Genomic DNA, 56,869 nt, shown 5'->3' with positions numbered 1-56,869 from the left:
CGAGCGCAAGCTCTACCCGAACGTGGACTTCTACACCGGTGTCATCTACAAGGCGATGGGCTTCCCGGAGAAGATGTTCACAGTGCTCTTCGCCCTCGGCAGGCTGCCGGGCTGGATTGCCCAGTGGCGCGAGATGATCAGGGATCCGGCCACGAAGATCGGCCGCCCCCGGCAGCTCTACACGGGAGAAGCCGAGCGCGCATATCCCTCCCGCTGATTTTTGATGCGCGCCGTGACTTTTGAGGCCGTTCGATAGGCCTCAAAAGTCACGGCGCGCATCATTTTTCAGGCCTGGTAACCCTGCGGGTTCTCCCGCTGCCAGCGCCAGTGATCCTCGCACATCTCATCGAGGGTTTTACTCGTGGACCAGCCTAGATCCGCCAGCGCGGAAGAAGCATCGGCCCAGAACGCCGGCAGATCGCCGGGGCGGCGAGCAGTGATCTCGTAGGGCAGAGCGCGGCCCACGGCTTTTTCGAAGGAGTTCAGCACTTCGAGAACTGAGCTGCCCAGCCCGGAGCCCAGATTCCAGCGATGCACGCCATCGTGATCCACCAAGTACTGCATAGCCGCCAGATGCCCTTCGGCCAGATCCATGACATGGATGTAATCGCGCTGCGCGGTGCCATCCGCAGTGGCGTAGTCGCCCCCGAAGACCATGAGCTTCTCTCGCCGGCCGACGGCCACCTGTGCGATAAAAGGAACCAGGTTATTCGGGATGCCGAGCGGGTCTTCCCCGATCCGGCCGGAGGGGTGCGCACCCACCGGGTTGAAGTACCGGAGCAGGGCGATGCGCCAGCGCGCGTCGGCTGCTCCTAGATCGGTGAGGATGTCTTCGATCTGCTCTTTGGTCCGGCCGTAGGGGTTGTTCGCGCCGATCTCCATCTTCTCCACATAAGGGTATGGATTGTGCTCGCCGTAGACCGTGGCTGAAGAGGAGAAGACGATGCTGCGCACCTCATGGCGGTCCATCACACGCAGCAGGTTGATCGTTCCCGAGACGTTGTTGTGGTAGTAATTGAGCGGTTCCGTCACGGACTCGCCGACTGCTTTGAGCCCCGCGAAATGGATCACCGCGTCGAAGGAGCCCTCGGCGAAGATCGCATCCAGTGCTGTTTCGTCCAGCAGGTCCGCTTGCCGGAACTGCACGGGGGCGCCGGTGAGCTCTTCGACCCGGCGCAGGGATTCGGCGGATGAATTCGCCAGATTATCCAGGGCGGTGACTTGATGACCGGCCTCCAGCAAGGTCAGGACGGTATGCGAGCCGATATAGCCGGCTCCGCCGGTCACGAGAACGTTCATGGGTTCCACTCTAGACGGTGCTTCAGGCCCTCGCGGCAGCTGACGCGGCGAGTAACTAGGATTAGGCTGTGGGCATGTCGCATCACACTGGCGGCCCCGGCTGGCGGATCAGGATGGATACTTCGGGCCCACTGCTCATCGCGCTTTACCTACGTGATCTGTGCGCGCTGTCCGGTGCCGGCAGACCGGAGATCTCGGAGCTGCAACCCCGCATACGCCCGGTGGAAACCCGTCAGCTGATCGACCCGGTAGGCGGGGATCAGCTGCTCCGGTTCGAATGGGAGCAGTGGTGGTCTCAGCTGCTCGGCGTCTTCCCGGGTGGACCTCCGGAACTCACGCCTCCGGATTTCCCCGGTTTCGCCGGGAACCCGGCCCTGCAGCGGATCCTGCAGGCGCATTTCGGAACCGCTCTGGTCTGGACGCGGGAGCGGATCGCCGACTATCAGATCATTGCGGCTCGGCGCGAGACCATGGGAGATACCGCGTTGCTGAGTCGCTTGGTTCAGGACCGGGAGCTGGAGCTGGGCCGGCACGCCAGAGAGTTCACGCTGACCATGGTGGAGCTGCCGCTGGCCGAGCCGCGGGCCTGGTTCCTGGAACCGGACCGGATACTGCTGAGTCAGGAGCTCTTAGAGGACTCCGAGATGTTCCGAAGCTTCGTCCAGCCGGTGGTGGAGATGCTGGTTTAGCCCGGTCTAAGTCCGTTGCACAGTGATCAAGACTTCACTCACGGGCTGCTCGCCGGCCCCGGTCGCCTGCCAGCCCGGATCTGTGGAGCCCTGGCGCTGCCAGCGCGAGCCGTTATAAGAGATCTCCGTGATCTGCAGGTCATTGGCATTCGCGACAGCCCACTGCGCGAGCTGCCAGCCCGCGGTCTCGGAAGCTGCCGTGAGCCGGACCGTGCCGGGGGCCGTGCTCTGTGCCGGTGCATCGCCGAAGCCGCTCTGTAGAGCCTGGATGACAAGAGCCGGGTCTCCGGGCTCCTGAGGCTGCGGCAGTACGCAGCTCAGTGCCGCAGGCGAGTAGCCGGTGAGTGCGGAGCTGAAGGCCCGGGCCATGGATTCGTGTTGCCCGTAGGCCAGTGGATAGGCAGAGCGCTGCACGGCCTGCCCGGCTTCCGTGATCGCCATATCCTGATATCCGGGCAGCGCGGCGAGATGGTCGAAGAAAGCGTTGATCGCGAAGACCGGGTCCATGAGCTGCTCCGGCGAGCCCCAGCCCTGCGAGGGGCGCTGCTGGAACATGCCCACCGAATCTCGATCCCCGTAGGAGATATTGCGCAGTTTAGATTCCTGCATCGCCACGGCGATACCGATGGTCACCGCTCGCGGAGGCATGCTGCGCCGTTGCGCTATGGCAGCGATCAGCGCCGCATTACCGGCCTGATCCGGGGCGAGTTCGTAATCGGTTCCGTTTAGCGGAGCGGAACACGCGGTGCTCAGCCCGGTGAAGGCAGAGCTGAGCGTATTCCACGCCGTTAGTCCACCAGCGACCAAGCCCATGACGAGCAGCGCGGAGAGCAGCCAGGTCGCGGTTCTGCGCCTTCTGCGTTTCCGGAACCGCTTCGGCTCCGGCGGGGGCCAGGTGTCACTGTGCATGCAGGGCTGAATTCAGTTCCACAGTGCGTTCATCTCGGGTGAGGGCCTCCACCTTGCCCGTAGTCGAGTTGCGACGGAAAAGCAGCTGGGGCTGGCCGGAGAGCTCACTGGCTTTGACGATCTGCACCGTGTCTTCACCATCTGCGTTCTTCGGCCCGGAAACCTGGACTCTCGTCCCGCTGGTCACGTAGAGACCTGCCTCGACTACTGAATCGTCGCCCAGGGAGATACCGACGCCGGAGTTCGCGCCGAGCAGCACCCGCTCGCCGATGGTGATCCGTTCTTTGCCTCCGCCGGAGAGCGTGCCCATGATGGATGCGCCGCCGCCGATATCGGAGCCGTCGCTGACGACGACGCCCGCCGAGATCCGGCCTTCGACCATCGACGTACCGAGTGTTCCGGCATTGAAATTCACGAAACCCTCGTGCATCACGGTGGTACCCTGGGCCAGATGGGCACCCAGCCGCACCCGATCGGCATCGGCGATCCTCACGCCGGAAGGCAGGACGTAGTTCACCATCCTCGGGAATTTGTCCACGCTGTAGACCGTCACGGGGCCGCGGCTGCGCAACCGGAGCCGCGTCGTTTCGAAGTCTTCGGGCAGGCAGGGGCCGTGGTTGGTCCACACGACGTTCGGCAGGACTGCGAAAATCCCCGTCAGATTGACGGTGTTTGGCTGCACCAGACGGTGCGAGAGGAGATGCAGCCGCAGATAGGCGTCCGCAGTGTCGGCGGGATCGGCCTCGAGGTCGATTTGCACGAAGACCACCTGCTGCTGGACCCCGCGGTCCGGATCCGTGCCGGCCTCCGCCAAGGCGGCCAGCTCCGGTGCAGCTTCCGTCGCCTCTCCGACCTCCCCGAGGGACTGCGTGCCGAGCCCCAGTGCGGGGGCAGGGAACCAGACATCGAGAACAGTGCCGGAATCTGCGACCGTGGCGAGGCCGAAACCGTGCGCGGACTGGCTTGCGGGGGTTGTTGGGCTGGTCATGCTTAATATTTTCGCGCAAGCCCCGCAGTCGCACAAAACTCTTCCGATGCCGGTAAGTCGGTAACCTGGAGGCATGCCGCTTGATCTGAGCTCTGATGCCGCCTCGCTCACCGCTGCTCTCATTGATATCGAAAGTGTCTCCGGAGGTGAGGAACGGATCGCCGATGAGATCGAGAACGCTCTCCGCGCACTGCCCTGGCTCAGTGTGCTCCGTGACGGTGATGCGATCCTGGCTCGCACTGAATTCGGCCTGCCGGATCGGATTCTGCTGGCCGGTCATATCGATACCGTGCCCTTGCCCGCGACGCCGGGCGCTCGAGGTACGGTGCCTGCCCAGTGGAGCGGAACACCGGGCCAGAGCGTGCTCTACGGCAGGGGAGCGGTCGATATGAAAGGCGGTGTCGCGGTGCAGCTGGCGCTCGCCGCCCAGGCTGACTCCGCGAGCAAGGACCTCACCTTCGTCTTCTACGATCATGAGGAAGTTGAAGCCGTCAAAAGCGGTCTGGGCAGGCTGGCCCGCCACCATCGGCAGCTGCTCGAGGCGGATTTTGGCATTCTGCTCGAACCCAGCAACGGCCTCGTGGAAGGCGGCTGTAATGGCACGATGCGCTTCGAGGCGCGGATCAAGGGCGTGGCGGCGCATTCGGCACGCGCCTGGCGAGGCCGTAACGCGATCCACGACACTGCCGAGCTTCTGGTGCGCCTGCGCGACTACCAGCCCGCTACCGTGCGGGTCGATGGCCTGGACTATCGGGAAGGGCTCAACGCGGTGAGGATCCGGGGCGGTGTCGCAGGCAATGTGATACCAGATGAGACGGTCGTGGAGATCAATTACCGCTTCGCTCCGGATAAGAACCTGGAACAGGCCGAGGCCGTGGTGCGAGAGGCGCTGACGGGTTTCGAGCTGCAGCGGACCGATGCGGCACCAGGTGCCCGGCCGGGATTGGATCAGCCGGTCGCGGCGGCTTTCCTCACCGCTGTCGGCGGTGTTCCGCAGCCCAAGTACGGCTGGACCGATGTCGCCCGACTCGCCGAGTTGGGTATTCCAGCGGTGAACTTCGGCCCCGGAGACCCGTTGCTGGCGCATAGCGACGATGAGCATGTCAATGCGGAGCAGATCGGCGACTGCGCCGAGGTGCTGCGGCGCTGGTTACTCTGAGCCCTGCCCGTCCTGCTTGAGCCGGGCATGGCGCTCCAGCGCTTCAGCGCGGGAGGCTTTCAGATCGATCAGGGGCTCAGGATAATCGGCCTTCGCGCCGCTTTTCCAGGGCTCATGAATCTGCTTGTTGCTGAGTTCTGCCAGTTCCGGCAGATAACGGCGCAGGTACCTGCCGTCCCGATCGAATTTCTTCGACTGGGTCACCGGGTTGAAGATCCGGAAATACGGGGAGGCATCCGCCCCGGATCCGGCGACCCACTGCCAGTTCGCCGGATTATTCGCAGCATCGGCGTCCACCAGGGTGTCCCAGAACCAGCGCTCTCCTTCCCGCCAGTCGATCAGCAGGTTCTTGGCCAGGAAGCTCGCCGCGGCCATCCGCACCCGGTTATGCATCCAGCCGGTGCGCCACAGCTCGCGCATCCCTGCATCGACCAAGGGATAGCCGGTGGCACCGCGCTGCCAGGCGCGTAATTCCGGCCCCGGCCGGCCCTCTGGTCCACGGGCTTCGGCCCATTCGAAACGGTCGAATTCACGGCGGTAATTCTCTGTCGCGAGATCCGGATGGTGATACAGCAGATGCCAGCAGAATTCCCGCCAGCACAGCTCGGCGCGGAAACGCTGTTCATCCGCCGAGCTGAGGTCATGACGCCCGCCGAGTGCTTGCCAGATCTGGAACGGGCTCAGCTCACCGAAGCGCAGATGCGGGCTCAGCATGCTGGTGGCGGGCAGCGCCGGGTAATCCCGGCCCTCGGCATATCCTTCATCGGAGAGGAAGTCCCGTAGCGCGTGCTTTGCGCCGACTTCGCCGGGCGTCCAGGTCTCGGCGAGCCCGGTGGACCAGTCCGGGCGCTGAGGCAGTAAGCCCCAGTTATCGAGCTCCTCGGCCTGCAGCCCCTTCGTCTGAGCAGCTTTCAACGGGGTCAGTTCATCGGGTTCTGGAAGCGCCTGACGTGGGTCGGTGCTTTCCTGGCAGGCGCGCCAGAATGGCGTGAAAACCTTGTAGTGTTCATCCGCGCCGGTGCGGATGGTCCACGGTTCGAAGAGCAGATTGGCGGCGAAGCTCTCGGCGTGGACTCCGGTTTCCCGGAGGGAGCGCTTGAGCCCGCTATCCACGGCACGCTCCGGGCCGCCGTAGCGTCGATTCCAGACCACGGTGTCCACGCCGAGCTCGGCCGCGAGTTCCGGGATGACCTGCTCCGCCGGACCGCTGCGCAGCAGCAGCGGCAGTCCGCGTTCCACGAGGCTTTTGCCGAATGCGGTGAGCGAATGGTGCAGCCACCAGCGGGTCGCCCCGCCGAGAGGCCGGAACCCCGCAGACTCTTCGTCGCGAAGGTAGACCACCGCGAGGGCGCCGTGCTGGGCGGCATAGTGCAATGCCGGGTTATCCGCTAAGCGGAGGTCATCGCGAAGCCAGACCAGAGTTGCCATGTTCTGAAACTACCCTGGCAGAGCTGGTGATTTCACGGGGCGCAGGGGGTGTTCTCGAAGTATCAGTTCTGGAGAAACCTGGAGCATCCTGAAGAAAAAAGAATCCGAATATGCAAGATCTGTTTACCTGAATCTCATGCACCTGTAGATTCACGTTTGTCGATTGCAGATCGGATAGGACCGCTAGGCGGAACCATCCCCTGTGCATCGATGCCGGACTGGCCGCAAAGACGCGGCCTACCGAGAAAGGTATGACTGAACGTGAAGAAGCGTGTTTTCCGGAGCGCCTTAGTGGCTTTGATAGCGATCATGGTCGTGGGTTTGATCACCCCGGGCGCAGCCCAGGCGATCCAGCCCGCAAACACTGAAACTCCGGCAGCCCCGCCATCCGGCCAGGGCATTGCGGTGAGTCTGGGAGATTCTTATATTTCGGGGGAGGCCGGCCGATGGGCGGGTAACTCTTCCTCTACCGCGCAGGTCGACGCTCTTGGCCGGAGCGCTTACTGGGATGCAGGCAACAGAGAGAGTACCCCGCGCTGCCACCGAGCCTCCTCTGCGGAAATCTTCTACGCGGGCCCGGGGAGCGCGGTCAACCTCGCCTGCTCCGGATCCCGCGTGAACACCCGTACCGACTCGAGCGGTAACTTCAAGCCCGGTCTGGATTTCTACAATGACGGCAGGGGTAATATCGGCCAGGTTTTGGCGCTTCAGGAGCTCGCCGGCCAGCGGCGCGTGAACACGATCGCCGTGCAGATCGGCGGTAATGACTTCAACTTCGGCAGCATCGTCTCCAACTGCGTGACGAAGTTCCTCACCTCCTCTTCCTGGGCTCCGCGATACTGCAAGGACGATCCCTCGGTGCAGGGCAATTTCACCCGTGCCAATATCAGCTCGGTGACCGAAGGCATCGCGACGGGGCTGCGGAATATCCGCACCGCGATGACCAATGCCGGCTATGCCAGCGGCGACTACCGGATCATCGTGCAGAACTACCCGCAGCCGCTTCCGACGAGCGATCGGATGGCTTACGGTCAGTTCGGGTATTCGCGTCAGTCCACGTACGGATGCGGTTTCTGGAACGCTGATCTGGACTGGGCCGCGAAGAGCGCGCTTCCGCAGATCAATAACGCCGTGCGCAACGGTTATCAGGCCGCTGGACTGACGAACGCCAGCTTCCTCGATATCTCTGGGCTCTTCGCCGGTAAGGAACTCTGCGCTCAGGGCACGAAGAAGCTCAACGACACCTCCTTGGCCTCCTGGAGAAGCCCGGGTGCCTCTGATGTGAGCGAGTGGATCAGCGAGATCCGCACGGTGAGCACCGCTTACAGCGAGTACTACATTCAGGAATCCCTGCATCCGAACTACTGGGGCCAGCTCGCGCTGCGCGGCTGCCTCCGGCAGGCAGCCGGAACGGCTTCCGATAGCCGCTGCCTTCCCGCGGGGAACGGGCTGACTCCGGCGGGTGAACCGAGGGTTCGGCTGGGCTGAATTTCTACGTGATCAGTAAAGAAGTGAGGGGCTCCAGGATTCCTGGAGCCCCTCACTTCTGCATCTACCTCAGGTTTAGAGGTTCTTGAAATCGTTCTCGTTGACCCGAGGGGTGGCTTCAGCCTTTGCCTCGGTGCCCTGAGCGGCCGGGTCCACTGCCGGAGCGTCCTGCTTGGCGCTGATCGCCGGGTTGCTGCCTGAGCCCCCGGCCTTCAGAGCTGCTAGGCGCGCTTCCACCTCGGTCTGCTCGCCAAGATCCTCCAGGGAGTTGAACTGGGCGTCGAGGCTTGAGGCCGCGAGCTCCTGCTGCCCCCGGACCTTGGCTTCTTCGCGGCGGATCTTCTCCTCGAAACGGCCGACTTCGCTCGTGGGGTCCATGATGTCGATGCTGCGGATCGCATCGTGGACCTGGCTCTGCGCTTGGGCGGTCTTTGATCTGGCGACCAGCTCATTACGCTTGCTGGTCAGCTCGCTGAGCTTGCCCTTCAGCTGGTTCAGCCCGGTCTTGAGCTGTTCGACGACTGCTTCCTGGGACTGGATATTCGGCTCCGCAGCCTTGGCCTGGCCCTCCGCGGTGATCTGACGCTGCAGGGCGACTTTGGCCAGGTCATCGAATTTCTGCGCATCTGCGGCATTATTGCTGGCCCGGAATTCATCGGCCTTACGGCTGGCGGCGAGGGCTTTGCGCCCCCAATCCTGCGCGGTGCGGATGTCCTCGTTGTAATCGTCCTGGAGCATCCGCAGATTGCCGATGGTCTGGGCCACGGCGGTCTCGGCCTCGGCGATGTTATTGGTGTAGTCGCGGACCATCTGGTCCAGCATCTTCTGAGGGTCCTCGGCCTGGTCTAGCAGCGCGTTGATATTGGCTTTCGCCAATTGAGCGACGCGACCGAAAATGGACTGCTTTGCCATGTTTATTGCCTTTCAGCTGTGCTTGCCGGTTTCTGCGGCGCTTGCGGCACCGGATTCTTCTTTCCCTGACCTAAAGCCTGCCAAAATATTCTGGCTAATGACAGCGTGTTCTGCCGATGATCTGATCATGACGTTACGCCTGCGATGGCCAGGCCTAAAAATTTCCTACGTCACCGCCCCAGCCGCCGGCGTCACCGCCGAAGCCGCCGGAGTTACCCGAACCCCAGCCGCCGAAGCCGCCGCCGCCCCAGGTATCGGACCGATGGCCGCCGCCGGAGATCATGCCGCCCAGGATGCCACCCAGGATCGCTCCACCCAGCCCGCCGCCGAAGCTGGCGCCCGCACCTGAACGGCCGTAGCCGCCCATACCGTAGCTGCCCATAGTGGAGCCGACGTAGCCGAAGCCCTGAATATCAGACTGCGCGAGTCCTTCTGCCTGCTGGGCTAGTGCAATAGCCTGATTCGCATAGGCTAAGGCGCTGACCGGATCACTGCTCTGAATGGACAGAGCGTAGTCCAGGTTCCGCTCCGCCTCCGCCAGCCTGGTCCGGGCCTGGGCACCGACACCGCCGCGGCGCGCCGCGATATAGTCCTGGCTCGCGGAGATCTGCCCCTGCGCGCTCACAAGCGCTTGCTGCAGGGCGGCCTGGGCCCGCTGGGCCTGCTGCTGCTGATCCCGGATGGTATTGAGTGCGGTATCCAGGTCGTTATGCGCTGATTCCACCTGGTTCAGCACAGCCGCCGGATCGTAGTTGGCGCTCTGGGTCTGCTGCCGTGCTTGCTGCAAGGATGCTTCTGCCGCGGCTACCGGGCCGAGTGCGGGGTGGCCAGGGCTGGAGGAGACCAGCGCCTTGGCCTGCACCAGATCGCCTTCGGCGCTGGAGAGCGCGCCGGGCAGCGCAGCCTCGGCTTTGCGGAGCTCATCGGCCAACCGGCTCACAGCGTCTTCGAGAAGATTCGCCTGGTGCAAGGATTCCTCGGCCGCGCGAACCGCAACCGCAGCTCCGGAAGGGTCCTGTGCTTGCAGTTTGCTCTGCGCGGTCGCCGTTGCTGTGTCGACGAACTCGAGCCGCTGTGTGGCCTGTTCGACGTTGTCCTGAACGGAGAGGAACGCGGATTCTGCATAGCGTCCCCGCAGCTGAGTGAGCGCCTCCTGAGCGACGGCCAGTTTCCGCTGGGCTTCCCGAGCCCCGGCCGCCACCCGTTCCAGTGCCTGCGGGGCCTGTGATTCCAGCTCCCGAAGCGCATCGAAGCTCTGTTTCTGCTCGGCGAGAACCTGATTCGCTGATTCAGTGCGCTGGATGATCTCGCTGTACCAGGAACGCTGCTGCTCCATGGTGTCCGGGATGTCGTCGTCGAGCTGCTGCTGCAGGGCGAAGGACGCATTGAGGTGCTCTTTGGCTTTGGTGAGCGCTTCCCGGAACGGCTTGACCGATTCGTCGCCGTACGCAGCCTGGGCGAAGCCGATTTCCTGCTCACTGGATCGGATTGCGTCATCGGCGGCGATCAGCAGCGCACCGGCCCGGGTCCGTAATTCATCGATGCTGGTACCGGCGAGGGCATCGAGTTGCTCACCGCCGGGGCCGATGCCAGAGGCGCTATCGAGTTCGGCCTGCTGGCGGCGCCTGCGGCGCACGACGACGAAAGCTACGATGGCTCCGGCCACTAAAAGCACGAAGAGGAGTGTTCCCACGATTCCCCCTGTCGGGTTCGGTACGGTTCCGCTGCCGCCCCCGGCGGCATCGCCGAGGGCGGCAGCGGTATCGATAGCTGTCTGACTCCAGTTGTCCTGGCTCAGCTGCGAGTCCGCCGCCGCCCGGATATTCGCCTGCTGGGACTGCGATAACTGGGAGCGCTCCGCGACGATAAGGGCGCGCCTGCGGTCTTCGGTGGCGACGGCGAGGAGCACTTCACTGGCACCGGCCTGCTTGTTCTCCATCGCCGTCCGCCCCCAGCTCACCGGATCCTCGCCGCTGAAGGAGTCGACGAACACCACGTAAAGAGTCTGGCCGGTGTCTCTGCGTAGCGAGTCAATGGCGTTCTGCACCTCGCCGCGGCTGTTGCCCAGAACTCCGGCGTTATCGACGATCTGCTGGCCCACCGGAATATCCACGGGGGCTTCGGCCGGCAGGGCATAGGCGTCGGCGGAGAGCGTCGTGACGGGGAGGAAGAGCAGTATGAGCGCTGCCAGGAAGGCGCCGGAGGCCCGTTTCAGCAGCGTGCCGAGAGCCGGGGTCGATGACCGCATCCGCGTTCCTTCTCTACAGGCAAGCGCGGTGCCGCGCATGCGATGGTGTCCGCAACTCGGCTTAATGTATGCGCGTCACGGCGTTTATTCCATATTATTTGGATGGAACATAGCCGTCTATGTGAGTGCTACGCCTCTGGCGAAAATGAACCGGTGGGGGATGGAGGGAACGTGTTTTCATCTTTCTCACAGGTTTCGTCCAGTGAACATTCGAGATTGACATATATGTGCCGTGCATAGTTGAGGGCGTAGCGACCAGAATCGGAGGAAGACGATGTCAGATCAGTCCTTAGGATCGCCAGATGAGCCGCGTGAGCCATCTCAGCGTCAGGACCCCAGCCAGCATTCCACTGGTGTAGGTGATACCGCTGACTTGGGTCAGCATGCGGCGCAGAGTCAGCAGGCACCTGGTCCGCGGATTCCCCAGCAGCCCGTAGCGCCGCCCACGACTCCTTCGAGCTGGAATGATGCCGTAGCTGGTGTCGGCGCGCCCGCTGGTGGCCAGAATCCCCCCGCTGCTCCCATTACTGCATCGACACAGAGCCTGCCGGCTCAGGGGGCACCTGCTCAGGGCTATCCGGGCCAAGAATACGCCGGTCAGGGCTACGCCGGGCAGACCAGCCAGGGCAGGCACGCGGGTGCCGCTTTCGGAGTGCCTTTCGGCGTGGCGGAGCACCCGGGGGGCAGCTTCAACGGGCAGGAGCAAGGCGCTCATCCGGTGAAGAAGCAGAGCGCTAAGCGATTCAGCACTGGCGCACTCGTCGGCAGCGTGGTCATCGCGGCGCTTCTGGCCGGCGCGGTCGCGGCTGGCGGCGTCACCGCATTGAACAATATGGGCGGAGGAACCGTCGCAGGCCAGCAGGCGGCCAACTCCCCGGTGATCGTCAACAACACCGATTCCGTTACCGCGGTCACCGCAGCCGCGCAGAAGGCCTCCCCCTCAGTGGTGACGATCGCCGTTTCGAGTAATAGCGGCTCCGGCAGCGGCTCCGGGATCATCCTGGACGGCAGCGGCAACATTCTCACCAATAACCACGTCGTGAGTCTGGATGGCAAAGTATCCAATGCCAGTATCCAGGTGAGGCTCAATGACGGACGGGTGTACAACGCCAAAGTGGTCGGCTCTGACCCGCTCAATGATCTCGCGGTGATCAAGATCGAAGCGGATAATCTCACTCCGGCAGAGCTCGGCAACTCCTCCCAGCTCAATGTGGGTGATACCGTGATCGCGATCGGCACGCCGCTGCAGCTCTCGCTCAGCAACACGGTCACCGATGGCATCGTCTCTTCCACGAACCGCACGATCTCCGTGGCGTCTTCGGCCGTACCCAAGAGTCAGGGCGACACGGCCCCGGATCAGAACGGGCCCTTCAATTTCGCTCCGCCGGACGGCTCCGCGCCTTCCACCAGCAGCCAGGGCTCGATCAGTATCAACGTGATCCAGACCGATGCTGCGATTAACCCGGGTAACTCGGGCGGTGCGCTCGTCAACACCCAGGGCCAGGTGGTCGGAGTCAATGTGGCCATCGCCGGTACCGGCTCCAGCTCCGGTGAGGGCGGCACGAGCGGCAATATCGGCGTGGGCTTCTCCATTCCGATCAATGTCGCGGAGCGGATCGCGAAGGAACTCATCGACACGGGCAAGGCCAGCCACGGCCAGCTGGGTGTGGCCGCGCAGCCGCAAACTGCCGGCTCCGGCTCGCAGAGCTCCTCCTCTCGCAGCGGCAGCAGCGGCAGCTCCTCGTTCTCCGTCGGCGCGCTGCTGGCCAGTGTCGAAGACGGTTCGCCCGCCCAGTCGGCGGGCCTCAGAGCCGGGGACGTCATCACCAAGGTGGGCGATCAGCAGATCACTGATCCGAATACTCTTACCGCTGCGATCCGAGAACGGCCCGGCGGCTCCACGGTCAAGATCACCTATCTGCGTGATGGCCAGGAGCAGACCACCGATGTAATCCTCGGCACCGCCTCTTCCTGACCCGTTTCTCCGAGCCTGCGAGAGACACAAGCTAGAGGCCAGTGCAGACAAGCGGAGACAAACGCAGCACGGGAAAGCAAGCCGAAGAAGAGCGGGGCCCTGAATATTCAGGGCCCCGCTCTTCATTTCTTAGTCTTCTTTGATTCGTTCAGCTGCGGTTGGAAACACGCAGCACGGCCTTGCTGACCGCCCCGGTGGCCCGGAGGCTGAGCCAGACCAACCCGATTCCCGAGACCAGGAAAGCCGCCAGGGTAATAAGGGTCATGGGTTTCATGAGCAAGGACATCGTGGTCAGCGGAAAGAGCACGATGGCCGCCGTGAAGGCTGAGCCCAAGCTGACGAACAGCAAAGGCATCATCACGGCACGGCGCCGGGCTGCCTCCATCGTTCGATGCGGCATGCCCAGACGGTCCAGGCTGATCAGTAGTTGGGCCCGGTCCAGGATCTGCGCCGCCTGGTTGACCCCCACAGAGCAAGCCACCATGAGGAAAGAGACCACCACGGTGATCAGGACCCCGGTGCGAACATCGGTGATGAGATTCAGATCGTCCGCCGTAGTGTTCTCGGCGGGAGCGCTGTCGATGAGGGCGAGAGCCACCCCGACGAAAACCGCGACGAAACTGGTCATGGCCACACCCGCAACCTGCCTCCAGGCAGCTTTAGGAGAATCCAGGATCTGCCGGGCACTGAGCAGCCCCACGGGGTCCTGGGCTTTGCGCACCTTGCGTCGAGCCAGCCATCCCAGTAGTGCAGGGCCGATGAGGTTGAGCACCCCGAGGGTCAGGCCGAAAGCGACCACCATCACCAGGACGATTGCGGCTATTTCCATGCCTCCGGACGCTCCACTGACTTGAGAGATCGCGATATAGGCTGCGCCTATTCCGATAGCCCCGAACAGGAACCGCAGCCAGCTGACTTGCCCCGGACGCTGCTTGGTGCGCACGCCGAGCGGTGAGATGACGATCTTGTGCAAGCCCAGGACCGCACTGATAACAGCTAGCAGAACCACTCCGAAGACGACCGCGAGGATCACCAATGGCGGCAGGAGCAGATTGCCCGCGCCGATCTGCTCTCCGCGGAAAGACAGCAGTCCGACAAGAGGCAGAGAGACGAAGTAGCCGAAGGCACCCAGCAGTGTCCCGGCCAAAGCCATGATGCCCGCTTCAAGAACCGCGATCGTGCCGACGAGAGCCGGCGTCGCACCGAGAAGCCGCAGCGTAGACAGCTGCTCGTCATGACGGCGGGCTGAAAGTCTTGCCGCGGCACCGCCCAGGGACAGCAGCGGCACGACGAGCAGGGTCAATGCTATCGCCGCCAGCACTTGATACATCACCCCCAGATTGTCCTGCCAGCGAAAAAAACTCAGGGCACCCGCTACCACGATGAGCAGCAGAGTGGTGGTGAGGGTGAAGGCCACTATCGGCAGGACCAGGGTTCCGCGCGGCCCGCTCCGGGCGGTGAGCCAGGTCAGGCGGGCCGCAGTCAAAGGGCCGAGCTTCATCGGATGCTCCCGTTCTGCCCTGAACCTGAAGCGGGGTGAATCGCGGCCCCCGAGAACGCTGAATCAGAGAAGATCTGGCCGTCGCGCAGTTGAATGACCCTGCCGCAGCGGGAGGCCACGGTGGGATCGTGAGTGACCAGCACCAGTGTCTTGCCACCCGAGGCGGTGCTGTCCAATAGAGCGCTCATGACATCGGCTGAAGTAGCCGAATCCAAGGCTCCGGTGGGCTCATCCGCGAAGATCACCTGAGCGCCGGTCACCTGGGCTCGCGCGATGGCCACTCGCTGAGCCTGGCCTCCGGAAAGCTCGCCTATCCGCCGCTCTTCCAGACCTTGCAGGCCCAGGGCCGCCAACCATTGAGCAGCCTGCGCCTGAGCGGGGCTCTTGGCGACACCGTTCAGCATGAGCGCCAGCGCAACATTCTCCACCGCGGTCAGCTCATCGAGGAGCAGGCCCTGCTGGAAGACGAAGCCGAAAGCCTCGCGGCGCAGCTTGGAACGCTGACGCTCGCCGAGGGATTCGATGGATACTGCTGCCTGTGCTTGCCGAGCGCCATCGGCGCGGTAGCTGACGCTTCCGGAATCGGGTAAGAGGATCCCGGCGAGGACGTGCAGCAGTGTCGTCTTCCCGGAACCGGAGGCCCCCATGATCGCTACCGAGCTGCCTGTCACGATGTCGATGTCCACCCCGTTGAGCGCCGGAGTGCTGTGCTGCTGCGCTCCGCCCTGATAGTGCTTGTGCAGGCCTCGGGCAGAGATCACGATAGCTGACTGGTCTGGTGTGTTCATGTCTCCAGCCTCCAGCGTATGCCCCGGAACGACATCGACCGGTGGCACGAGTTTCCCTTCCGTTTTCTGGGGTGTGTCTCATCCTGCAGGATGAGACACACCCCAGAAAACGGCCGATGCGCGAGGCCCGGCAGTTCGCGGGGAGAACGCGGGGACAAGAGGCGAGCCGTTGGCTCCGACCGGTGCCTTGGGCAGTGGCGGGTGCTCTTGCCGCCCGAATGAACTAAGCTCGCAAGAGAGCTATCGCCGTCTCGGAAGGATCCCACAGCGTGGCAGCTTCAACATTGCCGTTGACTATAGCGGTTCTGGTCAAATACGTCCCCGATGCCCAGTTCGACCGGCATCTGACCGGAGACCAGGGAGTTCTGGACCGGAGTGAGAGCATTCTTTCCGAACTCGATGAGTACGCCTTGGAGGCGGCCTTACAGATCGTCGAAGAACGCGGCGGCCAGAAAGCCGGCAATCGGGTCATCGCTATCACCATGGGCCCGGAAGACGCAGCCACTGCGCTCAAGAAAGCGCTGCAGATCGGAGCTTTCGAAGGCGTTCATCTCAGCGATGCCGCGCTGGCCGGCTCAGATGTTGCGGGCACATCACTGGCCCTGGCCGCGGTGATCAGGCAGCTCGGGGGCGTCGACCTGGTGCTCTGCGGGATGTCCTCGACGGATGGGGAGACCTCCCTGGTCCCGGCTCAGCTCGCAGCCCGGCTCGGACTACCGCAGCTGACCTTCGCGTCTTCGCTGGAAGCCGGCGAGGCGACGATCACCGGCACCCGGCAGTTCGGGAGCATCGTCGAAGATATCGAGGTCACGCTTCCCGCAGTGGTTTCGGTGACAGATCAGGCCAATGACCCTCGCTACCCCAACTTCAAGACCATCATGGCGGCGCGGAAGCGCCCCGTGCAGACGATGACCCTGGCCGAGCTGGGGCTCTCCCCGGACCAAGTGGGCTTCGCCGGAGCCAAAGCGGTGGTGCAGCAAGCCGCTGCGAAACCACCGCGCTCAGCCGGAGTGGTGATCACCGATAACGGCGATGCCGGGGTCAAACTCGTCGACTTCCTCACCGAACAGAAGATCCTCTAGTCTTTCGTCTCCCAGCCGTGAATACAGGTGATTTCATGAACGCCGTCCTCGTCTTTGTCGATCATCCCGGAACCGGCCTGACGCCTCCGCTCCGGGAGATGCTCACCGCTGCCCGGATCGCCGGTGACCCGGTGGCCCTGGTCGCCGGGTCACCGGATCCGCAGCTGCTCGCGGAACTTGGCGAGTACGGCGTCAGCCGCGTGCTCGTCTCTGAACAGGCGGAGCTGGCCGAGTATTCGGTGACGCCTAAAGCGGAACTCGTCGCTGCTGCTGCCCGGGCCGTCGGTGCCGTGGGAGTGCTCCTGGAGAACACCCCGGAGGGTAAGGACATCGCAGGGCGCTCCGCGGTGCTCTTGGACGCCGCAGTGATCAGCGATGCTGTGGCCGTCGATGCCGGCCTCGCCGCGGAGAAGTCGGTTCTCGCCGGCACTTATGCCGTCCGCGCCGCGGCAGTGAATACACCGGTGGTCATCTCGATGAAGCCGAATAGCGTGGAGGCACACCCGCTCGAAGCGCCGCTCAGCGCACAAGCCGAGCCGTTCGAAACCGAATTCTCGGCGGCGGCTCGGGGCGCGCGCATCGTGAAGCGCCGCGAGCAGGCCGTCACCGGGCGCCTGGCCCTGGGCTCCGCGCGCATCGTCGTCGCCGGTGGGCGCGGCGTCGACGGGGACTTCCGCCCGATCGAGGCACTCGCTGATGCCCTCGGCGGGGCCGTGGGAGCTTCCCGGGTGGCCACGGACTCAGGCTGGATCGATCATTCGGCGCAAGTCGGCCAGACCGGCAGCACGATCTCGCCCCAGCTGTACGTCTCCGCGGGGATCTCTGGAGCCATCCAGCAGAAAGCCGGGATGCAGACGGCCAAGGTGATCGTGGCGGTCAATCAGGATCCGGACGCGCCGGTTTTCGAGATCGCCGATTTCGGCATCGTCGGGGACCTCTTCCAGGTTCTGCCGCAAGCCGTCGAGGAGCTCAAGCGCCGCCAGCAGGGCTGAGTGGATCCCTCCTTCCGGAAACCGAGGGCCGGGGGCTCAAGGCCGCTGCCCGGTGGCCAGAAGCGTATCCGAGTTGAGCTCGGTCAATTCGCCGTGCTCCCGCAGCCGGTCCAGGAAAGTGCGCCGAACACGCACCATTGCCTCGGGATCCCTGGGCAGCAGTGTGCGCCAGCCGCTGCCGAGGACCAGTGTCCAGGCCATCTCCGGATCGACAGTCAGACGGTTCCTGAGCGCAGTGACCTGGATGTTCTGCAGTCCGCGCTCGCCGAGCCAGCGAGAGAAGGCCTCCGGTTGGTCGATCAGGGACATATTATAGTTCGGTGCCGGTACGACACCGGCGAGCCTCGGGCGTTCGGCGACCGCCGCGGCAAGAATGGTCTCAGCCAAGGGAGAGAGCGCATCCCGAGCCCAGGTATTCACCACGAATCTGCCACCCGGGCGCAAGAGCGAGATGAGGTGCCCCGCGCCGCGATCCATCGGCTCGAAAAAGAACAGCGAATACGAGCACAGCACCGCGTCGTAGCTGCGGTGACCCCGCCACGCGGTGACATCCGCCTCGGTCAGAGTGGTGTTGAGCAGCTGAGCTTCCGCCAGCCTTTTGCCGGCGAGTGCCAGGAGTCCTGAGGAAAGGTCGACGCCGTCCACCGTGCCCGCCGGGCCTACTGCCCGGGCTGCTGGAAGCGTTGCCGCCCCCGCCCCGCAACAAGCATCCAGAACCACCTGCCCATCCCGCAGCTCGGCTGCCTCGACAAGGGTTCCGGCTGCGGGATCCCATAGCGCCTGCGACCAGGCGTGGAACTGCTGGGAGCCATCGGTGAAGGCCAGGCCAGGATCGCGTGACATGGCCTCAGCCTACTGCTGAGCCGAGGCATCTGCTGAGGATATGCCGTTATTCATACTAGATCCTCGTCTTACGGTTACTCCGGGGTGCGGAAATCATGCTGACGCCATGCCTCGTAAAGGGCGATCGACGCCGAGTTGGCGAGGTTGAGGGAACGGCGCCCCGGCAGCATCGGGATGCGCAGCCGCGCTGTGACCCGGGGATCGGCCTTGACCTCAGCGGGCAACCCCACGGACTCCGGCCCGAAAAGGAGCACATCACCGGGCTGGTAGGCGATCTCTGTGTGCGCCTGCTCGCCTTCCGCGGTGAAAGCGAAGATCCGCTCGGGCGCCAGTGCGGCCAGGGCGCTCTCTAGATCCGGGTGGACGTGCAGAACCGCCAGATCGTGGTAATCCAGACCGGCACGGCGGAGCTTCGAGTCTTCGAAATCGAAGCCGAGCGGCTCGATGAGGTGCAGCTCGGTGCCGGTGACCGCGGCGAGCCGGATGGCATTGCCGGTATTACCGGGAATCTCGGGAGTGTAGAACAGAACACGGAACACCGGCCCAGTGTACCGCTGTGCTGGGTACCGTTGCGCTGGGTACCGCTGTGCTGCACCGGTTTCCGGACCGGATCAGGCCATGGCTGCGAGTAACCGGGATAGCAGAGGGAGGTCCACGGTCTGCGGGCTGCTTCCGGTGGTCAGGAAGGAGCCCAGCTCACGGCCCAGCCGGGCTGCCCCCACCAGAGACAATCCCGCCCCGTCCGGATGGTGACCGGAGGTGTAATCGAGCACCGGTTCATAAGGATTGCCGCCGGGGCTAATCGCGATCACCCAGCCGGAGACGGTGCATTCCGGGAACAGCCGGCTTAACGCGTTGACCGCGGGCAGGATCCGGGGCGGCTCGATGCTCCGGCCGCCGTGGTTTAGCACGCTGCCGTTCCAGCGGTACGCGCCTTCCGGCAGCATCATCGATCCAATAACGGCCATCCGGTACCCCATGAGCACCACGTGGTCGATATCGGTGTTGCCCACGGGGGCGGTCAGACCGTTGATCAGCCTAGCTGAGGGGTAACGGTGCAGGATCTGGCGCTGGATGAGCTCGATGATGCGGGCCTCGCGGACCAGCCTGGCCTGGACTCCGAAGATCTCGCGGCGGCGTTTCCTGGGCGCGCCGTGGATCTGCCGGCTGGCCAGATCGAGGGAGAGCACCTGAGCATCCCCGGAGCCGAAGGGTGGGACGAAAACCGGAAGGCCCGCGGCCTGCCCGGCGGAGGCATCACCGTCGGCCCTGGCCGGCTGATGGTCGCTGCCAGCACTCGACCTCGGCCGCTGCGTGCCGACGAACGGCTCCCGCTCGCCACTGCTGCCGTTTCCTGAGGCATACGAACGGTCATAGGCTGCGCGTCGCGCCGGGTCGATCAGGGTCTGGTAGGCCTCGGCGACCCGGCGGAACTCCTCGGCGTCGCCGCCCTGATCCGGATGGGCGTATCTCGCCGCACGCCGATAGGCGGCTTTGATCTGCTGATCTCCAGCCGTGATCTCAATGCCGAGCACTTCGTAATGCGTGCGCATCTGATATCTGGCCACGGCGTCCTTTCCGGTCTTGGTGCTGGCGGCTGGGGTGATCCCGGCTTCGATCTGCCAGAATATCCGAGCGCTGGCCGCCGCGGGCTCAACGCTCCGGGTTCTTCGCCGTGGGTGGAATGTCGCCTCAGTTGCTTCAGCGACCCGGCTCTGGCACGCTGAGGCCGATGACTTCTTCACCTCAGCTGGTTTTCCGCCGGGCGCGGCCCCAAGACTATCCAGAGGTCGCCCGGATCACCCGGGAATCCTATCTGCAAGCCGGGCACTTCGACTCTGCCGACCATCCTTATGTCCGCAAGATCCAGGAAGTCGCCGAGCGCGCGCAGCAGGCGGAGATCTGGGTGGCGGAGCAGCTGCTGGACAGCGGGCCCGTGCTAGTAGGCGCCGTGACCCTGGCCCAGCACGGCGAGCCGTATGCTGAGATCGCCCAGCCGGGTGAACTGGAAGTCCGGATGCTGGTGGTCGATCCGCAGCGGCAGGGGGCTGGGATCGGCAGGGCGATGATGCGGGCCATCATCGATGACGCCCGAGGCCGTCCTGGGCTGCACGCGGTCAGTCTCACGACGGGGGAGACCTGGCTGGTGGCGCATGCGCTCTACCGCTCACTGGGATTCCAACGGCAAGTGGAACGCGACTGGCTGGTTCCGGGGGAAGACGACGCCGCAGCCGCGGACTCAGAGCACTACGAAGTCCCCGATGAGCGACGGCTGCGGGTCTACCGCCTGGCGCTCTGAACGATGTCTGCACGCGGCTGCAGAGCCTTATAGACTGGGGTCAGTTGTCACTGTGTTATCACTAAGGGAGTTCGATGGCGGAGATCACCCGCGAGGAAGTCGCGCATCTGGCGCGGCTAGCGCATATCGAGATGAACGATGAAGAGCTGACCCGGATGGCGGGGGAACTCGCGGTCATCGTGGATGCGGTGAAATCAGTCAGCGAAGCCGCCGGTGACGATGTCCCGGCGACCTCCCACCCGCTGCCATTGCGCAACGTTCTGCGCCAGGACGTGGTAGGTCACACGCTGAACCAGGAGCAGGCGCTCTCCGGCGCACCGGATGCTGAAGACGGTCGGTTCAAGGTGCCCGCCATCCTCGACGAGGGCTGAAGCCCGTCAATCGCTCGTCTCTGCGTGCGGAACCGTATCAGTTGCCGCATCAACACCAACCGCCCCCATCCGTCTTTGCAATCCTGAAGGACTGAAGCTCCTGTGAATGACATCACCAGACTCTCCGCGGCGCAGATGGCCCGTGGCCTGGCCGACTCCGATTTCTCCAGCGCCGAACTTACCCGGGCTCACCTGGATCGCATCGCCGCGGTCGACGGTCAGCTCAACGCTTTCCTGCACGTCAATGCCGAAGAAGCGCTTACTGCAGCGCAGAGCGTCGACGAGCGCCGTGCCGCGGGGGAAGAGCTTGCCGAACTCGCGGGAGTGCCCATCGCGGTCAAGGACATCATTGTCACGGTAGGCCAGCCCACCACTGCCGGGTCGAAGATCCTGGAAGGCTGGATGAGTCCCTACGATGCCACCGTGGTGACCAGACTGCGGGCCGCCGGGATGCCGATCCTCGGCAAGACTAATCTGGATGAGTTCGCGATGGGCTCCTCCACAGAGCACTCTGCATACGGCCCGACGCGCAACCCCTGGAACACCGACCGGATTCCCGGCGGCTCCGGTGGCGGTTCCGCGGCTGCAGTGGCCGCGTTCGAAGCCCCCTTGGCCCTCGGCACGGATACCGGCGGCTCCATCCGCCAGCCCGGTGCAGTGACCGGAACCGTGGGAGTGAAGCCAACTTACGGCGGAGTCTCCCGCTACGGTGCCATCGCGATGGCTTCCTCATTGGATCAAATCGGCCCGGTGACCCGGACGGTGCTCGACTCCGCTCTGCTGCACGAGCTGATCGGGGGCCATGACCCCCGGGACTCCACCTCGCTCACCGACGAGCCCACGGGTCTGGTGGACGCCGCACGTGATGGCGCCAAGGGCGATCTGAGCGGGGTGCGCATCGGCGTCATCAAAGAGCTCAGCGGTGAAGGCTATCAAGCCGGGGTCCGGGCCCGGTTCGAAGAATCCCTCGAACTGATGCGGCAAGCCGGAGCTGAGATCATCGAAGTCTCCTGCCCGAGCTTCAGCTACGCCTTAGGCGCTTACTACCTGATCATGCCCTCCGAGGCATCGAGCAATTTGGCCAAGTTCGACGGTGTGCGCTTCGGCCTGCGGACGCTACCCGAGGGCGGCCCGGAGACCATCGAGCGGGTCATGGGCGCTACTCGCGCCGCCGGCTTCGGCGAAGAAGTCAAGCGCCGTATCATCCTGGGCACCTACGCGCTCTCCGCCGGCTACTACGACGCTTACTACGGCTCGGCGCAGAAAGTGCGCACACTGATCCAGCGTGATTTCGATGCGGCCTTCGAACAGGTGGACATCCTGGTCTCGCCGACCGCACCGACCACGGCCTTCGCCCTGGGCGAGAAGCTCGATGATCCGCTCGCCATGTACCTCAACGACATCGCCACCATCCCGGCGAACCTGGCCGGGATCCCGGGTATGTCCCTGCCCAACGGATTAGCGGAGGAAGACGATATGCCTTCGGGACTGCAGCTCCTCGCCCCGGCGCGTCAGGACGTCCGGCTCTACCGGATCGGAGCCGCCCTCGAGGCGCTGCACGAGGGGCAATGGGGTGCGCCGCTGCTATCAAGGCTGCCGGAGCAGGCTGAAGGGGAGAACTGAGATGAGCGAGGCAACAATGCAGACACCCCTGGTGCCCTTCGATGAGGCGATGGAGAAGTACGAACCGGTGCTCGGCTTCGAAGTCCACGTGGAGCTGAACACCGCGAGCAAGATGTTCTCCTCCGCGCCGAATATCTTCGGCGGCGAGCCGAACACGATGGTCAATGAAGTAGACCTGGGCCTGCCCGGAGTCCTTCCCGTAGTCAATAAAGCCGCGGTGGAGAGCTCCATCAAAATCGGCCTGGCGCTCGGCTGCCAGATCGCCCCGTTCTGCCGCTTCGCCAGGAAGAACTACTTCTACCCGGACGCCCCGAAGAACTTCCAGACCTCGCAGTACGATGAGCCGATCGCCTTCGAGGGCCACTTGGACATCGAGCTCTCCGACGGCGAGGTCTTCCGGGTGGAGATCGAGCGCGCGCATATGGAAGAAGACGCCGGGAAGCTGACCCACGCCGGGACGAGCGGCCGCATCCAGGGCGCGGACTACTCGCTGGTGGATTACAACCGCGCCGGTGTGCCCCTCGTGGAGATCGTGACGAAGCCCATCGTGGGCGCGGGATCCAGGGCTCCGGAACTGGCCAAGGCCTATGTTGCGGCGATCCGGGAGATCGTCAAGGGCCTCGGTGTCTCGGATGCCCGGATGGAACGCGGCAACGTCCGCTGCGACGCCAACGTCTCGCTCATGCCGAAGGGTTCCACGGAATTCGGCACGCGCTCGGAGACCAAGAACGTCAATTCACTGCGTGCGGTTGAGCACGCCGTGCGCTTCGAGATCAGCAGGCACGCCGGGATCCTCGATGCCGGGCAGAAAGTCGTCCAGGAAACCCGGCACTGGCACGAGGACACCCGCAGCACCACCTCGGGGCGGCCCAAATCCGATGCCGAGGATTACCGCTATTTCCCGGAACCGGACCTCGTGCCCATTGTGACCACGTCGGAGTGGGTGGAGGCTCTGCGCGCGCAGATGCCGGAGGCTCCTTCGGTCCGCCGCAAGCGGCTGCACGCCGACTGGGGGTACTCCGATTTCGAATTCCGGGATGTTGTCAATGCGGGGCTGCTCGATGAGATCGAAGCCACCATCGCTGCCGGAGCCACCGCCGCGGTGGCCCGTAAGTGGTGGATGGGCGAGATCGCCCGCCGCGCCAAGGTCGCCGAAGTGGAGCCTGCAGAGCTCGGTATCAGCCCGCAGACCGTCGTCGAGCTGCAGCAGCTCATCGATGCCGGCACGATCAATGACAAGCTCGCCCGGGAAGTTCTCGATGGCGTGCTGGCGGGGGAGGGCAGCCCGGCCGAGGTGGTCTCCGCACGCGGACTGGAAGTCGTTTCGGATGACAGCGCACTGCAGGCTGCTATCGATGAAGCCCTGGCCGCACAGCCCGATGTCGCGGAGAAGATCCGCGGCGGTAAGGTGCAGGCGGCCGGTGCCATCGTCGGCGCGGTGATGAAGGCGACCCGCGGCCAGGCCGACGCCGGCCGGGTGCGGGAGCTGATCCTGCAGACCGTGGGCGTCGAAGGCTGACCCTCCCCTCCCCATTTTTGAGGCCTTCCGTGACTTTTGATGCCCTACGTAGGGCATCAAAAGTCACGGAGACCCTCATTTTTGGTGGGGCTAGTTCGCGCGGATCCCGGTGACCTGCTGGATCCAGAAAGCGCCATAGGCCACCGAGGTGTAGTAGGACGCTGCGTTCGGGTTGCTTCCGCCGCTGGCACTCGTGGAGGCTACGCCGGTGAGCTTGCCGTTGACGATTAGCGGGCCGCCGGAATCGCCCTTCCAGGCCTGGCCGTTGACGCCGCGGTGCGCGATCGCGACTCCGCCGTAAGCATCAGTGCTGGTGCCCGTGACCCGTACCGTGGCAGTTTTGAGCTGGGATGCCGGCGGTCCGTTAGGGGTTTCCCGGCCCCAGCCGTAGATATTGCCGGTGCTGCCCGTGGAGGGTACGCCGGAGTCCAGGGTGGGGTACCTGGTGTTGTAGGGCTGGGCGAGCTCCACTAGGGCCAGATCTCCCTGGCTCCAGGCCACCGTGCGCTTGGCTGCGATACGGCTGCCGCCATTGAGGCTGGCGCTGCCGACCTGGACGCTGATGTTTCCACCCAGGCAATGCCTCGCGGTCAGTACCCAGGCCGCTGAGATCACCGAAGAAGTGCAGGTGAAACTGCCATTTGACAGGAGCTTAGCGGTGAACGGGACTTGCGAGAAGTCCGCGTTACTGCCGCCGACGATCTCCGGGCTCGGCGCATCGCTCTGGGCGTTCGCGGGAAGGGTAGCCCCGCCGAGCGCCATGGCAGCTATCGCTGCACCGGCAAAGAAAGTGCTGAATTTCATGGGTTCCTCCATGGGAATGTCGCAGTGTACCGGATTCATCGTTGATTCCGGTTGTCACTAACCCTGCGTGATCCGCAACTGCAGACTCAAGGCTTTCCGGGCAGTTCCGAGACAATTGGGAGGTTTTCTTGAAGTTCTGAAAGCACATCCTGCAGGGCCTGTGCTACGAGCTGCACCGAACGGCGCGCCAGGTTCTCCGGCCGGCTGAGCAGGTCGATCCGGCGCCGGGTATGAATCCCCTCGAGCGGTCTCAGAACCAGTCCCGAGGGAAGATTCGCGGTGCCCAGGAGCCTGGGCAGCAGGCCGAGGACGCCGCCGCCATGGGCGACGATCGCGGCTACAGCAGCATAGTCGTTGACTCGGTGGGCCACCCGGACCGGTTGGTCCGCCAGCACCGCGATGGCGGAAAGCACATCATCGGGGGAGAACCCCGCGCGGGAGGTGACCCACGCTTCACCGGCGACATCCTGCGGGCGCAGCGAGGTGCGGGAAGCCAGTGGGTGCTCAGTCGGCAGCACGATATCGAAGGGTTCTTCCGCAAGAGCCGTCACGGAGATATTCGACGATGCCCAGTCTTCGCTATGCGACATCCGGTGCGCCAGCACCAGGTCATAACGCCCGGTGAGGGCGGGGAAGTCCGATTCGGCGACGTCTTCGTCGGCCAGGCGCAACTCTAGTCCGGGGTGCTGCTGGAGTTTTTGCAGTAGCACACCGAATAAGGCTTGGCCGGCACTGTGAAAAGGGCTGACAGTCACCGTTCCGGAAGGTGCATCCAGATGGCCTTCTACCGCCGCCCGGGCCCGGGCCATAGCCTGCATCACCTCAAGCGAAGCTTCTGCCAGTGCTCGGCCGGCCTCGGTGAGTACAAGCGATCGGCCCTGTTTCCGGGTCAGCGGGACGTCGACCTGGCGCTGCAGCTGCGCCAACTGCTGCGAGACCGCGGACGGGGTGACGTACAGGGTCTCCGCCACCGCGGTCACGCTGCCGAGTTCGCCGAGTTCGCGCAGCAGTTTCAGCTGATGAACATCCATGTAGTGAATTCTAAAATGTTTCTTCAGTCAGATGAGGTTGTTCTAATGTGTTCAGGAGCATCTAATGGGGAGCATGAAGGCACAGCAGCGATGAGGGCTCTTTTCAAGTCGGCTCCGCAGTCCGGGTTCGAGTTCGTCGAGTGCCCTGAACCGGAGCCGGGGGAGTACGACGTCAAGATCAGGGTCATGGCGACGGGTATCTGCGGCACGGATCTGCATATCGAGAGCTGGGATGCCTGGGCAGCGGCGAGCATTCAGACCCCGCTCATCCCGGGGCACGAGTTCTACGGCGAAGTCGTCGAGGTAGGCTCCGGAGTTCGCGATGTCGCCGTCGGAGACCGGGTCTCCGGCGAAGGTCATATCGTCTGCGGAACCTGTCGCAATTGCCGGGCGGGCCGCCGCCAGATGTGCATCCGCACCTCCAGCGTGGGGGGGCAGCGGAACGGCGCTTTTGCCGAATACGTGGTGATTCCGGAGACCAATGTTTGGGTGCATCGTGATGACGCCATCACCCCGGAGCTCGGAGCCGTTTTCGACCCGTTCGGCAACGCCGCGCACACCGCGCTGGCTTTCCCCGTGCTCGGCGAAGACGTGCTGATCACAGGAGCCGGGCCCATCGGGCTGATGGCCATTGCCGTGGCCCGGCACGCCGGAGCTCGCAAAATAGTTATCACCGATGTCTCCGCCCCGCGCCTGGAGCTGGCCAGATCCCTCGGGGTGGACATCGCGATAGATGTCTCCCGGATGCGAGTGAACGAAGCGCAGCGGCAACTGGGCATGCGCGAAGGCTTCGACATCGGGCTTGAGATGTCCGGCCACCCCACCGCCCTGCCGGAGATGATCGAGAACATGAACCACGGTGGCCGGATCGCGATGCTGGGCCTGCCCGCCGCGAGTATCGAGATCGACTGGGCGAAGGTTGTGACGCATATGCTGACGCTCAAAGGCATCTATGGGCGCGAGATGTATGAGACCTGGTACGCGATGAGCGCCATGCTCGATGCGAACCCTGAACTGCGCAAAAGCATCGCCTCGATCATCACCGATGTGCTGCCCGCTGCGCAATGGCAGACCGCCTTCGATATCGCCCGCGCCGGGCAGGGTGGCAAAGTGGTCCTGGACTGGACTGATTTCTAAGATTTCCTTTTTAGGATTTCCGACGTTCCTGAGGAGAACAGATGTATACGATCAAAGAGGAGCTGGCGGCGGAGCTTACCGAGCTGCGCGACTCCGGTTTGTTCAAGGCCGAACGAGAGATTTCTTCACCCCAGGGCGCGCAGATCTCAGCGGCCGCCCTGGATGCGCAGGGGCAGGCAACGGGGCCTGCGCAGGAAGTACTGAATTTCTGCGCCAATAACTATCTGGGCCTGGCGGACCATCCGAAGATCATCGGCTCCGCGCAGAACGCTCTTCAGGAGCGCGGATTCGGTATGGCCAGTGTGCGCTTCATCTGTGGCACTCAGGACGGGCATCTGGAGCTGGAGCGCCGGGTCTCCGAGTTCCTGGGCACCGAGGGAACCATCCTGTTCTCCTCCTGCTTCGATGCGAACGGCGGCGTCTTCGAGTCGCTTTTCGGCCCAGAGGACGCGATCATCTCGGATGCGCTCAACCACGCCTCGATCATCGACGGCATCAGGCTCTCCAAGGCCGCTCGATACCGGTATGCGAACCGGGATATGGCGGACCTGGAGGCCAAGCTCAAGCAAGCCAGCCAGGAGCACAACGATGGAGCGGGTGCGCGCCGGATCATCGTGGTGACCGACGGCGTCTTCTCCATGGACGGGTATCTGGCTCCGTTGCGAGAGATCTGCGACCTGGCGGACCGCTACGGCGCGCTCGTCATGGTGGATGACTCCCATGCCGTCGGGTTCATGGGGGAGACCGGCGCGGGCACTCCGGAGCACGCCGAGGTATCGGATCGGGTGGATATCTACACCGGCACGTTCGGCAAAGCGCTCGGCGGGGCTTCCGGCGGCTATGTCTCCGGGCGCGCTGAGATCGTAACCATGCTGCGGCAGCGAGCGCGCCCTTATCTGTTCTCCAATTCGCTGGCGCCGTCGATCGTCGCGGCGACGCTCACTGCGCTGGATCTCGTCGAAGGCAGCGCCTCACTGCGCGAGCGGCTTTTCGCGAACGCCGCTCTTTTCCGAAGCCGGATGGCTGAGGAGGGCTTCGAGCTCCTCGACGGAGAGCACGCCATCATCCCCGTGATGTTCGGGGATGCTGTGTTGGCCGGGCGCATAGCTGAATCGATGCTGGCGCATGGGGTCTACGTCACCGCGTTCAGTTTCCCCGTGGTTCCCCGCGATCAGGCCAGGATCCGGGTTCAGCTCTCCGCCGCCCATTCGGAAGAAGACGTGGAGCGCTGCGTCCAGGCCTTCATCGCGGCCCGGGAAGAGGTCTCGCGCTAACACGCTGAGTGGTCAGTTCTGGTGGGTTAGAGTCCCCCGGACCCACCAGAACTGACCACTCAGCGTGAGAGTTTAGGCGGGCGGGATCCGGAACTCGGTGATCTTCCCCTCCTGGATCGTCACAAAAGCCGATGACTTGCCGTTGAAGACATTGCTGCGCCAGTCGAATTCGATTTCGGTGACATCGCCTTCGGTGCTGGCTGAGGTCACGGACATCTGCGCTTTGGCGCCGATGGCGTCGCTTCCAGCCCAGCTGCGCACTCCGTCGTGACCGTTGAGCACGCGGCCCCAGTCATTGACTTTTCCGTTCTGCGCGAAGGCCGAGACGAATTTCTCGGTATCCGCCGCATTGATGGCGTCTACCGCTTGCTGCAGAGCTTCGGGTAATTCAACGCTCATAGCATCTCCTTTGTGAGGTTTTCTCTGAGGTTCGGTAAGCCGAGCTGTTGGCTCCGCCACCGGGGTGGTGCAGTAGCTGGAGACTGCTCAGCGAGTGGTGTACCCGCCGTTGGCGAAGAGCGTCTGCCCTGTGATCCAGCCGCCGTCGGTTGCGAGGAACGTGACCACGGGCGAGATTTCCTCGATCTTGGTCAGCTGATTCCCCATCGCCTGCGATTGATGGAAGGCAGTGCGCTCCGGAGTCTCCTGTCCGTAGAAGAACGGTGTATCCATCGGCCCGGGGCCGATGTTGTTCACTGAGATACCGCGTTCTGCGAACTCTTTCGCGGCAGCCCGGGTGAAGTGCTCTACGGGAGCCTTACCGCCGGCATAGGTGGAGTAGCCATCGGTGAAGGCAGCGAGCAGGGAGGTTACGATGGTGATGATTCGGCCGCCATCATTGAGGTTCTTCCCTGCTTCACGGATGAAGAAATACGCCGACTTCGAGTTGATGTCGAACATCGAGTCGTATTCTTCTTCTGTGGTTTCCACAATCGGTTTGCGCAGAACTTTCCCCACGGTGTTGACCGCTACATCAACACCCCCGAAAGCCGTTTTGGCTTCCTGGAACAGACGTTCTACTTCACTGACTTTGGTGAGATCTCCGGAAACCAGCAATCCCTTGACGCCTTCGGCTTCGACCGCAGCCAGAGTTTCCTTGGCCTCGGCTTCAGTGCCACCGGAGTGATAGTGGATCACGACATTGGCGCCCAGCTTCGCCAGGTCCCGACTGATGAGCCCCCCGAGATTCTTAGCCCCAGCAGCGACCACTGCTGTTTTCCCGGCTAATTTTTTCTCGCTCACTTTTCCTCCTTAATGAGCCCCATTATGGTTTATGTATCATTGATACACTGGTTACTATAACTAAGGTGAAAGTAGCTGGCAAAGGGCAAACGCGGCAGCGGCTTCTCGAGGCTGCCGCGGAGCTAGTGAGCGCAGCACCTCATGAGGAAGTGCCGCTCCGGGCGATCTGTCAGCGCGCCGGTGTGCAGTTGCCCACGCTCTACTATTACTTCGGCAGCAAACAGGGCCTCATGGACGCTGTGGTGAGCTACGCCTTCGACAGCTACATCAACAACAAATCGGGGCGCACCCGGATCGCCGATCCGATCGGGGCATTGCGAAAAGGCTGGGACAATCACGTCGAATTCGGCCTGGACAACCCGTCGCTCTACATCCTGATGTACGGCCGAGTGCATCCGGGGGCGCAGCCTTCCGCGGCGCAGGAGGTGGAGCGGCTTTTGCTGCAGCGCACCACCCAGGCGCAGGAGGAGGGGCTGCTGCGCCCCGGCATGGACCCCCAGGAGGCGGCAGCGCATATTCTCTCCACCAATATCGGGGTGACGCTTTTCCTCATCACCCGTCCAGAACCCGCAATGGGCTCATCGCTGTCGAGACAGGTCCGGGATTCCGTGCTGTGCTGGCTCTGCCCCGAAGCTTAAAATCCCAGCGCTGAGTGGTCGGATGTGGCGACTTAGCGGGATTCTAAGTCGCCACATCCGACCACTCAGCGCAGAGCCTAGCGCAGGGGTTCTGCCAGGGCGGTTTCAGCAGCGTCGAGCAGGGCACCGCTCATCACGAGCTCCAGGACGGCTTCGATCTCCGGGGCGAGATAACGGTCTGCGCCCGGGCCGGGAACGTGCGCCCGGACCGCCGCCCGCACCGCGGTGGTCGCCGCGGCGGTCTGCGCGGTCTCCAGCCCGCCGTCGCGGAAGTCCATCGCCCTGGCCGCAGTGAGGATCTCCACCGCGAGCACCCGGGCCAGGCCGTCGATGGCTCGGCGCAGTTTGAGTCCGGCGGCCCAGCCCATGGAAACGTGGTCTTCCTGCATCGCGGAGGAGGGGATCGAATCCACCGAGGCGGGGACCGCCAGCCGCTTGAGCTCGGAAACGATCCCGGCTTGCGTGTACTGGGCGATCATATGCCCGGAATCCACGCCGGGATCATCCGCGAGGAAGGCGTTGAGCCCGTGGTTGCGGGCTTTGTCCAGGAACCGGTCGGTGCGGCGTTCGCTCATCGAGGCGAGGTCCGCGACGGCGATGGCCAGGAAGTCCAGGGCGTAGCCGATGGGCGCACCGTGGAAATTGCCATTCGATTTGACCCGGCCGTCAGTGGTCACCACCGGGTTGTCAATGGCGGAAGCGAGCTCGTAGCCCGCGACCGATTCGGCATGGGCGACGGTAGCCCGAGCCGCGCCGTGCACCTGCGGTGCGCAGCGCAAGGAGTAAGCGTCTTGAACCCGGGTGAAGGAGCTCTCCGCCCGATGCTGCGCGATCAGCGGGGAGCCGGCGAGCAATGTGCGCAGATTGGCCGCAGCATCGATCTGGCCCGGATGCGGCCGCAGCTCGTGCAGATCTGCGGCGAAGACGGAATCGGTGCCGAGCAGGCCCTCGACGCTCATCGCCGCAGCGAGGTCCGCGGTGCTCAGTAGCCGCCGTAGATCATGCAGGGCCAGCAGCAGCATGCCGAGCATGCCGTCGGTGCCGTTGATCAGGGCGAGGCCTTCTTTTTCCTTGAGCTCGATGGGTTTCAGCCCGGCCTCGGCGAGAGCCTGTTCGGCCGGCATGCGCACACCGGCGTGGTCCCGGACCTCGCCTTCGCCCATCAGTGCCAGCGCGCAGTGGGAGAGCGGGGCGAGGTCTCCGGAGCAGCCCAGGGAGCCGTATTCGCCGACCACCGGGGTGATCCCCGCGTTGAGCAGATCGGCATAGGCCCGGGCGACGTCAGTGCGCACCCCGGTGCGGCCTTTGGCCAGTGTCGCGAGCCGGCCGAGCATGAGCCCGCGGATGACTTCCCGGTCCACTTCCGCACCGGAGGAGGCGGCGTGTGATCGGATCAGAGAGCGCTGCAGCTGGCTGCGCATTTCCACCGGAATGTGCTTGGTGGCCAGTGCGCCGAAGCCTGTGGAAACCCCGTAGTGCGGGGTCTCATCATCGACGAGAGCCTCGATGACCGCTCGGGATTCTTCGATAGCCGCGAGCGCCTCGTTGCTCAGCTCCACCGGCGCACCATCGCGGGCGACGGAAACCACCTGCTCCGGGGTCAGGGCACTCGTGCCCAGCCGGACAGTGCCCAGCTGAACAGTGCCCAGCGGAACCGTGCCGGGGGCGTCCGGAGCGTTCGGTGATGAGGTCATACCCGTCTCTTCTCTTGCCAATCGGTGAAATGAACGTTTCAATAAGTGAAATACAAGGTGTGAGGGAATGCAAGAGGCAGACGACTCAGGAGGCATCAGGGATAGTGACGACACACTCTGCACCTTCTGCATCTTCTGCATCGCGGTCTGATCACTCTACTCGCACCGTAGAGCGCGCCCTGAGCCTGCTCGCAGCGGTCTGCGAGCGCGGTGAAAGCCCGCTTCCGCTGGCCGACGCTGCTCGTGAAACCGGGCTTTCCGCTTCTACCGCCTTGCGCCTGCTGCGCACCCTGGAGCTTCAGGGCTTCGTGGAGAAGGGGGAAACCGGGTACCGGCCGGGAAGCCGAATCATCCAGCTCGGCGCCCAGGCACTGGGGAACAACTCGCTCGCGACCCTCGCGGAACCGGCGATGCAACGGCTCGTGGAGCAGACCGGGGAATCGGCCTACCTCACCGTCCGGGCGACCGCTGACGAAGGAATTTACCTGGCCGTGGCCGAGGGCACGCACTCGATCCGGCATACCAGCTGGGTCGGGCGAACCATCCCCTTGGCCGGAAGTGCAGCCGGCGCCGTGCTCAACGATGGGGTAGCGGTGGGTGAGTACATTCTGGTCAACGACGCCGTGGAGCCGGATGTCACCGCTATCGCCGCCCCGATCATCGTCGGCGAGCGCACCATCGCGGCGCTCAGCATCGTCGCACCGCGCTACCGGCTTGGCTCGGAGCAGGCACAGCGGATCGGCGAGTTGATCGCCTGGGAAGCGCGGGGCATCGCCAATAACCGAGACCAACAAAAGGGTCAAGACAAGGATCAAGACAAGGATCAAGACAAGGACACCGCATGAGTTTCACCCAGCATGACCCCAGCCGTTATCAGGACGGGCGCAGCGTCCGTGCTCCGCGAGGCACCGAGCTGTCGGCCCGCTCCTGGCAGACCGAAGCGCCCCTGCGGATGCTGATGAACAACCTCGACCCCGAGGTCGCGGAGCGGCCGGAGGACCTCGTGGTGTACGGCGGCACTGGCCGGGCGGCGCGCAGTTGGGAAGCTTACGATGCCATTATTGAGAGCCTGCGCACCCTGGAAGTCGATGAGACTCTGCTCGTGCAATCCGGCAAACCAGTGGGCGTGCTGCGCACCCATGAATGGGCGCCGCGCGTGCTGATCGCCAATTCGAATCTGGTCGGGGACTGGGCCAACTGGGAGGAATTCCGCCGGCTGGAGGCCGAAGAACTCATGATGTACGGTCAGATGACCGCCGGCTCCTGGATCTACATCGGAACCCAGGGAATCCTGCAGGGCACTTTCGAGACCTTCGCCGCAGTCGCCAAGAAACTGCACGCCGAAGGCCGTCTGAGCGGCCCCAGCCTGGCCGGAACGCTCACCCTGACCGCCGGCTGCGGAGGGATGGGCGGGGCGCAGCCGCTCGCGGTGACGCTCAACGGCGGAGCCTGCCTGATCGTCGACGTCGACGAATCCCGGCTGCGCCGCCGGGCAGGGAAGCGCTATCTGGATGAAGTGCACACCGACCTGGAGGCAGCGCTCGCGGCTGTGCTGGCCGCAAAAACCGAGCGTCGCGCGCTGTCGGTGGGGTATGTCGGCAATGCTGCGGACGTTTTCCCGGCGCTGCTGGAACGCCACCGCTCCGGTGAATTCACCGTGGACATCGTCACCGATCAGACCAGCGCGCATGATCCGCTCAGCTATCTGCCGGAGGGAATCAGCACGGAGGAATGGCAGGGCGAGGCTCAGGGGGACCCTACGGGCTTTACCAAGAAAGCTCAGGTCTCGATGGCCCGGCACGTCGATGCCATGGTCGGGTTCCAAGACGCCGGTGCCGAGGTCTTCGACTACGGCAATTCGATTCGCGATGAAGCCCGGCACGGCGGCTGCGAGCGCGCCTTCGCCTTCCCGGGTTTCGTCCCGGCCTATATCCGCCCGCTCTTCTGCGAAGGCCTGGGGCCGTTCCGCTGGGTGGCGCTCTCCGGCGATCCGAAGGACATCGAAGTCACCGACGCCGCGCTCAAGGAGCTCTTCCCCGAGCATGAACAGCTGCACCGATGGCTCGACGCCGCCGCAGAGCACGTGGAGTTCGAGGGGCTGCCCGCCCGGATCTGCTGGCTCGGTTACGGTGAGCGGGCCAAAGCCGGGAAGCTCTTCAACGATCTGGTGCGGGACGGCAAGGTGTCTGCGCCGATTGTCATCGGCCGGGATCACTTGGATTCTGGCTCGGTGGCCTCGCCCTATCGGGAGACCGAGGCGATGGCGGACGGCTCCGATGCGATTGCGGACTGGCCGCTGCTCAACGCCCTGGTGAATACGTCCTCCGGGGCGACCTGGGTCTCGATTCATCACGGTGGTGGCGTGGGCATCGGCCGTTCGATCCATGCCGGTCAGGTCTCCGTGGCCGATGGTACTGAGCTCGCAGCGCAGAAGCTTGAGCGCCTGCTGACCAACGATCCCGGGATGGGCGTGATCCGCCACGTGGATGCCGGGTATCCGAAGGCGGCACAGGTCGCTCAGCAGCGCGGAGTCCGGGTACCGATGGCCGAGCAGGCTGGGAAAGCTACCCCCGGCGAGGGCGGCCCGCGCTGATGAGCTCGGTGACATCGCTGCTCGATTCGATCTCCGGGCTCGGGCGGGATACCACTCGGGGCGGTTATAGCCGGCCGGTGTACTCCTCGGCTGAACTGGAGTTACGGGAATGGTTCCTGGCCGAAGCCCGGCAGCGCGGGCTCGAGGTGGAGACCGACCGCAACGGGCTGATCTGGGCCTGGGCCGGCCCGGTTCAGGACGGTGCGCTGGTGACCGGAAGCCATCTGGACTCGGTGCCCGGTGGCGGTGCCTTCGACGGGCCGCTGGGCGTTGCGGCCGCGCTCGCCGCCCTTGATGAGCTGCACGGCCGGGGAATCCGGCCCGGCCACGACGGACGCCGGTCGTTGGCGGTCGTGGTCTTCCCGGAGGAAGAGGGCTCCCGCTTCGGCGTGGCCTGCCTCGGCTCCCGGCTGCTCACCGGGAAGATCGACGCCGATCGGGCCCGCAAGCTGCGGGACGCCGAAGGAAACACCTTCGCCGATGTCGCGCGGGCCCACGGCCTGGACCCCGAGCACCTCGGCAGCGATCCGCAGGGTGTGCGCCGCATCGGGCAGTTCATCGAGCTGCACGTCGAGCAGGGCCGGGGTCTGGCAGATCTGGAATCCATCGGCTTGGAAAGCTATGGTCCCACCGCGCCTTTTGCCGTGGCCAGTTCGATCCTGGGCCACGGCCGCTGGAAGCTCGTGATCGAGGGGCAGGGCAATCACGCGGGCAGCACGCTCATGGCGGACCGCGCCGATCCGATGGTTGCTGCGGCGCGGGTGGTCATTGCCGTTCAGCAGGCTGCTGCGGCCCGGCCGGGGGCGCGAGCTACCGTCGGCCGGTTGCAACCCGTTCCGGGCGGCACCAATGTGATCGCCTCTCGGGTGGAACTGTGGCTCGATGTCAGGCATCCGGAGGATGAGGTCACGGCCGCGGTGGTCGCGAAAATTCACGGCCAGGCCCAGCTGGCCGCCGCCGGTGAAGGCTGCACAGTGCAGCTCACCGAAGAGTCTTTCAGCCCGACGACGGGCTTCGACTCGGAGCTCAACCAGCGCTTGCAGCAGCTGCTCCCGGGTGCCCCGGCTCTCGCCAGCGGAGCCGGTCACGATGCCGGCATCCTCTCCGGCGCGGTACCCAGCGCTATGGTCTTCGTCCGAAACCCGACCGGAATATCGCACGCTCCGGAAGAAGCGGTCGATGAATCCGATGCCGATGCCGCCGCCGTAGCGCTGGCCGATGTCATCGAGGGGCTGCTATGAGCGGGTCGAACGCTGCGAGTCATATCGCCGGTGAGCCCGTGTGGATTCCCGGTGCGGTCAACGCGCACTCTCATGTTTTCCACCGGGCACTGCGCGGGCGCACGCACCGGGGCGGCGGAGACTTCTGGCAGTGGCGTGAGCAGATGTACCGGCTGGCCGCAGCCCTCGATCCCGAGAGTTATGAACAGCTCGCCACTGCCGTCTTCGCCGAGATGGCAACTGCCGGATACACCACGGTGGGGGAGTTTCACTACCTGCATCATCAGCCGGACGGCAGCCCCTATCCGGAGCACGCGATGGAGTTCGCGCTGGCCCGGGCGGCGCAGCGGGTGGGCATCCGCCTGGTGCTGCTGGATGTCTGTTATTTGGACGGCGGTTTCGATGCGCAGCGGCCCGGGGGAAGGGTGCCCCCGGATGATGTGCAGCGGAGGTTCAGCGACGGCGATGCCGAGACCTGGTTGGCCCGACTCGATGCGCTGCGCACCGCTTTCGCCGCCGAGTTCGGCGCGCAGACCCCGGATTCACTCATCCGGGTCGGCGCGGCGGTCCATTCGGTGCGTGCCGTAGCCCCGGAGCAACTGCGTTTCATCGCGGAGAACCTCACCCCGGAGCTATCGCTGCACGTTCACCTTTCCGAACAGCCGAAGGAGAACCGGGACTGCCTGGCCGCAACTGGACTGACGCCTACCGGTTTGTTAGCGGAAACCGGGCTGCTTTCCGACCGCCTCGCTGCGGTGCATGCCACCCATCTGAGCCCCGAAGACATTTCCTTATTGGGCCAGGCCGGCAGCAGCGCGGTGTTCTGCCCGACCACGGAAGCGGATCTGGCCGATGGCCTGGGGCCTGCGACTGAATTGGTTCAGGCCGGGGCCGCCCTGGCCCTGGGCAGCGATCAGCACGCCGTGATCGACCCGTTCCAGGAGATCCGCTCCCTGGAGTACGGTGAGCGCTTACGGAGTGGTGAACGCGGCAGATTCAGCCCGGAGCAGCTCGGTGAGATCCTCAGCGCCGGCGGAGCCAGGAGCCTGGGGCTGGATAGCAGAAACCTGGCCGCCGATGAGGTTCTGCTGGATACCGCGTCGATGCGGACCGAGGGCAGCTCAGCGGACCAGATCCTCTACAGTGCCACCGCTGCCGATGTGCTCTCGGTGCGAGTCGCAGGCCGGGAGATCGCCGGGTCGGGCCGGCACCTGACTCTCGGCGATCCGGCAGAGCTGTTCCGGAAAGCAGCAGAGGTCATCGCGAAGCAGGGAGGATCCGCGTGAATTCGGCAGAAGAGGCGAGCGATGCGGTTCTCGTCACCAATATCGGCGAATTGAGCACCCAGGATGCGGAACAGCGGATTCTGCAAAACGCCGCTCTGGTCATGGAAGGGGAGCGGATCAGCTGGATCGGCCCGGCGGATCGGGCCCCTGCGGCTGACACCCGGGTCGATGCAGAAGGGAGAGCGGGGCTCCCGGGCTGGGTTGATTCGCACACCCATCTGATCTTCGCCGGTGACCGTGCTGCTGAATTCGAGGCCCGGTTGGCCGGAGAAAGCTATGCCGCGGGCGGGATCGCGGTGACGGTGGCCGCGACCAGGGATGCCAGTGACGAACAGCTCTATCAACTGGCTGCCGCCCGAGTCGCGGAAGCCGTCGCCCAGGGCACCACGTATCTGGAGACCAAAACCGGTTACGGGCTGAACGTCGAACAGGAAGCCCGCAGTGCGCGGATCGCAGCCCGGGTAGCCGATGAAGTCACCTATTTAGGGGCGCATCTGATCCCCGAGGGGGTATCGGCCGCGGAATACACCGAGCTCGTCTGCGGCCCCATGCTGGAAGCGGTGCGGCCCTGGGCCCGCTGGGCCGATATCTTCATCGAACGCGGAGCATTCGATGAAGAGCAAGCCCGCCAGGTGTTGTCCGCCTGCCGCGACGCAGGCCTGGGGCTGCGCGTTCACGGCAATCAGCTCGGCCCCGGCCCCGGGGTGCGGTTAGCCGTGGAGTTCGGTGCCGCAAGCGTCGATCACGTCAATGACCTCTCGGATGCGGATGTCGAAGCGCTGGCTAATAGCTGGGACGGCGCTACCGGCACGGTGGCCACCTGCCTTCCCGCCTGCGATCTTTCCACCCGGCAACCCCTGGCCCCTGGCCGTCGGCTGCTGGACGCCGGGGTGTCGATCGCCCTGGCTTCCAATAGCAATCCGGGGACTTCGTACACCAGCTCGATGCCTTTCTGTATCACTACTGCCGTGCTGCAAATGGGGCTCAGCGTGCAAGAGGCTGTGCGCGCGGCGACCTGGGGCGGTGCGCTGGCTTTGCGCAGGCACGAGGGCCGGGACCACGACGGGGAAAGGGCGGTGGGCTCCCTGGCGGTCGGTCATCGGGCGGATCTGCAATTACTCGATGCTCCGAGCGCTGCGCATCTGGCTTATCGGCCGGGAATGCCGATCACCTGGGCGGTATGGCGAGCCGGGCAACGGATGCGCTGAGGGGCCCGAACGGATCGATCCGTTCGGGCCCCTCAGCCTGCTAGTCAGCTAGCTCCGGCCCGCGTTCAAGGGCTGCAGCGGAACATGGCATCCGCCCAGTTGGCCCAGGCATTTCCATTACCCGCTTGGGTCGTGGATACCTTCAGTTCTACGAATTCCACGCCCTTGAGCGGGACCGAGATCTTCTCGGGTGCGCCACCGCCGCGCATGACCGGGGAGGTGTAGAGCTCCTTGCCGTCTCCGACGACGGAGAATACCGCTTGGCCACGGCTTCCCTGGCTATCGTCGATTCCGATCACCGAGGTGAGCGTGGAGCACTGACTGCCGAGATAGTAGGTGATCTTCGACGGTGCATGGGCGCCCAGCCCCTTGGCGTACTGGATGCCCCCGAGCCGTAGCGGCGGCCCGTCACCGGTTCCTTTCTGCCCATTGGCCTGATCCTTCTCCACCGGGCCCCAGCCGTTCTCCGGAGTGCCGATCCAGGCGTGGTCGGAGGCGTAGGTGTCCTTGGTAGGAGGTGCAGTCAAAGTGGTCAACGTCATTTCTGAGCTGAGCTGGCGGGACTCCCGCGGGATGACAGTGGTGTTGTACTCGCCGATGGCCGTGACCGGGAAGTTCCCCCGCGCATCCGCTGGAGCCGTCACGGTCCAAGTAGTGCGAAGCTGCTGACCGGGGTTGAGTCGGCTGGCCTGAGCACTGTTCTGTGCCTTGGCCGACCAACCACTCGGAAGCTGCAGAGAGACCCGCGCATTAGTGACCGCCGCGCGCTCTGCGGAACGCAGCTCGGTCACCACCGTGGTGCTCGCACCGGGCCCTATGTTGCTCTCGCCGCTCATGGTGAGCGTAGCGCACGCAGCGGCGTTCTGCGCGGGGCCCAGATCTTCGACACGTACGTTATCAATGGTGAATTCACCTGATCCATTGGCGATCTTGCGCAAACCGAACCAGCTCGAACCGCAACTGCTGCCGGTCAGCGTCTGCTCCCATCGGGTGGTCTTCGTTGCCACGGGGATCGCGCGGCTCTCGGTTTCCGTGCTGGAGTTCCCGGCATCGTAACCGGTCACCCAGCTGTACTGACCTGCTTGAGAGGACTGGTAGTCGAAGGACACCCGGTACTGCCGTCCCGGTTTCAGCGGAACCGTGTAGTCGCTCGTGCGGTACACCAGCCCCTGGTTCTCACCATGCGACTGCAGGGAGTACTGGCCGCTCAGGATATCCGAGGTGGTCTTGCCGTTCCAACCGGCCTGGGTATAGGGCTCGTTGCGCTTGGCGATATGCGTCTTTGGATCGTTGACACCGCCCCCGTCTCCCTTGATGAAGGGGCCCCAGCCCTGATCCGTGTTCTCGAAATCCTCGGAGACGATGCCGGGGCCCGGCACTCGTTCGGTACGCACCACACGGAAGTCGTCGGCTTTCACCGTGGCGGTGCCGGGTGCGGCGGAGAAGGTGACCATCGGGCTCTGCCCCTCGGCCACATCCACCAGAACGCGGAGTCGTTGGAAGTAGGTGTCTCGTTTCTCATCGGCGTCCACGAAATTTCTGGCCCCGGACATATCCACCGTGGTGCTGATCGGAGCCCCCTTGCCCGTATTGACGCTGAGCGTCGTCGGGCGCTTCTGCCCCGGCTGGATCTCCACCCAGGCGCTGACCGAGTAGGTGCCCGCCGAAAGCGGCTGGAGCTTCTGCGAGATCTGCGAGGATCCCTGGCCCAGGCGAGCTACGAGCTGCCCTTTGTTCATCCGCTCGATCTGCGCTCCACCCGTGGGGTTCCAGGCGCTGAGGTTCCCTGCGTTGAAGCCGGGATCCTGAAGAGGCGTTGCCTCCCCGTACTTCATTTGCGCGGGAACAGTCGTCGTCGCGGGGTCGGCGATGAGTACATAGGGCTGCCCGGGTTCCGCGACCACGGTGGCCTTGCCGTTCACAACCGGTACCACACCGGCGGACTGCCGGCCGTTATCGGTGAGCTTGTAGACGTTCAGAGACTTCGCTCTGGCGAAGTCACCGGTGAGATCCCAGGTGCTGCTGCCTCCGGCCGGGTTGTAATGGTAGAGCTTCTGCGGACCTTCGCCCTGTTCGGGGGCATCGGCTTGCGGGCCGAAGCTCGGGGTCAGCGTGGACCAGGGCAGCAGGTAGCTGCCGCCACGGATCACCGTCTTGCCGCCCAGCGTCACTACCCGATTATCGTTACTGGTGCCCTTGGCGCTCACTCCGCCGGTGAAGTCGATCTGATTATCCGCCCAGCGCATGATGGTCTGCTGTTGCAGGAATTTGGTGGGCAGATTATTGCTCCAGATGTTCTTACTGAAAGCGTTGTAGTCGTTCTGGCCGGTCCAGCCCTCGAACTCGACGATCCGGGCATTGCCCAGCAGTGGGTCGGGGTTCCAGACGTCCCGGTTGGCGTTGTCGATGAAGCGGAGGATCTGCGAGTTGACGCCTTTATTGGTTTTTGGGCCGTAATTCTCATCGGCTGACCAGTGCGACCAGGTGGTGTTGCGGGCCAGGCTGTCGGACCACTCCGAGGTGACGCTTAAGCCGGAATCCTGCAGTGCTTTCTGCGTCCGATATGACGCCCAGCCCGGGGTGTAGTACACATCGACGTAGGTCATGGTCAGGTTCGGATCGGCTTCAGCGCGAAGCTGCTTGATGCGGTTCTCCAGGCTCCCGGAAGTGATGTCCCAGGTCTGGTTGATGTAATAGGACTGATCCAGCCAATTCCAGCCCTTCGCATTCTTATCGACGAACTGCTCGTTGAAGGAATTCGCCTCAGGGTACGCCTCGGTGGCATTGATATGCACGCCGAAGGTGGCGCCGAAAGACTTCCCCGCGGCGAGCAGGCTGTTCATGTCTTCAAGGCCGCCAGCGCGGGTGTTGTAGTTTCCGCCAAAGTCGGAGTTCGCTGAGTCATGACCCTCTGAGGTGTATCCCTTGAGCAGGGCCATCTGCCCCAGTCCATCGGTGGCCGCTGAGATTCTCTTGACATTGTCCAGAGTGCGCAAGAAGGGGTTAGTGGCCTGGCTCGCGAAGTTGAAGGGGATATGCGTGATCACCCGGTTCTTCACATCAGCGGCCCCGGTGATCACCGGGGCGATACTCCGATAGGCGATAGCCGCATCTTGCCAGTTCACGGTTTTGTCGGCATTGGCGTCGCCGGTGATCGCCACCTTCGCCCAGGGCAGTTCTTCGGTCTGCTCCGAGCCTTGCGCCCGGTACAGCCAGGCACCGGAGGACACACCCATGCGCATCGTGCCGTCCTGCTGCTTCACCGCCTGTCGCCAGAATCGGGATTTCTCCCCACGAGCGTCAGGGCTTTTCGAGTCATAGAGAGAATTGGTCTCCAGTGCGGCCGCGAGATCCGAAGTCGACACGAGGGAGAGGTAGGAGTTCTTGGGGGAGGCATCGGCCGGAGTCTGCGCGGTGATCGTGGTGATCGTATCCCCAGAGACCGCGCGATCCACGGAGAGCAGGGAGGAGGCTACCGTGGCTCCCGGTTCTGCGGAGGAGACGCTCACCAGATCCTGCTCTTTGATCTGCAGTGTATTGACCCGGGTCTGCGCGGTGTCCGCGATATCGGTGACCGCGAAGTCCACGGTTCTGCCGGAGACGGTGAGTTTGGCCTTCAAGGTGACGCCGGGCAGATCCTTCGGCGTCAGGGTGTATTCGACGGTATTCGCGGCGGTTTTGCTGGAAGTTACCGTCACGGTCTGGTCGGTTCCATTGATGGTGAGGCTGTTCTTGACCGCCTGGCTCCCGGAGAGGCTCTTCCCGTTCGCGGTATCGGTGTATCGGAGCACTTGGGGGAAATCGCGGGCGACGTCGACGCGCAGCTCGGCAGAGCTGATCTGCTCCGCGGTGACACCATCTGGGAGCTTCTGCTGCGCGGTCTGAATGGGCGGTGTCTGAGTGGGCGCAGCCATTGCGGTGCCACTCACCATGAAGGTGCTCAGCAGGGCTGCGGCCATGCCCGCACCGAGCAGCTGAGGTCCTTGCCTGCGCCAAGCGTTGAGCCCGGATGGGCTGCTGCGCTTCCGGGGCATCCGGGTGGCTCCGGGTGCCGGTCTTCTTGGGGTAAAACAGAGCCGGACATGTATTCCCTCTTTCAACAGGACGGCTGCGCTGCCGTGTTTGGTCGGGTTCACGACGAACCCTCCTCGTCACTTGAGCTGCGGGCGAGGCTGAAGGGATGCCCTCGACCGCCCCACAGGACGAGTGACCTGGCTCACTATCTTTCCTGAGAGGTGGCTTTGATGCAAGGCCTATCTTGACTAAAGATGATTGAAAATTGCTTCTTTGAAGCGCATAAAGTGACGGAATTTAAAATTTAGATGCGTGCAGAGTGCGAAATCTAATCACTTCTGATCACTGCTTCTGGTAGGTTTGGTGTGCTTGCTTCCTGAGTGCTTACGTCAGCGCATGTCACTCGAAGGAGCTCGGCTGAGCCGAGTGGAACCCGCCAAGATCAGGTAGGAGAGTGCGTTCATGACAGAGGCGATATCGAAGGCTGCTGCTGGGGCTCTGATGGCCGCCGAGCTCGAGAGTCAGCCGGATATCTGGCAGACTGCGATCGCCCAGGCGCGGCAGGAGAACCAGCAAGATCAGCGCCTGCTTCCCGCGCACGGCGACCGGGTGGCTGTGATCGGCTGCGGCACCTCCTGGTTCATGGCGCAGAGCTACGCCGCAGCCAGGGAGCAGGCTGGCCTGGGCGTCACCGACGCTTTCACGGCTACAGAACTTCCGGTGAACCGAGATTACGATGCGGTGCTGGCAATCACTCGTTCTGGGACCACCACTGAGATCCTCGATATCCTGCGACGGCTACAGGGTACGATTCCCACCGCGCTGATCGTCGGCGATACTCATGCCCCTGCATCGGGGCTCGCCGATAACGTGATCGGCCTGCCGTACGCCGATGAGCGCTCGGTGGTGCAGACCAGATTCGCCACGGCGGCACTGGGCTATCTGCTCACGGACATCGGCATGGACCTGGCCCCTGCCGTCCGGGACGCGCACGCCGTTCTGTCCGAACCCCTCGACAGCTCCTTGCTCACAGCTGAGCAGTTCAGCTTCCTCGGCCAGGGCTGGACGATCGGGCTGGCTCATGAAGCCGCGCTGAAGATGCGGGAGGCGGTGCAGGGCTGGACCGAATCCTACCCCGCGATGGAGTATCGCCACGGCCCGATTTCCATCGCCGCCCCCGGCAGGGTCACCTGGATGCTCGGCGAGGCTCCGGAGGGGCTGCGCCAGGACGTCGAGGCCGCGGGTGCGAGCTTCATCGCCGCCCCCACGCACCCTTTGGCCGAGCTCGTCCGGGTGCACCGACTCGCTCTGGCGAGATCCTTGAACCGGGGCCTCGATCCGGATCACCCCCGGAACCTCAGCCGCTCGGTGATCCTCGACAGCTAGACGGATGCGCAGAGTCTCCTCAGCGGTGCTAGCTTTCTATGTGGGCGGCACCGATATCAAAGCCGGCCTGATCAGCTTCGGGCAGGCAGCTGAGCAAGATCAAGATACTATTCCGCGGATCACGGGTTTGAACCGCTTCCCCACGCCCAGGGCGACGGAATCGGCCGATGCCGTCGTGAACTTCCTAGCCAGACTCGCCGAGCAATACCGGAAGGAGTACTCCGGGCAGGTGATCGAAGCCATCGGCGTCACGGTGCCGGGCCTGGTGGATGAAGAGCGCGGCGTCGGGATCTATTCGGCTAACCTCGGCTGGCGGGATTTCCCTTTCCGCCAGAGACTGGAAGCCACCTTCGGTGAACCAGTGGCTTTCGGGCACGATGTCGGTACCGCCGGTGATGCCGAATTCGCGCTGGGGGCGGCGAAGGACGGCCGGGACGTCATGATCCTGATCATTGGCACCGGTATCGCTGCCGCTCTCTATACAGATGGCCACAGACTCCGCGCGGGAGGCTATGCGGGAGAGATCGGCCATGCTCTGATCCCTGCGGACGGCGAGCTGCATCTGCTGGAGAGCCGGGCCTCAGCCGGAGCCATCGCGCGCCGGTATCAGGATCTCGTCCCCACCTTCACAGGCGGTGCCAGGGAAGTGCTCTCCGCAGCCAAAGCGGGCGACTCTCAGGCGCACCGGATCTGGACAGAGGCGGTCGAGGCGCTCGGCTTGGCCATCGCCCAGTCGGTGGCGACCCTGGGTAGGAGCACCGTGGTCATCGGCGGCGGCCTGGCCGAAGCCGGGGATGAGCTCTTCGACCCCTTGCGCCGAGTCGTCGACGGCTTGCTGAGCTTCCAGCCGCGGCCCGTGCTGCGCAAAGCAGTGCTGGGCCCGGAGGCCGGGCTGATCGGCTCGGCGCTGCGGGCTCAGCGGATGCTCCAGGAGCGCCGATGATCCTCACTCTCACCCCGAACCCGGCCATCGACCTCACGTATCAGACGAGTCAGCTGCTGCCAGGGCAGACGCACCGGGTCTGCACTCCTGTGCGGAGGGCCGGCGGCAAAGGGATCAACGTAGCCAGGGTGCTGCACCAAGAAGGGCTGCCGGTCCGCGTGCTCGCCACGGCGGGGGGTCGCACCGGGGAAGAGCTCGCTGAAGACCTAGAGCGCACGGGTCTGAGGCACCGGCTAGTACCGGTCGCCGCTGGAACCAGAAGCACTATAGCGATGGTCTCCTCTGATACGACGACCATCTTCAACGAACCGGGCGCTCCGTTGAGCGGCCGGGAGTGGCAGTATCTCGCCGAGGCCGTGGCGGATGAACTCCAGGGGGCGAAGGTCTTCGTGGCCTCCGGCTCCCTTCCGGACGGCGCTCCGGCCGACCTCTACCCGGGGGTGATTGCTTTAGCGCGGCAGCAGGGCGTACCGAGTATCATCGACGCCTCGGGCGCCGGATTGCTCGCAGCGGCCAGCGCCGGTGCGGACTTGCTCAAACCGAACCGCGCCGAGCTCGCCGAGGCCACGGGTGAAGCCGATCTTTTCGCCGGAGTCCGCGTGCTTGTGCGCTTAGGCGCCCGGCGGGTTCTGCTCAGTGACGGCGGGAACGGAATGCTGGGTTTCGCGGCTGGGCGCAGCAGCTATCTCACCGCCAGGCTGCCCCAGCCCCTGGCAGGCAATCCCACCGGTGCCGGAGACGCCGCGGTGGCCGGTGCGGCTGCACTTCTCCATGATGCCGCGCTGTCAGACGAGGCCGCACTCGATGCTGCGGATGACCTGGAACGACTGCTGCGCCGGGCCGCTGCCTGGGGCTCAGCTGCGGTGCTGATGCCGCTGGCCGGTGAGATCTCCGCAGAATGGCCCGATCTCCAGGAGAAGCTGATCATCGAGGAGAGCCACTGATGCCACTGACCCCTACGCAGCAAATCATGGCCGCCGCGGTAGCAGGCGGCTACGGTCAGGGCGCTTTCAACGTCCTGCATCTGGAGACGGCAGAAGCCCTGGTCGCCGGGGCGGAAAGCGCCGAAAGCCCTCTGATCCTGCAGATTTCCCAGAACTGCGTGGTGTTCCACGGCGGCCTGGAGCCCATTGCACGGGCAACCCTGGCGCTCGCCAGCTCGGCAACGGTCCCCGTGGCGGTTCACCTGGACCATGCCGAGGACGAGGATCTGGTGCGCCAGGCGGTGGATCTGGGCTTCGGCTCCGTGATGTATGACGGAGCCGCGCTGCCTTACCGGCAGAATGTCGATGCCACTCGGCGGATGGCGGATTATGCGCATGCGCACGGCGTCTATCTCGAGGCGGAGCTGGGCGAAGTCGGGGGAAAAGACGGCGCGCATGCTCCGGGCGTCCTCACTGACCCCGGGGAGGCGGCGGAGTTCGTCGTCGCCACCGGGGTGGATGCGCTCGCGGTGGCCGTCGGCTCATCGCACGCGATGACCGAGCGCAGCGCTGAGCTGAATCTGGAGCGGATCGCCGAGCTGCACGCACGGTTGGAAGTACCGCTCGTGCTGCACGGGTCTTCGGGGGTGCCCGAGGACGCCCTGGTCCGGGGAATTGCGGCGGGTATGCGTAAAATCAGTGTTTCGACACATCTAAACGGTTTCTTCACCCGGGCCGTGCGCCACTACCTGGAGCAGCACCCGGAAGCCGTGGATTCGCGGAAGTACTTGGCGCAGGGCAGGCAGGCGCTGATTCCGGAGGTCGCCCGGCTGCTGACCTTGTTCCGGGGAGTTGACGGGCGGAACCACGGGGAGACCTCGAAAGGGCGCGCACAGGGATGAATCGTACGGAACGGCTCAACGCGATCTTGGATCTGCTGGCGCAGACCGGCCGGGTCGACGTCGAGGATCTGATCCAGAACCTGAAGATCTCTCCGGCTACCGCCCGTCGGGATCTGGATTCACTGGCCAGTGAGCGGCTGCTCAACCGCACCCGTGGCGGCGCGGTGGCCAGTTCTGTCGCTTACGATCTGCCAGGGCGCTACAACCGGGACGACCACGCTCAGCAGAAGCACGATATCGCCCTGGCCGCCAGCGCCCTGATCCCGCGCGGCGCGGTCATCGGCCTGTGCGGCGGCACCACCTCGACGGCGCTGGCTCAAGTCTTAGCCACGCGTGAAGACCTCTCCGAGCCGTCGACCAAGCCGACGCTCACCGTGGTCACCAATGCGATCAATATCGCCGCTCAGCTCGCTTTGCGGCCCAATTTCAAGATCATGGTGTGCGGCGGCATCGTCAACCCGCGCTCCTACGAGCTCGTGGGCCCCTATACCGACATCATCTTGCAGAAAGTAGCCCTGGACTTCGCCTTCATCGGCGTCAATGGGATTGATCCCGTCTTCGGGCCGACCGTCTCCGATGAAGGGGAAGCCACGGTCAATTCACTGATGGCGCGCCGGGCCAAGGACTCCTATATGCTCGCCGACTCATCCAAGATCGGTCAGCGTGCGTTCGCGACGATGGAAGGCTATGTCTTCGAACGCCTGATCACGGATCAGGCAATCACCTCGGAGCAGCTCGACGCTTTCATCGAGCACGGCGTCGAGGTCACGGTTGCCTCCGGCAATTGAGGCGGTACTCGGCTAAGAAGCTTCGGAACGCACGGGCCTCAGACGGTGACGAGGCCTTGGTCTGTTTCGAAAGTGACGCTCATGATTCCCGGAGTGCCATGCGGGGCAACCCATTCGATACTTACGTTCTCGAGGGAGTTCTCGACGTGCTCCCCGAGCCATTCGGTGACCCGCTCGGATGACCCGGCGATGGTGAGGCTCGTCAGCTGCACGGTTCCGACCTCGGCCTGAGACGGATGAAGATCCGGATCGCCTTCCCATTTGAGCAGGTACGGAACCTGCGGGTCAGCGATCAAGCCCTTGATGCCGATCTGCTGCCAGAGGAGTTCGCGGTTATCCGGGAACTTGCGGTTTCCAGGCACTGATTCCCGGCCGAGCCGCTTCTCGAAAGGAAGAAGATCGTCCACCGCGACGCACCAGCCCATCCAGCCGCCGCCGCTATCGGAACGCGCGCGCACCGCCTGGCCGAAAGGCGCTTTATCCGCTGCCGGGTGGTCCAGTACCTCAACGACTTCCAAGTACTGCCGGCCGGTCAGCGGGAAGAGCATGTTCCGGGTGCCGAAGCGCGGATGCACTCCGCCGCGAACCGGGCGGATCCCCAGTATCTCGCTGATCCGCTCAGTGGTCGCGGCCAGGCCGTCGGGTTCACAAGCATAAGAGACGTGGTCCATACGCATGCCCATATCTTCCCACTTTGTGACCTGGGTCTCGAATTAGGAGAGCCTAAGCAATTCTTGTGACGGTTGCGCTGCCTTGGATCATTCCCGTGTTGCAGGTGCGTCTCCTTGCGTCATCTATCCCGCCGGCGCTTGCGATGTCTGCTCACTCGCCTGCACACTGGCAGCAGGTCATGAGTTCCAGCTGCCTCTGTTGCACCGGTTCCATCCGTTGCGCACGATGCGCCAGCCCCGGCTAGCTGGACGGCAACCCTCCGTTGCGGCGGGGTGCCCCGGGTGACGACCCGGCCCTGGCCGCCCGGCCAGGTGCAAGCGCAGCCTACCGTTCTCTACGAGACCATCACCGGATGGCGGCCGGGCTCTATTGCCGAGAGGCCGAGGGATTGCAGATGAGACCTCAAGAGATAGCAGTGCCGCCTGCTGCCGCCGAGCCAGCGCAGTGCCAGGCCGTTCAAATTCATGAAACCCAGATCTACGGGCCCTCCTTTCCGCTTCTGCAGGATCGGCTGCTCAGATACCTGGATCTTGACGATCTGCATCTGGAATCTGGAATGGTGCTGCCGGGTGCGGTTCTCGCGTATGAAACCTGGGGCCGGCTCGACTCCCAGGCCAACAACGCCATCTTGATCCAGCATGCGCTGACCGGGAGCACCCATGTGACTTCTGCTGCGGCAGAGCGTTCTTTCCGGGCGGCGGATCCGCAGCGTCCCGGAGAGCGAGGCTGGTGGGAGGACATTGTGGGGCCTGGGCGGCCTATCGACACGAACACGTACTTCGTGGTGGCGATCAACCTGCTGGGCGGCTGCTACGGCAGCACTGGGCCGGCCAGTAGGGCGCCGGATGGAAACCGCTGGGGGAGCAGGTTCCCCTTCCTCACCCTGCGGGACACTACGCGAGCCGAGACGCAGCTGGCCGATGCTCTGGGCATCGCCAGATGGCATGCGGTGATCGGAGGTTCATTAGGCGGGGCGAGAGCCCTGGAGTGGGCGGTCAGTTACCCGGAACGAGTTGGCACCGCGGTAGTGTTGGCCAGTTGCGCGGCGAGTACGGCGGAGCAGATCGCCCTCGCTCAGCTGCAGACCCTCGCGATCCGGCAGGATCCGCACTTCGCCGGAGGAGATTATTACACTGGCCAGGCACCTGCCGAAGGCCTTGCGCTCGCCCGCCAGATCGCCCAGCTTTCCTACCGCTCCGAAGCTGAACTTGGGCAGCGTTTCGGGCGGCAAGCGCAGCCCGGTGAGAATCCTCTGCACCCCAGCCGCAGCCACGGTTCGGGAACAGGGCGCCCCCGGTATCAGGTGGAGAGCTATCTGGACCACCAGGGCCGCAAACTCGCGAACCGATTCGACGCGAATAGTTATCTGGTGCTCACGGAAGCCCTGATGAGCCATGACCTCGCCCGCGGCAGGGGGTCGCTCAGTACAGCTCTGCAGGCTGCATCAGCGGTGCGCTTCGTCATCGCGGCGGTCAGCTCGGATCGGCTGTACCTGCCAGAGCAGAGTGCAGAGCTAGCGCAGGCCCTGCCGGTGCCGGTCCCGGTGCAGTTGATCGATTCCAGCAGGGGCCATGATGGTTTCCTCACGGAGACCGGCCGGCTCGGGGCGCTCCTGGCGGAGCATTTCTGAGCGGGCACAGGCCCGGACGTTCCAGCCTGGGCCTGCACCCGGCCCGGGCAGCTATGATTTCTGCGTGATCGAAGAGCAGGGCGCACCGGCTGAGCCGCGCGCAACAGGCAAGCTCCGGCGGGGCAGGGCGCCGGTCATCTCCCGCTCCGCCTTGGCGAACGCCGCTATCGAGCTCGGGTTCGAGAATCTGAGATGTGCGCGGTCGCCGCGAAACTTGGAGTCAAGCACTCCTCGCTCTACCGGCATATCGAATCTCGCGAAGAATTGGTGAGCCTGGCGATCGATACGCTCGCGAGCCAGACTTCCTGGCCGCAGCCCGATAGTTGCTGGCGCGTTTACCTGGAGCAGCTCACGGATGAGATGTGGCGGCTGTACACCGAATTCCCTGGCCTTGCGACCGAACTGCAGCGCCTCCCGGGGCCCCTCAACTCCGTTGTGCGGATCTTCGCCGCTGCCACCGAAGCGCTCATGGGATTCGGTTTCGCGGATGAAGAAGCGGTGCTCATCATCGACACTGCCTCAGATCTGACGATCGACAGCTATCTGACCAGCTACCGGTTACGGCAGCATGCCGCCCAGAACACTGTGCCGCCTGCCCGGCTCGCGGCGGAGGCGCTGCTGGCGGGAAGCATCCCGGAACTGAAGCACCGCTTGCCGGTGGCGGATATCGCACGGCTGGAAACGGTCCTGGTGCGGGCCTTCGATCTGGACGGCAGCGACTGGTGGCGGCGTAAGCGGAAACTGCTCTTGGACGGTATCGCGGTTTCGGTTCAGGAGTCCCGGAAGACCGGGCCTGCGGTGGGTCGTTTAGGCAGTACTCCATCGCCCGAGGACTGATGCCTCAGCCGGCGCACGACCCAGGGGAAGAGGTGCTCCCGAGCCCAGATGAGATCCTCGGCCCGGGCTTCGCGCCAGGACTGTAGCGGCAAAGGCTTGGCTTCGAGCGGCTCCAGTTCATGAGGGACATTGAGCGCGTCGAGAGCCATGATGGAGATCCGGTGGTGGCCCAGCGGGGAGAAATGCAGGCGGTCTTCGTCCCACATCCTAGGGTCGGAGAGCTCGTGCAGCGACCACATATCGGCGATCACGGCATCATGACGGGCGGCTATGGTCCGAAGGTTCTCGTTGTAGATGGCTACTCTGCCCCTGACCCTGCCGAGCACCGGGGTGTCGCGGATATCCGGGCCGTTGAACATCAGCACGGTGGCGCCGCGCTCGCTCAGCTTAGCCACCGCTGTTTCCAAGGTCTGCGCGAGGGTATCGGGGTCCGAGCCGGGACGGATCAGATCGTTCCCGCCGGCGGAGATCGAGATGAGGTCGGCTTTCAGAGCGAGCGCGGGCTCCAGCTGCTCGTCAAGGATCTGCTGCAGCAGCCGGCCCCGGATGGCCAGGTTGGCGTAGGCGAAGTCCTGGTGGCTCCGGCTCAGCTCTTCGGCGAGACGGTCCGCCCAGCCGCGGTTCCCACCGGGCCGGGAAGGCTCCGGGTCTCCGATACCCTCGGTGAAGGAGTCACCCATGGCCACGTAGCGGCTCCAAGGGTGAGTTTCTTGATAGTCATTACTGTGCGCACTCACAGCTTCATCCTGCTACTCGAGGCGCGGGTTACGCGACCGTAGCTTCCGCCAGCGGGCCTCATCGAGCCTTCAACAGGCCTTCTGAAGGCTCGATGGTGGAAGGCCGCGGCCCGCTGCTCGCGGTAGAATCGAGCCGTGTCCGTTTACCTTGATCATGCGGCCACCACCCCGATGATCGGGCCTGCGGTGGCCGCGTTTCAGCAAGAAATCAGCTATTCCGGCAATGCTTCGTCTCTGCACGCATCAGGGCGCCGCACCCGCAGGGTCGTTGAGCAGGCTAGGGACGGCATCGCCGCGGCTGCCGGCGCGCACCCTTCTGAAGTGATTTTTCTCTCAGGCGGTACGGAGGCGGACAATCTGGCGGTCAAAGGACTTTTCTGGTCCCGTCGAGCTGCGGACCCGCGCCGTAAACGCATCCTGGTTTCCGCAGTAGAGCATCCTGCGGTGGCCGAGACGGTGGAATGGCTCGCCGCCCATGAGGGGGCGGAGCCGGTCTGGCTGCCGGTCCGCGCGGATGGCCGGCTGGACCTCGATGCCTACCGCGACGTTCTGGAGAACGACCCCGGGTCGGTGGCCCTGGTCACCGTGATGTGGGCGAACAATGTGATGGGCACCCTGCAGCCGATCCCGGAGGTCGTGGCGATGGCCGCTGATCATGGCGTGCCGGTGCACTCTGATGCGGTCCAGGCTTTCGGTGCGGTGCCGGTGGATTTCGCCGCTTCCGGTCTTGCCGCGATGTCGGTGAGTGCGCATAAACTCGGCGGCCCGGTAGGCATCGGGGCGCTTCTGCTCGGCCGGGAAATGGCCCCGGTGCCGATGAGCCATGGTGGCGGTCATGAGAGAGGGCTGCGCTCCGGCACTCTGCCGGCGGCATCGATCGCTTCTTTCGCCGCTGCGGTCCAGGAAGTTGTCTCAGGGCTGCCGGAAGAGAGCGCCCGGCTGAGTGCGTTGCGCGACAGGCTGATCCGCGGCGTCCGGGATGTCATCCCGGAGGCTAAGTTGAGCGGTAATGAAACGCACCGGCTCCCCGGTAACGTGCACTTCACCTTTCCGGGCTGCGAAGGTGATTCTCTGCTTTTCCTGCTCGATACAATGGGTATCGAGGCATCCACCGGCTCGGCCTGCACGGCGGGGGTTCCCCGGACGTCTTCGGTTCTGCTGGCGATGGGTCTCAGCGAGGAAGAAGCCCGCGGTGCTCAGCGTTTCACTTTGGGGCACAGCAGCACCGAAAGCGATGTAGATGCTCTGCTGAAGGCGCTGCCTGCCGCATACCAGCAGGCGGGCCACGCCGGAATGGCAGGGCATATCTCATCGATAGAAACCGCAGGCACGGCAGGTAAATCCTGATCAGGCCTGAATAATCCTGAACAGTCTTGAACATCGGCAGTAGTCAACAGTAGTCGGCTGTCAGCAGCAATAAATGCCTGGAAGCGGGCAGGAGGTCAGCATGAAAGTACTCGCCGCGATGAGCGGAGGCGTGGATTCCGCGGTCGCCGCAGCCCGTGCGGTCGAGGCCGGGCACGAGGTAGTAGGGGTGCATCTGGCGCTTTCCAGGATGCCCGGCACCCTGCGCACCGGAAGTCGAGGCTGTTGCACCATCGAAGATTCCAACGATGCCTGGCGAGCCTGCGAGAAGCTCGGAATTCCCTATTACGTCTGGGATTTCTCGGAGCGATTCAAAGAAGATGTTGTCGACGACTTCATCAGTGAATACGCCGCGGGCCGCACCCCCAACCCCTGCATGCGCTGCAATGAGCGGATCAAATTCGCCGCTCTGCTGGAAAAAGCGCTGGCGCTCGGCTTCGACGCCGTGTGCACGGGGCATTACGCCCGGGTGGTCCAGGACGACGCCGGCAATTATGAGCTGCACCGGGCCAATGATTGGGCTAAGGACCAGTCCTATGTGCTCGGTGTGCTGACTCATCAGCAGCTGCGGCACTCGATGTTCCCGCTGGCCGATGCGGCGTCTAAGGCCGAGGTCCGCGCGGAGGCTGAGCAGCGCGGTCTTTCCGTCGCGAAGAAACCGGACAGCCACGATATCTGCTTCATCTCGGACGGCGACACCAGAGGCTGGCTCGCCGAGAAAATCGAGATGAAAGAGGGCGATATCCTCGATGAGACCGGGCAGAAAGTCGGCAGCCATGAGGGGGCGAACGCCTTCACCGTGGGGCAGCGCCGCGGTCTGAAACTAGGCCGCCCCGCAGCGGATGGCAAGCCGCGTTTCGTGCTGGAGATCCGCCCCAAGGAGCGCACCGTGGTGGTCGGGCCGGAGCGGTTGCTGGCTATCGACGAGATCCGCGGGATCAAAGTCTCCTGGGCCGGTGAGCCGATCACCGAGGTAGGAACCGGTGAAGAGTTCAGCTGCTACGCCCAGGTGCGGGCGCATGGTGAGCCGGTGCCGGCCCGCGCATGGATGGAGCGTGAGGAGGGTGCCGAGGCGAGTGCCCCTGCGGATCAGCTGATGGTCCGGCTCGAGGAACCACTGGGCGGCGTCGCCCCGGGCCAGACCATCGTGCTCTACCAGGGCTCGCGGGTGCTCGGCCAGGCGACTATCGATGGCGCGCGTTCCCTGGAGCGGGCGGTCTGAGCGTTGATTCCGTAAGGCCCCTGGTGCGGTGCCGCCAGAATAGTAGTGTTTAGGGGTTTCTTTTTGGGCGAGATGTGGGTATATTCTTCTATTAATTAATATTTAATGTTGATTTATTCTTCCGGAGAGTCGCAAGGGGGCGATGATGGCCGAGCGCTTGGTGGTTGACCGGGGCATGGTGGACGCTATGGTGTCGCAATTTTCTGCTAGTGGCGCTTCGCCTGAAGTCCGTGCTCCGGATTATGGTTCCGCGAGTGTCAGCGCGGGGGAAGAACTCAGCAGGGCGGGTGGGTTCGCCGATGAGCTGCTGATCGGCCGGGAGCAGCTGGCCCAATTCCTGACCGCCGGTGCACCGGAGACTGACAGAGTCGATGCTGACCTCGCCAGGAATCTCACTGGTGCGGTGGGGTGATCCGTGTCCTGGTCGAGGTACCAGCCTGAGCTGGGAGATATCGATGCGATCCAGGTTGCCGGCCGGAAGTTAGAAGAATTCGCGCAGTTCTGGGAACTGGAAGCGGCCACTTACTCACGGGTCGCCTCTGCAATTCCCGCTCCAGGCGTATTCGAAGGCGCTTTTGCGCAGGCCGGCGGGGATACGATTGCCGCGCTGGTTCCGGATGCCCAGGGCTTGTCCAAGTTCGGATACATTGTGAGTGTCGCGCATCAGGTATACGCGGGCCGGATCGACCAGATCGCAGCCGAGGCTAAACGGCTCAGGGCTCTGACTGATTACCGGGAGAGCACTCTCGCCGATGCCGCACGCTACCGGACGGTGAACGCGGAACTCCTCAGCATGGCGGATCTGGCCGCGACTAAAGCAGTTCAGGGCCTTGACGATGCAGCAGCGATGCTGAGCACTCAGATCGAGACCGGCTGGGACTGGCTCGAAACCGATCGGCGGACCGCTGATAACGCACTCAATACCGCGATGGTTGGTGCCACCATGCACCGGCCGAAGACCATGAATCCGATGCTCGCCGGGGTAGGGGTGTTCTTCAAGCCGATCCGTGAGGTGAGTGCGGCCGATATCGGTGCATTATCGGAAGCCCAATTAGCGGCCTGGTTGCTGACCGCCGGTAACCTCTCGCAATTGCAGAGCATCCTGAAAGAAATGGGGCAGGATCCTGCTCAGGCGGCGCAGTGGTGGCAGGGGCTGGGGCAGAGCGTCAATCCGGACGGCACCGTAACCGTGGGCGGCAAGCAGATGCTGCTGATCGCCGCGGTACCCGCCCTGATCGGCAACCTCGGCGGGGTGACCATCACCGCCCGGGATCTGGCGAACCGGAGGAACCTGCTCCAGATGCGCCAGGCTCTGATGAAAGAGATCGAGGGGCTGCGCAACAGCCCGGTGCTATTCCTCTTCCCGGAAGTGATCGTGGCGAAGCAGAAACGGCTGGATGCGATGAACGGGGTCTTCGAGACCTTGTACAACGCAGATGGCTCGCCAAAGCAGTTCAGCCCGGTCCGTCAGCTGGTCCGCTACGATCCGCAGGCACCGGGAGCGGCGATCAGCGTCGGTGACCTGGATGCTGCGAAGTACACCACATTCCAGGTACCAGGGCTCAACACGACTCTTGCGGGGTCGATGAAAGATCTCGTCAAAGTGGCACAGACTCAATATGCGGAACAACGAGAACTCGCGAACTTGAGTAATGGACAAGCTGATCCATCTCGGATTGCAGTAGTTGCCTGGTTGGGCAAAGAGCCTCCGCAGGGGCTGGGAGTGTACGACGGTATTAACGCCGATCAGGGCGGTCAGGTGCTTTCTGAGGATGTTTCCGCGCTGAAAGCAGTACAAGAGTCCTTGGGCAATCAGGGTGCTTTGCGGAATGTGACCGCGTTGTCTTATGGAAGCGTGACGTTGATGGAAGCGGCGAGGGACGGCTTGGCGGCGTACAGCATTACGCTGCTCGGCGATATCGGAGCTCCGCCAGGGGTGGATTCAGTCAAGAATTTCACAATTGATGGCGGGGTAGGTGCCGGAGTGTTCCGTGGTAGCTACACCGGTGACAATGTTGCTCCTTGGGGAGCGATTTTCCGCTCTTCGACTGGCGGCCCAGACTTCGGCGCTACCAGTTTTGGTGTTGATGGCACCGATGGGAAGTACCCGACGAATATGCACGGTTATCAAAGTGGGAAGACGGATCAAGGTATCTATGGTTACAGCGATCGATTGACTCAGTCCAGTGTTAATCAGGCCAGAATCAGTCTTGGTCTCGTGGATCAGCTGACGTATGCAGAGGACACGAATAAATGAGAAGTAGACGACGTAAACCCCTGCCAGTTGTTTTACTGGGTGTCTTTCTAAGCGTTGTGTTGGTTGGGTGTGGGGTTGGTGGTGGCTCGGGTATTCCGAGTCCAGCGCAGTCAGGAGATGGCATGGAAGCACAACAGGCACGCACTGAATACCTTGACTTACTTGGCCAAATCGAGAACATGGCACCCAGCGCTGATTGGAAAAGAGATGAGCGACCTGTGGGTGATCAGTGTCGTTTTCCGAATCAGACCACAGGTACTCAGTTCGGGGATGGCAGTCTGGGAGGTCCGCTATCACCGGAGTTAGTAGAGCCGCTTCATCAGCGTGCGAAAGAACTATTCGAGTCTCAAGGGTCCCGGGTGGACCAATCCACTGATCCCGGAACGGCCAATCGCCGCACAGTAGGCTTCGGCCCAGACAAACTTACCGTTGGTTTCAGTACCGGTAGTGGGGGGAGCAGTATCGGCGGGATCAGTCGTTGTTCTGTGGATCCGGAGGGGAAGTACCGGTAGTCGGGATGGTGAGGGGTAGGGGTTTCTTGACGGTGCTGTCCGGCGTAGTGGTGAGCGCTGTATTAGCTGGGTGTGGGATTGATGGTGGCTCGGATATTCCGAGCCCGGCGCAGTCAGGAGATGGTATGGAAGCACAACAGGCACGCACTGAATACCTTGACTTACTTGGCAAAATCGAGAACATGGCACCGGGGGACTGGAAACGCGATGGAGACTCAGTGGGAGGTGCCTGCTTGTTTCCACAAGGAACCAAGGGGACTCGTTTTTCCGACTCAAGTTCGCGTGGAGTTATTCCCGCTGAACAGATCGATGGGTCTGCCCCGGGTTTGGTTGACATCTGATCTGTGAGGATTCGTCCTCGCTGGAAGGATGTATCTCTTGCCCAAGCCCTATCCGAAAGAGTTCCGTGACGATGTCGTGGCTGTGGCCCGTAAAGCCCGG

Annotated in this window: 49 protein-coding genes and 1 riboswitch (1 of these 50 cut by a window edge); of the genes, 30 read left to right on the top strand and 19 right to left on the bottom strand. The window is 63.9% G+C overall.

The genetic code is table 11. The annotated features are described in order from the left end of the window. Nucleotides 1-217, top strand: partial view of a citrate synthase gene (locus C501_RS0105000; protein WP_018134539.1) — the 3' end only. Its footprint begins 1,067 nt before the window's first position; 217 of the gene's 1,284 nt are visible here — the last part of the coding sequence; its start codon lies off the left edge, out of view; it ends in the stop codon at nt 215-217. A 68-nt stretch (nt 218-285) separates the two neighbouring features. Here C501_RS0105000 and galE read toward each other — a convergent pair whose 3' ends face one another. Further along, nucleotides 286-1,299 carry a UDP-glucose 4-epimerase GalE gene (gene galE / locus C501_RS0104995; RefSeq protein WP_018134538.1) on the bottom strand — a complete coding sequence of 338 codons (1,014 nt, stop codon included), beginning with the start codon at nt 1,297-1,299 and terminating at the stop codon, nt 286-288. A gap of 74 nt (nt 1,300-1,373) precedes the next feature. On the opposite strand from galE, the gene C501_RS0104990 reads away from it, so the two are divergent. Further along, nucleotides 1,374-1,988: a hypothetical protein gene (locus C501_RS0104990; RefSeq protein WP_018134537.1), complete on the top strand. Its 615-nt coding sequence runs from the start codon at nt 1,374-1,376 to the stop codon at nt 1,986-1,988. A 6-nt stretch (nt 1,989-1,994) separates the two neighbouring features. On the opposite strand, the gene C501_RS0104985 is transcribed toward C501_RS0104990, so the two are convergent. Next, nucleotides 1,995-2,897, bottom strand: a complete 903-nt coding sequence (locus C501_RS0104985) for a hypothetical protein (RefSeq protein ID WP_018134536.1) — start codon at nt 2,895-2,897, stop codon at nt 1,995-1,997. After that, nucleotides 2,887-3,885, bottom strand: coding sequence for a 2,3,4,5-tetrahydropyridine-2,6-dicarboxylate N-succinyltransferase (gene dapD, locus C501_RS0104980; RefSeq protein ID WP_018134535.1), 999 nt, complete (start codon nt 3,883-3,885; stop codon nt 2,887-2,889). The genes C501_RS0104985 and dapD overlap by 11 nt, the downstream gene beginning before the upstream one ends. A gap of 73 nt (nt 3,886-3,958) precedes the next feature. On the opposite strand from dapD, the gene dapE reads away from it, so the two are divergent. Then, complete coding sequence (dapE, locus tag C501_RS0104975) at nt 3,959-5,044, top strand: succinyl-diaminopimelate desuccinylase (RefSeq protein WP_018134534.1); 1,086 nt, start codon at nt 3,959-3,961, stop codon at nt 5,042-5,044. Here the strand turns inward: dapE and C501_RS0104970 are convergent. Next, nucleotides 5,036-6,472, bottom strand: a complete 1,437-nt coding sequence (locus C501_RS0104970; RefSeq protein WP_018134533.1) for a cryptochrome/photolyase family protein — start codon at nt 6,470-6,472, stop codon at nt 5,036-5,038. The two genes, dapE and C501_RS0104970, sit on opposite strands and share 9 nt — an antisense overlap. A 261-nt stretch (nt 6,473-6,733) precedes the next feature. Between C501_RS0104970 and C501_RS0104965 the strand changes: the two genes are divergently transcribed. Beyond that, nucleotides 6,734-7,960, top strand: coding sequence for an SGNH/GDSL hydrolase family protein (locus C501_RS0104965; RefSeq protein WP_156807637.1), 1,227 nt, complete (start codon nt 6,734-6,736; stop codon nt 7,958-7,960). 75 nt (nt 7,961-8,035) lie between these two features. On the opposite strand, the gene C501_RS0104960 is transcribed toward C501_RS0104965, so the two are convergent. Then, on the bottom strand, nt 8,036-8,872 hold the full coding sequence (locus C501_RS0104960; protein WP_018134531.1) for a PspA/IM30 family protein: 837 nt from the start codon (nt 8,870-8,872) through the stop codon (nt 8,036-8,038). Nucleotides 8,873-9,026: 154 nt separating this feature from the next. Continuing rightward, complete coding sequence (locus C501_RS0104955; protein WP_018134530.1) at nt 9,027-11,120, bottom strand: TPM domain-containing protein; 2,094 nt, start codon at nt 11,118-11,120, stop codon at nt 9,027-9,029. A gap of 274 nt (nt 11,121-11,394) precedes the next feature. Here C501_RS0104955 and C501_RS0104950 point away from each other — a divergent pair, with 274 nt between their 5' ends. Further along, a complete protein-coding gene (locus C501_RS0104950) occupies nt 11,395-13,095 on the top strand; it encodes a trypsin-like peptidase domain-containing protein (RefSeq protein WP_018134529.1) in 1,701 nt (566 codons plus the stop codon). 148 nt (nt 13,096-13,243) lie between these two features. Here C501_RS0104950 and C501_RS0104945 read toward each other — a convergent pair whose 3' ends face one another. After that, complete coding sequence (locus C501_RS0104945) at nt 13,244-14,596, bottom strand: FtsX-like permease family protein (RefSeq protein ID WP_018134528.1); 1,353 nt, start codon at nt 14,594-14,596, stop codon at nt 13,244-13,246. Beyond that, nucleotides 14,593-15,384: an ABC transporter ATP-binding protein gene (locus C501_RS0104940; protein ID WP_043568284.1), complete on the bottom strand. Its 792-nt coding sequence runs from the start codon at nt 15,382-15,384 to the stop codon at nt 14,593-14,595. Before C501_RS0104940 ends, C501_RS0104945 begins: the two co-directional genes overlap by 4 nt. Before the next feature lie 290 nt (nt 15,385-15,674). Between C501_RS0104940 and C501_RS0104935 the strand changes: the two genes are divergently transcribed. Next, complete coding sequence (locus C501_RS0104935; RefSeq protein ID WP_018134526.1) at nt 15,675-16,466, top strand: electron transfer flavoprotein subunit beta/FixA family protein; 792 nt, start codon at nt 15,675-15,677, stop codon at nt 16,464-16,466. Nucleotides 16,467-16,501: 35 nt separating this feature from the next. Next, nucleotides 16,502-17,458: an electron transfer flavoprotein subunit alpha/FixB family protein gene (locus tag C501_RS0104930; RefSeq protein WP_026174624.1), complete on the top strand. Its 957-nt coding sequence runs from the start codon at nt 16,502-16,504 to the stop codon at nt 17,456-17,458. 36 nt (nt 17,459-17,494) lie between these two features. On the opposite strand, the gene C501_RS0104925 is transcribed toward C501_RS0104930, so the two are convergent. The 3 genes from C501_RS0104925 to C501_RS0104915 all read right to left on the bottom strand — a co-directional run bounded on the left by C501_RS0104925 (nt 17,495) and on the right by C501_RS0104915 (nt 20,046). Further along, on the bottom strand, nt 17,495-18,301 hold the full coding sequence (locus tag C501_RS0104925; protein ID WP_018134524.1) for a class I SAM-dependent methyltransferase: 807 nt from the start codon (nt 18,299-18,301) through the stop codon (nt 17,495-17,497). Between the two features lie 74 nt (nt 18,302-18,375). Further along, nucleotides 18,376-18,840: a tRNA (cytidine(34)-2'-O)-methyltransferase gene (locus tag C501_RS0104920; protein WP_018134523.1), complete on the bottom strand. Its 465-nt coding sequence runs from the start codon at nt 18,838-18,840 to the stop codon at nt 18,376-18,378. Between the two features lie 72 nt (nt 18,841-18,912). Continuing rightward, nucleotides 18,913-20,046: a J domain-containing protein gene (locus tag C501_RS0104915; RefSeq protein WP_018134522.1), complete on the bottom strand. Its 1,134-nt coding sequence runs from the start codon at nt 20,044-20,046 to the stop codon at nt 18,913-18,915. Between C501_RS0104915 and C501_RS0104910 the strand changes: the two genes are divergently transcribed. The 4 genes from C501_RS0104910 (at nt 20,034) to gatB (ending at nt 24,113) form a co-directional block, all read left to right on the top strand. Continuing rightward, nucleotides 20,034-20,600: a GNAT family N-acetyltransferase gene (locus C501_RS0104910; protein ID WP_018134521.1), complete on the top strand. Its 567-nt coding sequence runs from the start codon at nt 20,034-20,036 to the stop codon at nt 20,598-20,600. The two genes, C501_RS0104915 and C501_RS0104910, sit on opposite strands and share 13 nt — an antisense overlap. Before the next feature lie 74 nt (nt 20,601-20,674). Then, nucleotides 20,675-20,971: an Asp-tRNA(Asn)/Glu-tRNA(Gln) amidotransferase subunit GatC gene (gene gatC, locus C501_RS0104905; RefSeq protein WP_018134520.1), complete on the top strand. Its 297-nt coding sequence runs from the start codon at nt 20,675-20,677 to the stop codon at nt 20,969-20,971. Nucleotides 20,972-21,106: 135 nt separating this feature from the next. Continuing rightward, entirely contained in the window at nt 21,107-22,594 is a 1,488-nt protein-coding gene (gene gatA / locus C501_RS0104900) for an Asp-tRNA(Asn)/Glu-tRNA(Gln) amidotransferase subunit GatA (protein WP_051064476.1), read from the top strand. A gap of 16 nt (nt 22,595-22,610) precedes the next feature. Continuing rightward, nucleotides 22,611-24,113, top strand: a complete 1,503-nt coding sequence (gatB, locus tag C501_RS0104895; RefSeq protein WP_018134518.1) for an Asp-tRNA(Asn)/Glu-tRNA(Gln) amidotransferase subunit GatB — start codon at nt 22,611-22,613, stop codon at nt 24,111-24,113. 90 nt (nt 24,114-24,203) lie between these two features. Here gatB and C501_RS0104890 read toward each other — a convergent pair whose 3' ends face one another. Together C501_RS0104890 and C501_RS12565 are read right to left on the bottom strand one after the other, a co-directional pair. Continuing rightward, on the bottom strand, nt 24,204-24,917 hold the full coding sequence (locus C501_RS0104890) for a S1 family peptidase (RefSeq protein WP_026174621.1): 714 nt from the start codon (nt 24,915-24,917) through the stop codon (nt 24,204-24,206). A gap of 86 nt (nt 24,918-25,003) precedes the next feature. Continuing rightward, nucleotides 25,004-25,948 carry a LysR family transcriptional regulator gene (locus C501_RS12565; protein WP_018134516.1) on the bottom strand — a complete coding sequence of 315 codons (945 nt, stop codon included), beginning with the start codon at nt 25,946-25,948 and terminating at the stop codon, nt 25,004-25,006. 90 nt (nt 25,949-26,038) lie between these two features. Here C501_RS12565 and tdh point away from each other — a divergent pair, with 90 nt between their 5' ends. Then, entirely contained in the window at nt 26,039-27,085 is a 1,047-nt protein-coding gene (tdh, locus tag C501_RS0104880; RefSeq protein WP_018134515.1) for an L-threonine 3-dehydrogenase, read from the top strand. 41 nt (nt 27,086-27,126) lie between these two features. Further along, on the top strand, nt 27,127-28,359 hold the full coding sequence (locus C501_RS0104875) for a glycine C-acetyltransferase (protein ID WP_018134514.1): 1,233 nt from the start codon (nt 27,127-27,129) through the stop codon (nt 28,357-28,359). 72 nt (nt 28,360-28,431) lie between these two features. Here the strand turns inward: C501_RS0104875 and C501_RS0104870 are convergent, their stop codons facing one another. Both C501_RS0104870 and C501_RS0104865 read right to left on the bottom strand, forming a co-directional pair. Further along, complete coding sequence (locus tag C501_RS0104870) at nt 28,432-28,758, bottom strand: nuclear transport factor 2 family protein (protein ID WP_018134513.1); 327 nt, start codon at nt 28,756-28,758, stop codon at nt 28,432-28,434. Nucleotides 28,759-28,845: 87 nt separating this feature from the next. Next, nucleotides 28,846-29,601, bottom strand: a complete 756-nt coding sequence (locus tag C501_RS0104865; protein ID WP_018134512.1) for an SDR family oxidoreductase — start codon at nt 29,599-29,601, stop codon at nt 28,846-28,848. A gap of 65 nt (nt 29,602-29,666) precedes the next feature. Between C501_RS0104865 and C501_RS12560 the strand changes: the two genes are divergently transcribed. Then, on the top strand, nt 29,667-30,239 hold the full coding sequence (locus tag C501_RS12560; protein WP_018134511.1) for a TetR/AcrR family transcriptional regulator: 573 nt from the start codon (nt 29,667-29,669) through the stop codon (nt 30,237-30,239). A 77-nt stretch (nt 30,240-30,316) separates the two neighbouring features. Here C501_RS12560 and hutH read toward each other — a convergent pair whose 3' ends face one another. Then, nucleotides 30,317-31,933, bottom strand: coding sequence for a histidine ammonia-lyase (gene hutH / locus C501_RS0104855; protein ID WP_018134510.1), 1,617 nt, complete (start codon nt 31,931-31,933; stop codon nt 30,317-30,319). Nucleotides 31,934-32,037: 104 nt separating this feature from the next. Between hutH and C501_RS0104850 the strand changes: the two genes are divergently transcribed. Genes C501_RS0104850 through hutI form a run of 5 tightly spaced genes read left to right on the top strand, consistent with a single transcriptional unit; the run spans nt 32,038 to nt 38,240 of the window. After that, nucleotides 32,038-32,778 (top strand): IclR family transcriptional regulator, encoded by a 741-nt coding sequence (locus C501_RS0104850; RefSeq protein WP_018134509.1) that lies wholly within the window; start codon nt 32,038-32,040, stop codon nt 32,776-32,778. Continuing rightward, nucleotides 32,775-34,526 (top strand): urocanate hydratase, encoded by a 1,752-nt coding sequence (gene hutU, locus C501_RS0104845; protein WP_018134508.1) that lies wholly within the window; start codon nt 32,775-32,777, stop codon nt 34,524-34,526. Before C501_RS0104850 ends, hutU begins: the two co-directional genes overlap by 4 nt. After that, nucleotides 34,526-35,767: an allantoate amidohydrolase gene (locus C501_RS0104840; RefSeq protein WP_018134507.1), complete on the top strand. Its 1,242-nt coding sequence runs from the start codon at nt 34,526-34,528 to the stop codon at nt 35,765-35,767. The genes hutU and C501_RS0104840 overlap by 1 nt, the downstream gene beginning before the upstream one ends. Beyond that, complete coding sequence (locus C501_RS0104835; RefSeq protein ID WP_018134506.1) at nt 35,764-37,032, top strand: formimidoylglutamate deiminase; 1,269 nt, start codon at nt 35,764-35,766, stop codon at nt 37,030-37,032. Before C501_RS0104840 ends, C501_RS0104835 begins: the two co-directional genes overlap by 4 nt. Further along, a complete protein-coding gene (gene hutI / locus C501_RS0104830) occupies nt 37,029-38,240 on the top strand; it encodes an imidazolonepropionase (protein WP_018134505.1) in 1,212 nt (403 codons plus the stop codon). Before C501_RS0104835 ends, hutI begins: the two co-directional genes overlap by 4 nt. A 65-nt stretch (nt 38,241-38,305) precedes the next feature. On the opposite strand, the gene C501_RS0104825 is transcribed toward hutI, so the two are convergent. Further along, nucleotides 38,306-42,274: an endo-alpha-N-acetylgalactosaminidase family protein gene (locus tag C501_RS0104825; RefSeq protein WP_018134504.1), complete on the bottom strand. Its 3,969-nt coding sequence runs from the start codon at nt 42,272-42,274 to the stop codon at nt 38,306-38,308. 442 nt (nt 42,275-42,716) lie between these two features. Between C501_RS0104825 and C501_RS0104820 the strand changes: the two genes are divergently transcribed. Genes C501_RS0104820 through C501_RS0104800 form a run of 5 tightly spaced genes read left to right on the top strand, consistent with a single transcriptional unit; the run spans nt 42,717 to nt 47,196 of the window. Then, nucleotides 42,717-43,640: an SIS domain-containing protein gene (locus tag C501_RS0104820; protein ID WP_018134503.1), complete on the top strand. Its 924-nt coding sequence runs from the start codon at nt 42,717-42,719 to the stop codon at nt 43,638-43,640. 4 nt (nt 43,641-43,644) lie between these two features. Further along, entirely contained in the window at nt 43,645-44,583 is a 939-nt protein-coding gene (locus C501_RS0104815; protein ID WP_018134502.1) for an ROK family protein, read from the top strand. Continuing rightward, the gene (locus C501_RS0104810; RefSeq protein WP_018134501.1) at nt 44,580-45,527 is read left to right on the top strand and encodes a 1-phosphofructokinase family hexose kinase; all 948 of its coding nucleotides are present in this window, start codon (nt 44,580-44,582) and stop codon (nt 45,525-45,527) included. The genes C501_RS0104815 and C501_RS0104810 overlap by 4 nt, the downstream gene beginning before the upstream one ends. Beyond that, entirely contained in the window at nt 45,527-46,408 is an 882-nt protein-coding gene (locus C501_RS0104805) for a class II fructose-bisphosphate aldolase (protein WP_018134500.1), read from the top strand. Before C501_RS0104810 ends, C501_RS0104805 begins: the two co-directional genes overlap by 1 nt. After that, complete coding sequence (locus C501_RS0104800) at nt 46,405-47,196, top strand: DeoR/GlpR family DNA-binding transcription regulator (RefSeq protein WP_018134499.1); 792 nt, start codon at nt 46,405-46,407, stop codon at nt 47,194-47,196. Before C501_RS0104805 ends, C501_RS0104800 begins: the two co-directional genes overlap by 4 nt. 38 nt (nt 47,197-47,234) lie before the next feature. On the opposite strand, the gene C501_RS0104795 is transcribed toward C501_RS0104800, so the two are convergent. Then, the gene (locus C501_RS0104795) at nt 47,235-47,879 is read right to left on the bottom strand and encodes a VOC family protein (protein ID WP_018134498.1); all 645 of its coding nucleotides are present in this window, start codon (nt 47,877-47,879) and stop codon (nt 47,235-47,237) included. 163 nt (nt 47,880-48,042) lie between these two features. Next, a riboswitch (SAM riboswitch) is annotated at nt 48,043-48,194 on the top strand. 68 nt (nt 48,195-48,262) lie between these two features. Here C501_RS0104795 and metX point away from each other — a divergent pair. Beyond that, nucleotides 48,263-49,498: a homoserine O-acetyltransferase MetX gene (gene metX, locus C501_RS0104790; RefSeq protein ID WP_083906550.1), complete on the top strand. Its 1,236-nt coding sequence runs from the start codon at nt 48,263-48,265 to the stop codon at nt 49,496-49,498. A gap of 192 nt (nt 49,499-49,690) precedes the next feature. Next, on the top strand, nt 49,691-50,335 hold the full coding sequence (locus C501_RS0104785) for a hypothetical protein (protein WP_018134495.1): 645 nt from the start codon (nt 49,691-49,693) through the stop codon (nt 50,333-50,335). On the opposite strand, the gene C501_RS0104780 is transcribed toward C501_RS0104785, so the two are convergent. Then, the gene (locus tag C501_RS0104780; RefSeq protein WP_018134494.1) at nt 50,269-51,015 is read right to left on the bottom strand and encodes an SGNH/GDSL hydrolase family protein; all 747 of its coding nucleotides are present in this window, start codon (nt 51,013-51,015) and stop codon (nt 50,269-50,271) included. The genes C501_RS0104785 and C501_RS0104780 overlap by 67 nt on opposite strands. A gap of 192 nt (nt 51,016-51,207) precedes the next feature. Between C501_RS0104780 and C501_RS0104775 the strand changes: the two genes are divergently transcribed. From C501_RS0104775 to C501_RS0104760, 4 genes are all read left to right on the top strand, one after another. Beyond that, nucleotides 51,208-52,419 carry a cysteine desulfurase family protein gene (locus C501_RS0104775; RefSeq protein WP_018134493.1) on the top strand — a complete coding sequence of 404 codons (1,212 nt, stop codon included), beginning with the start codon at nt 51,208-51,210 and terminating at the stop codon, nt 52,417-52,419. Between the two features lie 100 nt (nt 52,420-52,519). Further along, nucleotides 52,520-53,659: a tRNA 2-thiouridine(34) synthase MnmA gene (mnmA, locus tag C501_RS0104770; protein WP_026174615.1), complete on the top strand. Its 1,140-nt coding sequence runs from the start codon at nt 52,520-52,522 to the stop codon at nt 53,657-53,659. 145 nt (nt 53,660-53,804) lie between these two features. Then, on the top strand, nt 53,805-54,071 hold the full coding sequence (locus tag C501_RS0104765; RefSeq protein WP_211206343.1) for a hypothetical protein: 267 nt from the start codon (nt 53,805-53,807) through the stop codon (nt 54,069-54,071). A 3-nt stretch (nt 54,072-54,074) separates the two neighbouring features. After that, complete coding sequence (locus tag C501_RS0104760; protein WP_018134490.1) at nt 54,075-55,916, top strand: alpha/beta hydrolase; 1,842 nt, start codon at nt 54,075-54,077, stop codon at nt 55,914-55,916. The last annotated feature ends 953 nt before the right edge of the window (nt 55,917-56,869 follow it).

The organism is Acaricomes phytoseiuli DSM 14247, assembly GCF_000376245.1.
Classification (GTDB): domain Bacteria; phylum Actinomycetota; class Actinomycetes; order Actinomycetales; family Micrococcaceae; genus Renibacterium; species Renibacterium phytoseiuli.
This window is presented reverse-complemented; position numbering and strand designations above follow the sequence as displayed.

Excerpts from the sequence above, each read along its gene's own strand:
- C501_RS0104960 (WP_018134531.1), bottom strand. The coding sequence starts at position 8,872 with ATGGCAAAGCAGTCCATTTTCGGTCGCGTCGCTCAATTGGCGAAAGCC.
- C501_RS0104800 (WP_018134499.1), top strand. The coding sequence starts at position 46,405 with ATGAATCGTACGGAACGGCTCAACGCGATCTTGGATCTGCTGGCGCAG.
- C501_RS0104835 (WP_018134506.1), top strand. The coding sequence starts at position 35,764 with ATGAGCGGGTCGAACGCTGCGAGTCATATCGCCGGTGAGCCCGTGTGG.
- C501_RS0104875 (WP_018134514.1), top strand. The coding sequence starts at position 27,127 with ATGTATACGATCAAAGAGGAGCTGGCGGCGGAGCTTACCGAGCTGCGC.
- dapD (WP_018134535.1), bottom strand. The coding sequence starts at position 3,885 with ATGACCAGCCCAACAACCCCCGCAAGCCAGTCCGCGCACGGTTTCGGC.
- gatB (WP_018134518.1), top strand. The coding sequence starts at position 22,611 with ATGCAGACACCCCTGGTGCCCTTCGATGAGGCGATGGAGAAGTACGAA.
- C501_RS0104890 (WP_026174621.1), bottom strand. The coding sequence starts at position 24,917 with ATGAAATTCAGCACTTTCTTTGCCGGTGCAGCGATAGCTGCCATGGCG.
- C501_RS0104795 (WP_018134498.1), bottom strand. The coding sequence starts at position 47,879 with ATGGGCATGCGTATGGACCACGTCTCTTATGCTTGTGAACCCGACGGC.
- gatA (WP_051064476.1), top strand. The coding sequence starts at position 21,107 with ATGGCCCGTGGCCTGGCCGACTCCGATTTCTCCAGCGCCGAACTTACC.
- C501_RS0104985 (WP_018134536.1), bottom strand. The coding sequence starts at position 2,897 with ATGCACAGTGACACCTGGCCCCCGCCGGAGCCGAAGCGGTTCCGGAAA.
- C501_RS0104805 (WP_018134500.1), top strand. The coding sequence starts at position 45,527 with ATGCCACTGACCCCTACGCAGCAAATCATGGCCGCCGCGGTAGCAGGC.
- C501_RS0104780 (WP_018134494.1), bottom strand. The coding sequence starts at position 51,015 with ATGGGTGACTCCTTCACCGAGGGTATCGGAGACCCGGAGCCTTCCCGG.
- C501_RS0104940 (WP_043568284.1), bottom strand. The coding sequence starts at position 15,384 with ATGAACACACCAGACCAGTCAGCTATCGTGATCTCTGCCCGAGGCCTG.
- gatC (WP_018134520.1), top strand. The coding sequence starts at position 20,675 with ATGGCGGAGATCACCCGCGAGGAAGTCGCGCATCTGGCGCGGCTAGCG.
- C501_RS0104950 (WP_018134529.1), top strand. The coding sequence starts at position 11,395 with ATGTCAGATCAGTCCTTAGGATCGCCAGATGAGCCGCGTGAGCCATCT.
- hutH (WP_018134510.1), bottom strand. The coding sequence starts at position 31,933 with ATGACCTCATCACCGAACGCTCCGGACGCCCCCGGCACGGTTCCGCTG.
- C501_RS0104825 (WP_018134504.1), bottom strand. The coding sequence starts at position 42,274 with ATGCCCCGGAAGCGCAGCAGCCCATCCGGGCTCAACGCTTGGCGCAGG.
- tdh (WP_018134515.1), top strand. The coding sequence starts at position 26,039 with ATGAGGGCTCTTTTCAAGTCGGCTCCGCAGTCCGGGTTCGAGTTCGTC.
- C501_RS0104870 (WP_018134513.1), bottom strand. The coding sequence starts at position 28,758 with ATGAGCGTTGAATTACCCGAAGCTCTGCAGCAAGCGGTAGACGCCATC.
- C501_RS0104840 (WP_018134507.1), top strand. The coding sequence starts at position 34,526 with ATGAGCTCGGTGACATCGCTGCTCGATTCGATCTCCGGGCTCGGGCGG.
- galE (WP_018134538.1), bottom strand. The coding sequence starts at position 1,299 with ATGAACGTTCTCGTGACCGGCGGAGCCGGCTATATCGGCTCGCATACC.
- hutU (WP_018134508.1), top strand. The coding sequence starts at position 32,775 with ATGAGTTTCACCCAGCATGACCCCAGCCGTTATCAGGACGGGCGCAGC.
- C501_RS0104815 (WP_018134502.1), top strand. The coding sequence starts at position 43,645 with ATGCGCAGAGTCTCCTCAGCGGTGCTAGCTTTCTATGTGGGCGGCACC.
- C501_RS0104765 (WP_211206343.1), top strand. The coding sequence starts at position 53,805 with ATGGCCGAGCGCTTGGTGGTTGACCGGGGCATGGTGGACGCTATGGTG.
- C501_RS0104955 (WP_018134530.1), bottom strand. The coding sequence starts at position 11,120 with ATGCGGTCATCGACCCCGGCTCTCGGCACGCTGCTGAAACGGGCCTCC.
- C501_RS0104925 (WP_018134524.1), bottom strand. The coding sequence starts at position 18,301 with ATGTCACGCGATCCTGGCCTGGCCTTCACCGATGGCTCCCAGCAGTTC.
- C501_RS0104990 (WP_018134537.1), top strand. The coding sequence starts at position 1,374 with ATGTCGCATCACACTGGCGGCCCCGGCTGGCGGATCAGGATGGATACT.
- C501_RS12565 (WP_018134516.1), bottom strand. The coding sequence starts at position 25,948 with ATGGATGTTCATCAGCTGAAACTGCTGCGCGAACTCGGCGAACTCGGC.
- C501_RS0104820 (WP_018134503.1), top strand. The coding sequence starts at position 42,717 with ATGACAGAGGCGATATCGAAGGCTGCTGCTGGGGCTCTGATGGCCGCC.
- C501_RS0104910 (WP_018134521.1), top strand. The coding sequence starts at position 20,034 with ATGACTTCTTCACCTCAGCTGGTTTTCCGCCGGGCGCGGCCCCAAGAC.
- C501_RS0104810 (WP_018134501.1), top strand. The coding sequence starts at position 44,580 with ATGATCCTCACTCTCACCCCGAACCCGGCCATCGACCTCACGTATCAG.
- C501_RS0104970 (WP_018134533.1), bottom strand. The coding sequence starts at position 6,472 with ATGGCAACTCTGGTCTGGCTTCGCGATGACCTCCGCTTAGCGGATAAC.
- C501_RS0104785 (WP_018134495.1), top strand. The coding sequence starts at position 49,691 with ATGTGCGCGGTCGCCGCGAAACTTGGAGTCAAGCACTCCTCGCTCTAC.
- C501_RS0104945 (WP_018134528.1), bottom strand. The coding sequence starts at position 14,596 with ATGAAGCTCGGCCCTTTGACTGCGGCCCGCCTGACCTGGCTCACCGCC.
- C501_RS0104930 (WP_026174624.1), top strand. The coding sequence starts at position 16,502 with ATGAACGCCGTCCTCGTCTTTGTCGATCATCCCGGAACCGGCCTGACG.
- mnmA (WP_026174615.1), top strand. The coding sequence starts at position 52,520 with ATGAAAGTACTCGCCGCGATGAGCGGAGGCGTGGATTCCGCGGTCGCC.
- metX (WP_083906550.1), top strand. The coding sequence starts at position 48,263 with ATGAGACCTCAAGAGATAGCAGTGCCGCCTGCTGCCGCCGAGCCAGCG.
- dapE (WP_018134534.1), top strand. The coding sequence starts at position 3,959 with ATGCCGCTTGATCTGAGCTCTGATGCCGCCTCGCTCACCGCTGCTCTC.